At 61.7% G+C, this 43320-nt stretch carries 48 protein-coding genes, 1 tRNA gene, 1 other RNA gene and 1 pseudogene; 13 read left to right on the top strand and 38 right to left on the bottom strand.

Translation table 11 applies throughout. The features are described from left to right. The 3 genes from B3H86_RS09760 to folD all read right to left on the bottom strand — a co-directional run. Window positions 1-709 (bottom strand): TPM domain-containing protein (locus B3H86_RS09760; protein ID WP_292053358.1); only part of this gene is annotated, 709 nt, incomplete at its 3' end. A gap of 10 nt (window positions 710-719) precedes the next feature. Continuing rightward, entirely contained in the window at window positions 720-1400 is a 681-nt protein-coding gene (locus B3H86_RS09755; RefSeq protein WP_292053356.1) for a LemA family protein, read from the bottom strand. Between the two features lie 99 nt (window positions 1401-1499). Next, window positions 1500-2426, bottom strand: a complete 927-nt coding sequence (gene folD, locus B3H86_RS09750) for a bifunctional methylenetetrahydrofolate dehydrogenase/methenyltetrahydrofolate cyclohydrolase FolD (RefSeq protein WP_292053354.1) — start codon at window positions 2424-2426, stop codon at window positions 1500-1502. 110 nt (window positions 2427-2536) lie between these two features. On the opposite strand from folD, the gene B3H86_RS09745 reads away from it, so the two are divergent. Then, window positions 2537-4330: a PPC domain-containing protein gene (locus tag B3H86_RS09745; RefSeq protein ID WP_292053352.1), complete on the top strand. Its 1794-nt coding sequence runs from the start codon at window positions 2537-2539 to the stop codon at window positions 4328-4330. 24 nt (window positions 4331-4354) lie between these two features. After that, window positions 4355-5389, top strand: coding sequence for a type 2 isopentenyl-diphosphate Delta-isomerase (gene fni, locus B3H86_RS09740; protein ID WP_292053350.1), 1035 nt, complete (start codon window positions 4355-4357; stop codon window positions 5387-5389). A gap of 3 nt (window positions 5390-5392) precedes the next feature. Here the strand turns inward: fni and B3H86_RS09735 are convergent, their stop codons facing one another. The 6 genes and pseudogenes from B3H86_RS09735 to B3H86_RS09710 all read right to left on the bottom strand — a co-directional run. Next, window positions 5393-5770, bottom strand: a complete 378-nt coding sequence (locus tag B3H86_RS09735; protein ID WP_292053349.1) for a hypothetical protein — start codon at window positions 5768-5770, stop codon at window positions 5393-5395. A gap of 103 nt (window positions 5771-5873) precedes the next feature. Beyond that, entirely contained in the window at window positions 5874-6239 is a 366-nt protein-coding gene (locus B3H86_RS09730) for a response regulator (RefSeq protein ID WP_292053347.1), read from the bottom strand. A 204-nt stretch (window positions 6240-6443) separates the two neighbouring features. Continuing rightward, window positions 6444-6518 (bottom strand) — tRNA-Val (locus B3H86_RS09725). 81 nt (window positions 6519-6599) lie between these two features. After that, entirely contained in the window at window positions 6600-7889 is a 1290-nt protein-coding gene (locus tag B3H86_RS09720; RefSeq protein ID WP_292053345.1) for a dicarboxylate/amino acid:cation symporter, read from the bottom strand. Between the two features lie 102 nt (window positions 7890-7991). Then, on the bottom strand, window positions 7992-8480 hold the full coding sequence (locus B3H86_RS09715; RefSeq protein ID WP_292053343.1) for an HAD hydrolase-like protein: 489 nt from the start codon (window positions 8478-8480) through the stop codon (window positions 7992-7994). A 37-nt stretch (window positions 8481-8517) separates the two neighbouring features. Continuing rightward, window positions 8518-8784 (bottom strand): annotated as a pseudogene (locus tag B3H86_RS09710) (HAD hydrolase-like protein); the annotation flags it as partial. Window positions 8785-8848: 64 nt separating this feature from the next. Here B3H86_RS09710 and glmU point away from each other — a divergent pair. Both glmU and rpiA read left to right on the top strand, forming a co-directional pair. Next, window positions 8849-10198 carry a bifunctional UDP-N-acetylglucosamine diphosphorylase/glucosamine-1-phosphate N-acetyltransferase GlmU gene (gene glmU, locus B3H86_RS09705; protein ID WP_292053341.1) on the top strand — a complete coding sequence of 450 codons (1350 nt, stop codon included), beginning with the start codon at window positions 8849-8851 and terminating at the stop codon, window positions 10196-10198. Beyond that, window positions 10144-10872 (top strand): ribose-5-phosphate isomerase RpiA, encoded by a 729-nt coding sequence (gene rpiA / locus B3H86_RS09700; RefSeq protein WP_292053340.1) that lies wholly within the window; start codon window positions 10144-10146, stop codon window positions 10870-10872. Before glmU ends, rpiA begins: the two co-directional genes overlap by 55 nt. On the opposite strand, the gene B3H86_RS09695 is transcribed toward rpiA, so the two are convergent. After that, window positions 10869-11816, bottom strand: coding sequence for a hypothetical protein (locus B3H86_RS09695; RefSeq protein WP_292053339.1), 948 nt, complete (start codon window positions 11814-11816; stop codon window positions 10869-10871). The genes rpiA and B3H86_RS09695 overlap by 4 nt on opposite strands. Window positions 11817-12476: 660 nt before the next feature. Between B3H86_RS09695 and gor the strand changes: the two genes are divergently transcribed. Next, window positions 12477-13859 (top strand): glutathione-disulfide reductase, encoded by a 1383-nt coding sequence (gene gor / locus B3H86_RS09690; RefSeq protein ID WP_292053338.1) that lies wholly within the window; start codon window positions 12477-12479, stop codon window positions 13857-13859. On the opposite strand, the gene B3H86_RS09685 is transcribed toward gor, so the two are convergent. The 7 genes from B3H86_RS09685 to parE form a co-directional block, all read right to left on the bottom strand. Continuing rightward, the gene (locus B3H86_RS09685) at window positions 13847-14293 is read right to left on the bottom strand and encodes a molecular chaperone DnaJ (protein WP_292053337.1); all 447 of its coding nucleotides are present in this window, start codon (window positions 14291-14293) and stop codon (window positions 13847-13849) included. The two genes, gor and B3H86_RS09685, sit on opposite strands and share 13 nt — an antisense overlap. Before the next feature lie 7 nt (window positions 14294-14300). After that, window positions 14301-15134, bottom strand: coding sequence for a division plane positioning ATPase MipZ (locus B3H86_RS09680; RefSeq protein ID WP_292053333.1), 834 nt, complete (start codon window positions 15132-15134; stop codon window positions 14301-14303). A 97-nt stretch (window positions 15135-15231) separates the two neighbouring features. After that, on the bottom strand, window positions 15232-15915 hold the full coding sequence (locus B3H86_RS09675; protein WP_292053329.1) for an SPOR domain-containing protein: 684 nt from the start codon (window positions 15913-15915) through the stop codon (window positions 15232-15234). Window positions 15916-15969: 54 nt separating this feature from the next. Then, window positions 15970-16731, bottom strand: a complete 762-nt coding sequence (locus tag B3H86_RS09670) for a chorismate mutase (protein WP_292053326.1) — start codon at window positions 16729-16731, stop codon at window positions 15970-15972. 286 nt (window positions 16732-17017) lie between these two features. Further along, window positions 17018-17590 carry a prephenate dehydratase domain-containing protein gene (locus B3H86_RS09665; RefSeq protein WP_292053324.1) on the bottom strand — a complete coding sequence of 191 codons (573 nt, stop codon included), beginning with the start codon at window positions 17588-17590 and terminating at the stop codon, window positions 17018-17020. Further along, entirely contained in the window at window positions 17587-18957 is a 1371-nt protein-coding gene (locus B3H86_RS09660; protein WP_292053322.1) for a class II 3-deoxy-7-phosphoheptulonate synthase, read from the bottom strand. Before B3H86_RS09660 ends, B3H86_RS09665 begins: the two co-directional genes overlap by 4 nt. Before the next feature lie 122 nt (window positions 18958-19079). Beyond that, on the bottom strand, window positions 19080-21182 hold the full coding sequence (gene parE / locus B3H86_RS09655; RefSeq protein ID WP_292053321.1) for a DNA topoisomerase IV subunit B: 2103 nt from the start codon (window positions 21180-21182) through the stop codon (window positions 19080-19082). 173 nt (window positions 21183-21355) lie between these two features. On the opposite strand from parE, the gene B3H86_RS09650 reads away from it, so the two are divergent. Beyond that, window positions 21356-21505 (top strand): hypothetical protein, encoded by a 150-nt coding sequence (locus tag B3H86_RS09650; protein ID WP_292053320.1) that lies wholly within the window; start codon window positions 21356-21358, stop codon window positions 21503-21505. Further along, a complete protein-coding gene (locus B3H86_RS09645; protein ID WP_292053319.1) occupies window positions 21502-21693 on the top strand; it encodes a hypothetical protein in 192 nt (63 codons plus the stop codon). Before B3H86_RS09650 ends, B3H86_RS09645 begins: the two co-directional genes overlap by 4 nt. Here the strand turns inward: B3H86_RS09645 and B3H86_RS09640 are convergent. The 4 genes from B3H86_RS09640 to B3H86_RS09625 all read right to left on the bottom strand — a co-directional run bounded on the left by B3H86_RS09640 (window position 21680) and on the right by B3H86_RS09625 (window position 26073). Further along, the gene (locus tag B3H86_RS09640) at window positions 21680-22930 is read right to left on the bottom strand and encodes an O-antigen ligase family protein (RefSeq protein ID WP_292053316.1); all 1251 of its coding nucleotides are present in this window, start codon (window positions 22928-22930) and stop codon (window positions 21680-21682) included. The two genes, B3H86_RS09645 and B3H86_RS09640, sit on opposite strands and share 14 nt — an antisense overlap. A gap of 69 nt (window positions 22931-22999) precedes the next feature. Then, window positions 23000-25336: an ATP-dependent helicase gene (locus B3H86_RS09635; protein WP_292053314.1), complete on the bottom strand. Its 2337-nt coding sequence runs from the start codon at window positions 25334-25336 to the stop codon at window positions 23000-23002. Window positions 25337-25412: 76 nt separating this feature from the next. After that, complete coding sequence (locus B3H86_RS09630; protein WP_292053312.1) at window positions 25413-25658, bottom strand: ribbon-helix-helix domain-containing protein; 246 nt, start codon at window positions 25656-25658, stop codon at window positions 25413-25415. Between the two features lie 4 nt (window positions 25659-25662). Further along, window positions 25663-26073 carry a YbaY family lipoprotein gene (locus B3H86_RS09625; RefSeq protein ID WP_292053310.1) on the bottom strand — a complete coding sequence of 137 codons (411 nt, stop codon included), beginning with the start codon at window positions 26071-26073 and terminating at the stop codon, window positions 25663-25665. Window positions 26074-26284: 211 nt separating this feature from the next. Here B3H86_RS09625 and B3H86_RS09620 point away from each other — a divergent pair, with 211 nt between their 5' ends. Then, a complete protein-coding gene (locus B3H86_RS09620) occupies window positions 26285-27208 on the top strand; it encodes a DMT family transporter (RefSeq protein WP_292053308.1) in 924 nt (307 codons plus the stop codon). 13 nt (window positions 27209-27221) lie between these two features. On the opposite strand, the gene B3H86_RS09615 is transcribed toward B3H86_RS09620, so the two are convergent. Together B3H86_RS09615 and B3H86_RS09610 are read right to left on the bottom strand one after the other, a co-directional pair. Continuing rightward, window positions 27222-27410, bottom strand: coding sequence for a DUF4169 family protein (locus B3H86_RS09615; RefSeq protein ID WP_292053306.1), 189 nt, complete (start codon window positions 27408-27410; stop codon window positions 27222-27224). Further along, entirely contained in the window at window positions 27397-28686 is a 1290-nt protein-coding gene (locus B3H86_RS09610; RefSeq protein WP_292053303.1) for a patatin-like phospholipase family protein, read from the bottom strand. Before B3H86_RS09610 ends, B3H86_RS09615 begins: the two co-directional genes overlap by 14 nt. Before the next feature lie 132 nt (window positions 28687-28818). Between B3H86_RS09610 and B3H86_RS09605 the strand changes: the two genes are divergently transcribed. Then, window positions 28819-29220, top strand: a complete 402-nt coding sequence (locus B3H86_RS09605; protein WP_292053301.1) for a YccF domain-containing protein — start codon at window positions 28819-28821, stop codon at window positions 29218-29220. 5 nt (window positions 29221-29225) lie between these two features. On the opposite strand, the gene B3H86_RS09600 is transcribed toward B3H86_RS09605, so the two are convergent. Next, window positions 29226-29813 (bottom strand): glutathione S-transferase family protein, encoded by a 588-nt coding sequence (locus B3H86_RS09600; RefSeq protein WP_292053298.1) that lies wholly within the window; start codon window positions 29811-29813, stop codon window positions 29226-29228. A 131-nt stretch (window positions 29814-29944) separates the two neighbouring features. After that, window positions 29945-31336: a class II fumarate hydratase gene (gene fumC, locus B3H86_RS09595; RefSeq protein WP_292053296.1), complete on the bottom strand. Its 1392-nt coding sequence runs from the start codon at window positions 31334-31336 to the stop codon at window positions 29945-29947. 94 nt (window positions 31337-31430) lie between these two features. Between fumC and B3H86_RS09590 the strand changes: the two genes are divergently transcribed. After that, on the top strand, window positions 31431-31796 hold the full coding sequence (locus tag B3H86_RS09590) for a RusA family crossover junction endodeoxyribonuclease (protein ID WP_292053360.1): 366 nt from the start codon (window positions 31431-31433) through the stop codon (window positions 31794-31796). On the opposite strand, the gene B3H86_RS09585 is transcribed toward B3H86_RS09590, so the two are convergent. The 6 genes from B3H86_RS09585 to miaA all read right to left on the bottom strand — a co-directional run bounded on the left by B3H86_RS09585 (window position 31778) and on the right by miaA (window position 35593). Further along, on the bottom strand, window positions 31778-32134 hold the full coding sequence (locus B3H86_RS09585) for a GFA family protein (protein WP_292053294.1): 357 nt from the start codon (window positions 32132-32134) through the stop codon (window positions 31778-31780). The two genes, B3H86_RS09590 and B3H86_RS09585, sit on opposite strands and share 19 nt — an antisense overlap. Before the next feature lie 101 nt (window positions 32135-32235). Further along, window positions 32236-33006 carry a C13 family peptidase gene (locus tag B3H86_RS09580; RefSeq protein WP_292053293.1) on the bottom strand — a complete coding sequence of 257 codons (771 nt, stop codon included), beginning with the start codon at window positions 33004-33006 and terminating at the stop codon, window positions 32236-32238. A 114-nt stretch (window positions 33007-33120) separates the two neighbouring features. Then, complete coding sequence (locus B3H86_RS09575; protein WP_292053291.1) at window positions 33121-33651, bottom strand: hypothetical protein; 531 nt, start codon at window positions 33649-33651, stop codon at window positions 33121-33123. Between the two features lie 67 nt (window positions 33652-33718). Then, on the bottom strand, window positions 33719-34222 hold the full coding sequence (locus B3H86_RS09570) for an SspB family protein (RefSeq protein WP_292053288.1): 504 nt from the start codon (window positions 34220-34222) through the stop codon (window positions 33719-33721). Window positions 34223-34327: 105 nt separating this feature from the next. Next, window positions 34328-34698: a transfer-messenger RNA gene (gene ssrA, locus B3H86_RS09565) on the bottom strand. A 25-nt stretch (window positions 34699-34723) separates the two neighbouring features. Then, on the bottom strand, window positions 34724-35593 hold the full coding sequence (miaA, locus tag B3H86_RS09560) for a tRNA (adenosine(37)-N6)-dimethylallyltransferase MiaA (RefSeq protein WP_409450246.1): 870 nt from the start codon (window positions 35591-35593) through the stop codon (window positions 34724-34726). Between the two features lie 106 nt (window positions 35594-35699). Between miaA and B3H86_RS09555 the strand changes: the two genes are divergently transcribed. The 3 genes from B3H86_RS09555 to B3H86_RS09545 all read left to right on the top strand — a co-directional run bounded on the left by B3H86_RS09555 (window position 35700) and on the right by B3H86_RS09545 (window position 38348). Beyond that, entirely contained in the window at window positions 35700-36767 is a 1068-nt protein-coding gene (locus B3H86_RS09555) for an Mrp/NBP35 family ATP-binding protein (RefSeq protein WP_292053283.1), read from the top strand. Between the two features lie 140 nt (window positions 36768-36907). After that, window positions 36908-37177: a hypothetical protein gene (locus B3H86_RS09550; RefSeq protein WP_292053280.1), complete on the top strand. Its 270-nt coding sequence runs from the start codon at window positions 36908-36910 to the stop codon at window positions 37175-37177. A gap of 70 nt (window positions 37178-37247) precedes the next feature. Beyond that, complete coding sequence (locus tag B3H86_RS09545; RefSeq protein WP_292053278.1) at window positions 37248-38348, top strand: NADH:flavin oxidoreductase; 1101 nt, start codon at window positions 37248-37250, stop codon at window positions 38346-38348. A gap of 68 nt (window positions 38349-38416) precedes the next feature. Here the strand turns inward: B3H86_RS09545 and B3H86_RS09540 are convergent, their stop codons facing one another. From B3H86_RS09540 to B3H86_RS09510, 7 genes are all read right to left on the bottom strand, one after another. After that, window positions 38417-38944: a dihydrofolate reductase gene (locus B3H86_RS09540; RefSeq protein WP_292053276.1), complete on the bottom strand. Its 528-nt coding sequence runs from the start codon at window positions 38942-38944 to the stop codon at window positions 38417-38419. Window positions 38945-39000: 56 nt separating this feature from the next. Beyond that, on the bottom strand, window positions 39001-39672 hold the full coding sequence (locus tag B3H86_RS09535) for an aquaporin (RefSeq protein WP_292053274.1): 672 nt from the start codon (window positions 39670-39672) through the stop codon (window positions 39001-39003). A gap of 101 nt (window positions 39673-39773) precedes the next feature. Next, window positions 39774-40043: a phosphoribosyl-ATP pyrophosphohydrolase gene (locus B3H86_RS09530; protein WP_292053271.1), complete on the bottom strand. Its 270-nt coding sequence runs from the start codon at window positions 40041-40043 to the stop codon at window positions 39774-39776. A gap of 46 nt (window positions 40044-40089) precedes the next feature. Further along, window positions 40090-40947, bottom strand: coding sequence for a thymidylate synthase (locus B3H86_RS09525; RefSeq protein ID WP_292053269.1), 858 nt, complete (start codon window positions 40945-40947; stop codon window positions 40090-40092). Window positions 40948-41077: 130 nt separating this feature from the next. Next, the gene (locus B3H86_RS09520) at window positions 41078-42022 is read right to left on the bottom strand and encodes a CsgG/HfaB family protein (protein ID WP_292053268.1); all 945 of its coding nucleotides are present in this window, start codon (window positions 42020-42022) and stop codon (window positions 41078-41080) included. Window positions 42023-42319: 297 nt separating this feature from the next. After that, window positions 42320-42778, bottom strand: coding sequence for a hypothetical protein (locus tag B3H86_RS09515; protein WP_292053267.1), 459 nt, complete (start codon window positions 42776-42778; stop codon window positions 42320-42322). A gap of 218 nt (window positions 42779-42996) precedes the next feature. Next, on the bottom strand, window positions 42997-43320 hold a 324-nt coding region (locus tag B3H86_RS09510), incomplete at its 5' end, for an SH3 domain-containing protein (RefSeq protein WP_292053264.1).

Below are 43320 nucleotides of genomic sequence, written 5' to 3'. Positions count from 1 at the left end.
TCTGCGCCGCTGTCCAAAGGACGGCACCGGCACCGTCCGCCGCGCCGCTCACACGACGGCCGCGGCCACCCGAGGCAGCGCCCGCGACAGCCCCCAGCAGGATGAAAATGCCGAACAATACGGCACCGCCAATCAACAGGGCGCTGGCATTACCTGCGTCGCCACGGTCTTCCTCGACCAGTTTGGCCGCGCGGGCAGCCGCATCGTCGGGGTCCAGTGTCATCTGATAGACGAGGGCATCAACGCCCTTGTCTATGCCGCCATAGAAATTGCCCTCCCGAAACGAGGGCAGAATGTCGTTGCGTATGACAATGGAGGAGTAGGCGTCGGTCAGTACGCCTTCCAGACCATAGCCCACCTCAATACGGACCTTGCGGTCATTGGGTGCGACAATCAGCAATGCGCCGTTGTTCGCTTCCTTTTGGCCGATGCCCCAGGCGCGGCCCAGCTGATAGCCGTATTCGGATATGTCGTAATCGTTCAGGCTGGCCACTGTCACGACGACCAACTGGTCGGTGGTCCGGGTTTCCAGTGCAGCCAGTTTGTCGCTAAGCGCCCGCTCTTGATCGGGCGTCAGAATGTCGGCCTGATCGACGACCCGACCTGTAAGCGCGGGAAACGGGATGCCGGACTGGGCCGTGGCGGTCATCGGCAGAGCCGTGGCCAACCACAGACCCAGTACAAACAGAAGGGCGAGCGCCCTTTTCATACCATCGGCCTTAGTTGGTGGCGGCCGGAGCCGCAGCCGGTGCCGAGCCCGGTGCCACGGCCGGGGCATTGCCGCCCGGCTGTGCTGCCGGGTTCAGGCTGTCAAAGTTCACGTTCGGTGCGTTCTGGGCTTCGGCCGTAGCGGTGAACAGCTGCATTTCCTTGGAGCCGGAATGCAGGGTCTTGGCCCAGATGATGCTCGGGAAGGTACGCAGGGTGGTGTTGTAGTCGCGCACGGCCTCGTTGTAGTCGCGGCGGGCCACCTGAATGCGGTTTTCGGTGCCTTCCAGCTGCGATTGCAGGGTCAGGAAGTTCTGGTTCGACTGAAGCTGCGGATAGGCTTCGACCGTGACCAACAGGCGCGACAGTGCGCCCGACAGTTCGCCCTGGGCCTGTTGGAACTGTTGGAAGGAGGCCGGATCATCGGCATTCACATTGATGCTGGTGGCCTTGGCGCGTGCCTCGATCACCTGGGTCAGCGTGGTGCGTTCCTGAATGGCGGCACCCTGAACGGTCGAGACAAGGTTCGGTATCAGGTCGGCACGGCGCTGATACTGGCTCTGCACATCGGCCCATGCGGCCTCGGCGCGTTCCTGCTTGGTCGGAATGGTGTTGTAGCCACAGGCGCTCACAGCCGGAGCCATGACGATTACAGCGGCCACGGCGGCCATACGGGGGGACATGCCAGCCATCGGTTTCCTCCTGTCGGTCACAATGACCGTAGTTCGTTCATAGGATTGGGGTGCGAAGGGGCCTGTGCGCAAGTACAAACGGCCCCATAGCTGAAAAAATTACCGCGCCAGAAGATCGTCCGGTGTCGCGCCAACCGAGCGGCAGGCCGCGGTGTAGGTGTTCACCAGCAGGCAGGCTATGGTCATCGGGCCGACGCCGCCCGGAACAGGGGTGATCTTGCCCGCGACAGCGGCGGCTTCGTCAAACGCCACATCGCCGACGACGCGGGTTTTGCCCTCGGCGGCCTTGACGGGATCCTTGGACGGAACGCGGTTGATGCCCACGTCGATGACCGTCGCGCCCGGCTTGACCCAGTCGCCCTTGATCATTTCCGGACGACCGACAGCGGCCACCAGAATGTCGGCGGTACGGCACAGGGCCGGAAGGTCCTTGGTGCGCGAGTGGGCGATGGTGACGGTGCAGCTTTCGCCCAGCAGCAGTTGGGCCATCGGCTTGCCCACGATGTTGGAGCGGCCCACGATCACGGCATTCAGGCCCGACAGATCGCCCAGCTGATCCTTGAGCAGCATCAGGCAGCCCAGCGGGGTGCACGGAACCAGACCATCCTGACCCACGGCCAGACGACCGGCGTTGACGACGTGGAAGCCATCCACGTCCTTGTCCGGCGAAATCGCGTCCAGCACGGCATTGGCGTCGATGTGCTGCGGCAGGGGAAGCTGGACCAGAATGCCGTGGATGCCTTCGTCGGCATTCAGCTGATCGATCAGGGCCAGCAGTTGTTCCTGGGACGTGTCTTCCGGCAGGCGGTGCGTGTCCGAACGCATACCGGCCTTCAGGGTCGTTTCGCCCTTGTTGCGGACGTAGAGCTGGCTGGCGGGGTCTTCGCCCACGATCACGACGGCCAGACCGGCTTTTACGCCGTGCGACTGGATCAGACGCTCTACCGCCGCGCCGACGCGGGTCACGAGGGTTTGGGCGAAGGCCTTGCCGTCGATGATCTGGGCAGCGGCATTTTCGGTCGTCATGGGTTCGACTCCACCTGTGGGCAAGGAACGGATTTTGTTGCGGGCGATTTACAGGCGCCACGGTTCGTCGTCTATGATCACGACATCTTATTGAAGAGGCAGACCTCCCCATGCGTCATTCTTTGCTCGCCGCCGCAAGTGTCCTTGCCATTCTGACAGCGCCGTCGCTGGCTTTGGCACAGGAGCAGGGCGGTGAAATCCGTGTGGGGCAAAGGGTGAGCGGCGAGACGACAGAACAGGGCCGCGACTATCTGCTCACTCTGGGCGCAGGCGAGGGCTTCGAAGCCATCATGCGCAGTGACGATATTGATTCCGTCCTTGAGCTGTACGGCCCCGATTCCGATGGTGAAGCATTGGCGCGCGACGATGATGGTCTGAATGACGGCCTGAACTCGCGCCTGCGTTTCGTCGCCCCGGCGGCTGGACAGTACCGTCTGCGCGCTCTGGCGCTGGTCGAAGAGGGCCCGTTTGAACTGTCGGTACAGCGTTGGCGGCCGGCGGCTTTCCGCTCCACCAACCTGACGCTGGGCCGCAGCGTTTCCTCGGCGCTGAACAACCGCAGCCCCGAGGACGCCGACGGTCAACGTTTCCAGCAGTTCCGGATCGATCTGGCAGCGGGGCAGCGGATTTCGATTCGTGCCGAAAGCGACGACTTCGATACCGTCGCCTCTATCGGCAATGAAAACTTCGGCATGTTCGAAGAGCTTGCCCGTAATGACGACGGGCCCGACATGGGGCTCAACTCCCTGTTGAACTTCAGTGCGCCCAAAGCGGGTACATATGCCATTCGCGTGGCGTCGGTCAGCGAAGGTGCGGGCCGCTTCACCCTGGTCGCCCAGGAGGCCGAACCCCTGGCGGAGCCCATTGCCTTTGTCATCGGCGAGTCGGTCGAGGGCCGTTTGAACGACAAGACGCCGGTGGGGCTGGGTGATGTCCGGGCCGACCGCTACGCCCTGCAGGCCGAGGCGGGCAAGGCGTATGAGATCAGTGTCGTTTCCAATGATTTCGATTCATATCTGGCGGTGTATGACGCCGAAGGCCAGGAAGTCGCCTCTGACGATGACAGCGGTGGCGAACTGAACGCCAGCACGGTCTTCGTGCCCTCTGTTTCCGGCACCTATGTCGTCGAAGCGCGTGGCCTCTCCAACATTGAGGGTGCCTATACACTCTCGATCGAGGAGGTAGCAGCGCCGCCTGCACCGGTTGAACTCAATATCGGGCAGGAGGTCGAGGGCGAACTGACCGACGATGACGCCCGACTGAGCGGTTCGCAGCGCTACGACGCCTATCGTTTCACGGGCACCGAGGGGCAGCGCCTGCAGATCACCCTGATCTCGTCCGAGTTCGATGCCGTTCTGGAAGTGAGCAAGGCCGATGGCTCCTTCTCGGCGATTGCGACCGATGACGACGGCATGGGGCAGGGCACAGACTCACGTCTGATGTTCGATGTGCCTGCTGACGGTGATTACATCGTGCGGGCGCAGAGCTTCGGTGAAGGTCGCGGTTCCTATGAGCTGCGTCTGACCGACCGTGGCCCCGAACCCAAGCCGGGCAGCCTGCTGATCGGATCGACCGTGCGTGGCTCGCTCAGCGAGAACGACAACACCACCACCGACGGTCCGATGAGCAGCGGTGGCTATTATGACGACTATGTCTTCAATGCCCGCAAGGACGAGAAGCTGCGGTTCATTCTGGTCGCGCCCAAGTTTGACGCCGTGGTCATGGTGGGACAGGCCACAGGTTCGGGCCATAATTGGATGAAGCAGGACGATGACGGCCTGTCTGATACCCATTCGCGCCTGATCTGGACTGCGCCGCGCGACGGCGAATATGTGGTGCGCGTGACGAGTTTCGGTGCCAATTCGACCGGTGACTATTCCCTGATCGTCGAGCGTCAGCCCTGACGCCCTTGTTGAGTTTGTGAAACCATGTCCGCGTCAGTCCACCTTAACCGCAAGGACCAGCACCTGGATGTTGTGCTTGCGGGTGGTGGGCGCCATGCGGCGCGTACGGGGTTTGACGACTGGCGCTTCGTTCATGAGGCGCTGCCGGATATAGATCACGGGATGATTGATCTGGGCGTCGATTTCTTGGGTCGGCGCCTTAAATCCCCGTTTCTGATCAGTGCGATGACCGGCGGGCCCGCACGGGCTGCGGCCATCAACGAGCGGTTGGCCGAGGCGGCACAGCATCTTGGCATTGCCCTGGCCGTCGGTTCCCAGCGCGCGGCTCTGGAAGAGGGTGGCAGTGACGCCGGTCTTGACCGTTCCTTGCGTCGCCGCGCGCCCGATACGCCGATACTGGCCAATATCGGTGCCGCACAGCTCACACGTGGCTTCGGGCGTGACGATGCCTTGCGTATCATGGACATGATCGACGCCGATGCCCTGGTCGTGCATCTGAACCCGTTGCAGGAAGCCTGCCAGCCCGAGGGCGACCGTAACTGGTGGGGTGTTGCGGCGACACTGCATGCCTTGGTTCGTGAACTGGACCGGCCTGTCATCGTGAAGGAGACGGGGGCCGGCATTTCTGCCCTGACGGCCCAGAAGCTTGTGGCAATGGGCGTTGTCGGTATCGATGTCGCCGGGGCAGGGGGAACAAACTGGGCCCTGGTCGAAGGCGCACGCGCCCGGGACTCGCTTGATCGGGACCATGCCGAGGCCTTTGCCAACTGGGGCATACCGACAGCCCGCGCCATTGCGGAAACCCGCAATGCCTTGCCGGATGTTCTGCTGATTGGTTCAGGGGGTGTTCGGGATGGGGTGGATGCCGCCAAAGCCATCCGTCTGGGCGCGGATATGGTGGGCATGGCAGCCGGAGTTCTGTTGGCGGCGACCGAGTCGACCGAGGCCGTCATAGGTCGCCTGCAGACCGTAACCCGGCAACTGCGAACTGCTTGTTTCTGCGTGAACGCGCCGAGTCTGGCGCATTTGAAGCGCGTACCGCTGCTGCCGGCCGGCTAGGGTTCAGCCCTCGTAATCGTCAGGGACCTTGGTGACCTTGCCGGTTTTTGGGTCTTTGGTGATCGGCTGTTCCTTGGGCGACATTTCCGGGCCGGTGCCTTCGGAATAGATCCAGCCGTCGTCGTTCCAGCTGGTGCCGGTTTCCTCTTCCGGCTCTTCCGGATGGGCGCGCGCCATTGCCTCTGCGTGGTCGTAGCTGTTGGCCAACTCGCCGACGGACAGCTGGCCGCTGGTGGCAATGATTTCAGGTTCCGGGGGCGCGACAACATCAACCTTGAGGGCCTTGCCGTCTGCACGTTCCCCCTCACCGGAGGGCGAGCAGGCCGCAGCCGCAACAAGGGAAGTCATACCGACAAGGGTGATCAGGAACTGTTTGCGCATTACCAGGCTCACTGACTGTACCGCATGGCAAAAGCCACGACAGCTGGGGTCATTGGACAGGCCTTTTACGCCAGACTCATTAGTGAAAGGAAACGGAAAAGCCCTAGCGGCTCATGGCGTTCAGCAAGGCGTCGTGTACGGCAACTTCGGTGAACGGCTTCTGGATCGTCGGATAACCGCGCCATTGCTCGGGCAGTCCGCCCTCGCCATAGCCGGTAGAAAATACAAACGGTATGCCGCGCGATTTCAGCTGTTCGGCGACAGGGAAAACCAGCTCACCGGCCACGTTGACGTCAAGCAGGGCGGCATCTATCGCCACACTGCGGGCGGCCTCGACACCGCTGGCGACCGTGCCTTCGGGACCAACAATCTCGCATCCCATGTCTTCGAGAATGGTTTCCAACAGCATGGCGACGAGGGACTCGTCCTCGACCACCAGAATCCGGCGCTCTGCTAGGTCGTTCGTCATTAAGCTTGCCCCGTTAGCGAAATCGTCGTGACGCACACCACCTATCAGGCGGACGGGCACACGACATAAACCCCCAGACTAAATGCAGAGGTTATACAGCAACGCCTGATTTTCTAATCGGTGCCATATTACCGCGAATAATTTTACGATCTCCGGACAAGTGGCGGAGCGTCGATCAAAACGATTTGCAGTGAAGGAAAAAGATGGTGGACGCGACAGGGATTGAACCTGTGACCCCCTCGGTGTGAACGAGGTGCTCTCCCGCTGAGCTACGCGTCCATCTCTGGAACGGCTTCGTATGAAGCGCGTCGGGAGGCGGCGATGTAGCCCGCGAATCTCCCGACTGCAAGGGTAAACTTATCAAATACCTGCGGTAATTGAGTTTTCCGGCGTTTCGTCGCCCGGATCGCCGGGCAGCCACGCGACGCGGCCGTCATAAATGTCCTTGTTCAGGATGCCTTCTTCCTTGGCCACGATGACGGGGACCAGCATCTGGCCCGTCACATTGGTGGCGGTGCGCATCATGTCCACGATACGGTCGATGGCGACGATATAGCCGATGCCTTCCAGCGGCAGGCCTGCGGTGGACAGGGTCAGGGTCAGCATGACGATGGAAGTGCCCGGAACCCCTGCCGTACCCAGCGAACCCAGAACCGCCGTCAGGCCGATCAGGATGTACTGCGTCACCGTCAGGTCGATCTGGAAATACTGGGCGATGAAGATGGCGGCGATGGCCGGATAGATGGCCCCGCAGCCGTCCATCTTCACATTCGCACCCAGAGGCACAGCAAAGGCGGCATAGGCCTGTGGCACGCCCAGACGCTCGACCGTCTGGCGAAGCGTAATCGGCAGGGTACCCAGCGACGACGAGGTGGCAAATGCCGTCTGTTGTGCCGCAAATGCCCCACGGAAGAAGCTTACCGCCTTGAGGCCGTGAACCTTCAACAGGCCCGAATAGACCACCAGAATGTGGAACAGGCAGGCGACATAGATCGCCAGAATGAACTTGCCGAGCGGCAGCAGGCTTTCCCAGCCATAGCCACCGACGACCGAACCGATCAGGGCAAACACGCCGAACGGGGTCAGCTGGATGATCCAGCGGGTGATGCGGAAGACGATGGCCGCGCCTTCGTCCACGACGCGGCGGGCGGTCTGTGCGCGGTCACCCAGCGCCACAAGGGCCGCACCGACAAAGGCCGAGAAGAAGATGATCTGCAGCACCTTGCCTTCGCTGAGCGCGGCAAAGGGATTGCGCGGAACGATATCCAGCAGAACCTGCAACGGCGTCGGGATGTCACGCGCCTTGACCTCGCCCAGCGGCAGATCGGTCAGGCCCACGCCCGGGTTGATGATGTGAGCCGTCGCAAAGCCGACCAGCACAGCCAGCAGCGATGTGATGGCGAACCAGACGATGGTACGCACGCCCAGACGCACCGCGCCCACGCCTTCGCCCAGTTTGGCGATGGAGCTGGCAATGGTGAACAGCACCAGAGGGGCCACCACCATGCGGATCAGGTTCAGATAGACGTCACCGAACGGCTGCAGGATGACGGGAGCCAGCTTGCCGAGCAGAAGGCCCGCCACCACCCCGAGCGCGAGGCCCGCGAAGGTGCGTTTCCAGAGGGGGATTGCAAAGAAGCGACGTATCATGGGTTCACCTGAGATCAGGTGGCCTATGTCTGGCTTTGCGCCCCAAGCGGCAACGGGGGGCAGGCTTAGAAGTTCTAAACCCTGCCTCAGTTTTCCTGAATATCAGGCGACCAGTTTCGCCAATGCGGCCTCGAACTCGTCGTAGTGGTCGATGGTGATGTCGCCGCCCATTTCCGATAGCGGAACGTCGCTGTAGCCGAAGCTGACGAGGATGCAGGGGATGTTGGCATCCTTGGCGGCGCGGGTGTCGGTGGTGGAATCGCCGACCATGACGGCCTTGGCCGGATCACCACCGACCTTGAGAACGGCTTCGCGGATGTGGGCGCCGTCCGGCTTCTTGGCCGAGACGATGTCGGGGCCGACGATGGCCGCAAAGCGGCTGCTGATGCCCAGAGTGTCCATCAGATTGGTGGACAGGTCCGTGCGCTTGTTGGTGGCGACGACCAGCGTCGCCCCGCGCGCGTNNGGGGCCCCCCCCCCCCCGCGGTTTTTTTTTTTTTTTCCCTCTTCTCCCCCCCCCCCCCCGCCCCGGGGCGCGGGGGGGGGCGGGGCCCCGCCCCCCCCCGCGCGCGCCCAGACGGTCCAGCACATCGAGGCAGGACGGGAAGGGCGCGGTGTCGACGGCGATATTGGCGTTGTAGTCGGCAAGGAAGGCATCAAATAGCGCCTTGCTGTTCTCTTCCTTCCACTCGGCACCGGCCTCGGCAAAGCCGTTCTTCAGCAGCGCCAGCGCGCCGTGGCCGACCAGATGGCGGGCCGCCGACACGGGGCGCGGCGGCAGGCCTTCTTTCGCCAGAAGGCGGTTCAGCGTGCCGATCAGATCGGGGGCAGAGTCCACCAATGTTCCGTCCAGATCAAAGGCAATCGTCCAGCCTTCAAGATCGCGTTCGGCCATTGGTGTCTCCCGTTCAGGCGTTGGATGGTTTAGAGCCAATGCTGACTAGCCCCCGGGACGACTCATGACCAGCATTTCCACTCGCCGCGCCGCCATCATTCTTGCCGCAGGGCAGGGCACCCGTATGAAGTCGTCTCTTCCCAAGGTGCTGCACCCTGTTGGCCACCGTGCCATGGTGGATCACGCCATCGACGCGGCCGAGGCGCTGGGCTGCGAGAAGATCGTGGTCGTGGTCGGCAACCACTCGCCGGAAGTGCGCGCCCACATCGTCAAGCGTCTGGGTGAGGACGCCATTGCCGTTCAGGACCCGCCGTGCGGCACCGGCCACGCCGTCCACGCCGCCGAAGAGGCGCTGAAAGATTTTGATGGCGAAGTGGTCATCACCTATGGCGATGTGCCGCTGCTGAAGGCCAAGGACATCGAGCCGGTGTTCGGCGGCAAGGGCGTCAGCGTCATCGGTTTCGAGGCCCGCGATCCGGGCGCCTATGGCCGTTTGGTCATAGAGGGCGAGACCCTGCTGGCTATCACAGAGGCCAAGGAAGCTACGCCGGAAGTGCTGGCCATCCGCGCCTGCAACTCGGGCGTCATGGCGGCACCTGCCAAGCTGCTGTTCACCCTGCTGGCCGATGTGAAAAACGACAATGCCAAGGGCGAGTATTATCTGACCGATGTTGTGGAACTGGCCCGCAAGGCTGGCCACGACACCCGCGCTGTCTTCGCGCAGGAAGACGCCGTGATGGGCGTGAACTCGCAGGCCGAACTGGCCGATGCCGAGGCCCTGTTCCAGAAGGTGCAGCGCGAAACCTTCATGGCCAATGGCGTGACCATGAGCGCGCCGGAAACCGTCCACTTCGCCTATGACACCCAGATCGCGGCTGGCGTCACCATCGAACCGTTCGTCGTCTTCGGCCCCGGCGCGGTGGTGGAAAGCGGTGCGCGTATCCGCAGCTTCTCGCATATCGAAGGGGCCAAGGTCGGCCCCAAGGCCGAGGTCGGCCCTTATGCCCGCCTGCGCCCCGGTGCGGACCTTGGCGAAAAGGTCAAGATCGGCAACTTCGTCGAGGTGAAGAACGTCACGCTGGGCACCGGCGCCAAGGCCAACCATCTGGCCTATCTGGGCGACGGTTCGGTCGGTGCGGGCGCGAACATCGGCGCGGGCACGATCTTCTGTAACTATGACGGCTTCTTCAAACACCGCACCGAGGTGGGCGAGGGCGCTTTCGTTGGCTCGAACAGCTCGCTGGTCGCGCCTGTCACCATCGGGGATGGAGCCATGATCGGCTCGGGGTCGGTGGTGACGAAGAGTGTAGGGGCGGGGGAGCTGGCGCTGGCGCGGGCACCGCAAGTCAACAAGGCCGGATGGGCCACGCGCTTCATGGATATGATGCGCGCGAAAAAGGCTGCGAAGAAGTGAGTGACATCCAGAAGAAGAACGCCGGCTATGCCGCTGCCCAGTACGTAGAGGCGGGCATGAAGGTCGGCCTCGGCACAGGTTCGACCTCCGCGTGGTTCGTCAAGGCGCTGGCCGAGCGCAACCTGCCGGACCTGAAATGCGTGCCGACCTCGGAAAAGACCGCCGATCTGGCGCGTGAACTGGGCCTGACCCTGTCCACTCTGGAAGACACGCCGCGTCTCGACCTGACCGTCGATGGTGCTGACGAAATCGGCCCCGAACTGGCGCTGATCAAGGGCGGTGGCGCGGCCCTGCTGCGTGAGAAGCTGGTGTGGGAGGCGTCTGACCGCTGTATCGTCATCGCGGACGAAGCCAAGGTGGTTGACCAACTGGGCCAGTTCCCGCTGCCGATCGAAGTCGTGGCTTTCGGGCACAAGACCACGGGTGCGCGCATCAATGCCGTGCTGGCGGCACACGGTCTGGGCGAGGCCACGGTACGTCAGGCCGACCGCGGAATGGTCCGCACCGACGGCGGCAATGTCATCTATGACGCGGCCAAGGGCGTGATCACCGATCCGGTCAAGCTGGCCGCCGACCTGAAGGCCATCACCGGCGTGGTCGAACACGGCCTGTTCCTCGGCCTGACCGACCTCGCCGTCATCGGCACGGATGACGGCTCCAGAACGGTGTCCTAGTTTTCGGCTCTTTGGCTTAGCCGGTCTGCAGCGCGTGCGATCTCGCTTCTGATGTGGAGGCGTGATGCGGCATTGCTGGCCGGTGTCTGCGTTGCCGAGTACAGGCCACTCAGATAGGCGCGATCCCATTGGGTCAACGAGGGGGCGGCACTGCTGTCGTCCACGGCGTTCAGGATCGAGTTGTAGGACTCCGTATCCGCCGTCGGAGAAATCTGGGCCAAGGCGACCACCGCCAGATAATCGGCGAGTTGCAGCGAATTCATATGCGTAAGCTGCGTCGGATCTATGATGATGTAGGTCTGGCGCATGCTGTCGCTATAGGGTTCCGTAAGGCGTGGGGCCGTCTTTGGAACGAAGATGACTTCCTCACCACGACCGTCTTCCATTGGTGTATCACCCGGCATACGGAACGCCCGCTGGCCGGTTTGGGTGACGACAACCTCGCTCAGATACCACCAGCGAATGGGCGCATCGCTTTCCGTGAAATGGTGCCGCATGGCACGGTTGGTGACGCCGGTAGCGTTGGGGATCAGATCACGTTTCCTGTCAGACATGAAGCGCGCAGCAACTTCGCGCGGCTGGTCTGTGGCGACGATATGTACGTTAGCCTTACAGCCCGGCTGTCCTGTCCGAACGCCGAGATCCGCTGCGACATCTGAAATGCGGTCGATCAGGTATTGGCTCAGGTCTTGGCCTAAATTGACGACGCCCACGCACACTGGATCGTTCCAGCGCGCCAGCTTGCGGCCCGGTACGGGATCGGCAACGTTTTCAACGAAATTACGGATCAAGGCGTCTCTCGGACGACCTGTCACGGTCAGATCCTCTAGCCGATAGGACTCCTGGGATGGCGAGGGCGGCGTGACGACGGGCGCAACCTGTGGTGCGCCGCTGTTGAACGCCAGCATACCGGCAGCAATGACTTCGGTGAGCATCACGAACATCCCCATCTATATGGATAGAACCATCGCTCATAGTTCGTGTGTTGCGCAAGATTGATCGATCAAATCGCACGCAAACGTGATGGGCACCTCTCTAAAAAGAGATGCTTCTTTCTCTGGATAAAAGATCGGTTCTCAGCGAAGTCTTTGATCTCCAAATCGTTTCACGACGACCTGTTTATGATCCGTGCCGGTTCGACTGGCATTTTCTCGATGCAGAAGAACTACTCTCTGGCAGCAATCGGTTGAGCCTGACGCTCGATTGAAGTTGCGATTTCGTTTCTGCTTGCGCCTGCAATCTTTGGGATCGCTGTGCTGCGTAAAGACCTTTCCGATAAGCCAAGTCCCATTCCGTAAGGCCGGAGACTTCCGTCGGAAAGGAAATGACATTCAGGCCGTAGTCGTTAGGTGCCAATGTCAGGCGAAGATTGTCATGAATCCTTTGGCCGGTTTCAGTCGAGTTTGAAGAGACCGCAGAGTTCTGAAATTGGCCGGAGGGAGGATGTTGGGGTGCCGAATGCGAAAGCAGGGAGGCTGTGATCGCAACAGATACCGCTGCTACACGGTTGGCATACGGGCACAAATGCCGTTTTTGTGAGCAACCGTCTCGCGTTGGTGGCGCAGGCACACTAGATGATTGCCAACAATCCAGCGGAGCCATCCATGTCCTCTTCCCATGACTACGACCTGTTTGTGATCGGTGCCGGTTCGGGTGGTGTCCGTGCGGCACGCCTGACCGCGATGGGCGGCAAGAAGGTTGCCGTCGCCGAGGAATACCGGGTCGGCGGGACCTGCGTGATCCGTGGCTGTGTGCCCAAGAAGTTGATGGTGATGGCATCGGACATCACCCACCAACTCGAGGTCGCCGAAGGTTTCGGCTGGACCATCGAGAACGCCAGCTTCGACTGGCCCAAATTCCGCGACACCAAGGAAAACGAGATCGCGCGCCTGTCGGGCCTGTACAACGCCAACCTTACAAAGGCCGGCGTCGAGGTCATCAATGGCCGTGCCGTGCTGAAAGACAAGCACACCATCGAGATCGTCGGCACCGGCCAGACCTTTACCGCCGAGAAAATCCTGATTGCCGTAGGGGGGCGTCCGTTTGTGCCCGACTTCCCGGGCAGCGATCTCTCGATTACCTCCGAAGAAGCTTTCCACCTGCTGGAACTGCCAAAGCGTATTGTTGTTGTGGGCGGTGGTTATATTGCCGTCGAGTTTGCCGGCATTTTCGCTGGCATGGGCGTGGATACAACCCTGCTTTACCGCGGCGCGGGTATCCTGCGCGGGTTCGACGAGGATGTCAGCACCCACCTGACCCGCGAAATCGAGCGCCGCGGGATCAAGATTGTCCTGAGCGCAGAGCATACGGCGATCGAGAAAACCGAAACCGGCCTTGTGAGCCGCCTCAGCAACGGTATGTCCATCGAGGCTGACGTGGTGATGTTTGCCACCGGTCGCGTGCCCCATGTGATGGGGCTGGGGCTTGAATCCGCCGGTGTCGAACTGAACGACAAGGGTGCGATCAAGGTCGATGAATATTCCAAGACGACCGCAGACAATATCTGGGCCGTGGGTGATGTGACGGACAGGGTCAACCTGACACCTGTTGCGATCCGCGAGGCCGTGGCTTTCCACGAAACGGTGTTCAAGAACAACCCGCAGGCTGTGGACCACTCCAATATCGCTACCGCTGTTTTCAGCCAGCCGCCCGTAGGAACTGTCGGTCTGTCCGAAGCGGACGCCCGCAAGCTTTGCCCGGGCGGCGTCGATATCTACAGCACCACATTCCGCCCCATGAAGTACGCCTTCTATGGGGCCGAGCACCGCATGCTGATGAAGCTGGTGGTGGATGCCGATACCCAGAAGGTCGTGGGCTGTCATATCGTGGGTGATGACGCCCCGGAGATGATCCAGCTGGCAGGTATCGCTGTTAAGGCTGGCCTGACCAAGCAGCAGTGGGATGAAACCTGCGCGGTCCACCCTACGGCGGCGGAAGAACTGGTTCTGCTGAAAGAAAAGCGTTTGGCGAACGATCAGCTGCCCTGATCGAGCAGGCGGTCACGGGCCGCGTTCACCCGCGCGGCCAGACCTTCGGACCCACCCTGATCGGGGTGGGTTCTTGCCATCAGCCGCTTCCATGCGGCCTGGACCTCTTCACGCGAGGCATCGGTTTTGACCCCAAGGATGGCGCGGGCCTCGGCCTTGCTCATGCGGGTGTCAGAAGGGGGCGATGGCGCGGGTTTGGTTCCGGTACTGCGGATGCGTGACTGGAGCACCAGATACAGACCGGCCATAGCCAGTGCCGCTGCCCAGACATAGCTGCCGCGAGCGGCGGAAAGGACGGCACCCGCGAAACAGGTACCGCCCAATAGTGTAGCCGATATCCGCCAATGACCGGATCGGGCTTTTTCCGTCTGCTTGCCCAGCCGGACAAGAACCCATAGCGCAATGGCTGCCAGACACAGCAATAGCAGCAACATGCCGCTATCAGGCCGCCTGGGTCATGTCGGTGATGGCGTCTTCAAGTCCCATGTCGGCCATCAGTCCGCGCAACTCCTGACGAGCCGAGATGTGCGATATGGTGATCGAGACGGGTTTGATGTCGTCCGACAGATCGGCCACGGTCAGGCCGAACGGAAACAGTTCACGATAGATCACGCGTTCACGCAGGCCCGGGCCGACGCGGAAGCCAACGCGCTTGGCCAGTTTGCCCATACGCTCTTCCAGACGGTCACGGTTGCGGGCGTGTACGCCCTGCAGTCGGTTGGTCACGACCAGCCAGTCAATCGTGGCATGGCGGCCCTGTTCAATGGCGCGTTGCTTGCGGGCTTCCCACACGCTTTCCGAATAGATCGACGGCTTTTGCAGTTCCAGCGTGACCGGATCGACCTGACCCAGCAGGTCGAAGTCGACGAAGCTGTCATTCATCGGGGTGACGATCTGGTCGGCACGGGCGTGGGCGGCGCGCGACAGGGTGGTGTCACCGCCGGGGGTGTCGATCAGGATGATGTCGGCGTGGGGTTTGGAGTCCTCGAACGCGGCCTCGAACCTGGCCAGCTGTTCGGCAGCCTCGGCCTTGGCCAGTGCCTTGCCGTCGCCCATGTCGGGGACATAGGGTTGGGGCAGGTCGTGGCCATTGGCGGCCAGCCAGACTTTGCGATTGGCAAAGAAGCGCTCCATCGAACGCTGACGAAGATCGAGGTCGATGATGGCGACCCTCTTGCCTGCGTGGAGCAGGCCCGTGGCAATATGGATGGCGAGGGTGGACTTGCCCGCTCCGCCTTTTTCATTGCCGATGACGATGACCAAAGGCTGCGTCATTGTGAGAACCCACTTTCAGGTCGGGCGCGACTCAAGAGCGAGGGCCCTGCATTATGGCGGGAAGATCACGCCACGCGCCCAAATCGTCAATGAAAGCTTAATGGAAGATTGTGGATGGTGCGGCTGTGGTTGCCGCACGGGCGCACCAAGGATCAGAAGACGCGACCGTCTGACACAGGCTTTGGATGCGGGATTCACGCGCCGAAACACGCAGTCTGACCAACTGCCTGCCGCCCACTTCTGCCGGTTCGAACTGGGGAGCCAGTCCTGAAAGGGCTTCGGCATTGGTGCCGGTTGAAAGCCGGTTCCAGGCGCTACGTGCGGATTGCTCGCTGCTGTAGGCCCCCAACTGGATGGTGCGGAAGCCGGTGCCGTCATTGTCCTGCTGCGCAGCCGGGGCAGGGGCCGTGACGGTGACGACAGGTGTCGTGCTCGGCGCGGTATCCGATACGGGGACCGCGCGGGTCGTACCCTCTGGGACTTCGATCGTCGGGACCTTCAGCGGTCCATCACGCAGGTCCCAGAGTTGATGGGGCGACATCAACTCGACCTTCAGGGGCGCGCGGCTGCCCGCGGCCTGGGCTACACGCTCCAGCGGTAGTTTGACCTGCGTAGGGTGTGAAACGCTGTCTGCGGTTTTGGGGGAAAGCGGTATCGTCGCCACATGGTCGGCCATGTCCTGATAGGACGTGGCCTTGCCATCCGCTGCTTCAGAGCAACCCGCGAGCACAGCCATCGAGGCCGTGAGACAGGCGAGGGGACGAGAAGCTACAACTTTCATGTCCCCACTGTCGCCGCCCAGTCTTGAAGCGTGGTTAACGCCGGATAACTTTGATCAGATGACTGCGCCGATGCAGCCGTCCAGCTCGGAGACGGGCTGGTTGGTATCGATCAGGGCCAGCGTCCAGCCGTGGTGGGTGTTCAAACCCCAGCGACGGGCCGAGGGGCCATCACCGGATTCTCCACCGGCGGTTACCGTCACGCGGCGGCCGCTGGGCAGGGCGGGCGGATCGATCTTGCCGACGGCCAGAGCCGTGGGATTGTCGCGTCCGCCAAGGCCTTCGAATACGCTGAGCATCGACCATTCCTTGCGCAGGCCGATCCACCAGGGTTCGTCGCCGTTGATGGCCAGAACCGAAACGCCATTGCCTTCGGCAGCGTGCTTCAGTGCCGTTTCGGCGCTGTAGACGACGCGGATGTCGGCAGCCGCGCCGAAGCGGGTGCGGGCGGCATCCATCGCGCGGGCACCGTCAATCGGGGCGTAGACCTGCACCTGAAGGCGACCCTGGCGGGCCAGGCCCCAACCAACGATTTCACGCCAAAGCGCCGAGACGGCTTCTTTGTTTTCCGGCTGGGCCTTGCTGACCAGACGCGACAGCACGGCCTGTTCGCGGTCGGGGCGCAGCTTGGTGTGCGGGCCGGTCGGGGCATCCTTGGCCTTGCCGACCTGTGCGGCGATGGCCAGGCGGCGCTCGAACAGCTCCAGGATCTGATCGTCGATGCTGTCGATTTCAGCGCGGAGGGCCGACAGGGCCTGTTGCTCGGCAGTCAACTCGGTCACCTCGACAGGCAGGGATTTTTGCAGGGTAGCGGTCATGGCAATAGCTTTGGAATTCGGTGTTTCGATGGGGAGAAAGCGCGCAAGGGCGCAGTGCCGCTCGGGTCAGGAGGCGGTCGCCGGAGAAGCTGTCAGGAAACAGGGAGTCCCAACGCCTCAGCCGGCGTATCGAAAGCCGTAATAGCTAAAGCCATAATAGAAACCGGCCACTTCGAACGAAGCGGTTTCAAGGACGAATTGTGCGTTCAGAGACGACATTTTCGGGTCCGGTTTCTGGATCAGGATTGATCCGACGGGTTCTTAAACACGCAAACTTTGTGCGCGGTCAACCCTTTGGGGGTGCTAAAAGGACAAAACGCGTGCGATTGTCGCTGTAATCCTGAAGATCGTTGCGCAGAATCTGCAAGCCATAAACCTCTGCCGCACGGGCGGGAGCCACGGCTGCGCGATGGATGTCACCGGCTTCGGAAACGTCACGGGCTGCTCCGGCCGTGTCGAACACGACCACAGGTTCGATGCGTAAAGCCTTCAGGTTTTCAGTGCATTGCTGAAGAGCGATAGGGTGGCTTTCAGCGGTTTTGATGTCCGAAATGCGTGCATGGGGCAGGGCCAGAAGTGCGTGACGTATCGGGCGCCACGCCTCTGTCAAAGCCACAAGGCCCGCTTCTCTGACCAGGGTGGCTGCGGGCTCTACCGTGCCAACGGTCGTGTTCTCGAGCGGGATAAGCGCCAGATCGCAATCGCCGCTCAGAACAGCGCCAATCGCCCCTTCAAAGGTTTCAAACGCGACGGGAATATCCCACGGGCGCAGGTCCAGACACGCTTCGTGACTGAAGGCACCCGGCGCACCCTGATAGGAGATGCGCGCCGGGCGAACGTCTTCACTCGTTTCGGTCATGCCGCCTCTGCACGCGACAGGCGACCGTCCTTCAGGCGTTCGGCAACGAGGAAGGCCAGTTCAAGCGCCTGGTCGGCATTCAGACGCGGGTCGCAGTGGGTGTGGTAACGGCTGGACAGATCGTCTTCGGTCACCGGCTGGGCACCGCCAAGGCATTCGGTCACGTTCTGGCCGGTCATTTCGAGGTGAACGCCGCCGGGGTGGACACCCTCGGCCTCGGCCACGTCGATAAAGCTACGGACCTCGCCCATGACGCGGTCGAACGGACGGGTCTTATAGCCGTTGGCGGCCTTGAGCGTATTGCCGTGCATCGGGTCGATGGACCAGATCACGCGCTTGCCCTCGGCCTTGACCGCACGCATCAGCGCAGGCAGGCGCTCGCCAACCTTGTCGTGGCCAAAGCGGCCGATCAGGGTCAGACGGCCCGGAATATTGTTCGGGTTCAGCGCGTCGATCAGCGGCAGGAGATCGTCAGCCGTCATGGTCGGGCCGCACTTCACGCCGATCGGGTTGGAGATCCCCTTCATGAACTCGACGTGGGCACCGTCTAGCTGGCGGGTGCGCTCGCCGATCCACAGCATGTGGGCCGAGGTGTCGAACCATTCGCCCGAACCGCTGTCCACGCGGGTCAGCGCCTGTTCGAGGTTCAGAAGCAGGGCTTCGTGGCTGGTGAACACTTCGACGCGCGACAGATCGGGATGGGTTTGCGGCGTAACGCCAACCGCTTCCATGAAGGCCAGCGCTTCGGTGATCTTTTCGGCCAGTTCGCGATAGGCCGCGCCTGCGCCATTGTCGGCAAAGCCAAGCGTCCACTTGTGGATGTTGTACAGATCGGCATAGCCGCCGCCGGCAAAGGCCCGCAGCAGGTTCAGCGTGGCCGAAGACTGATGGTAGGCCTTCAGCAGACGCTGCGGATCCGGAACGCGTTCTTCGGGCGTGAAGCCCATGCCGTTGATGATGTCACCACGGTAGGACGGCAGTTCCACGCCGTCGATTTCCTCGATGGGCGAGGAGCGCGGCTTGGCGAACTGTCCGGCGATGCGACCAACCTTCACCACGGGCTTGCGACCGGCAAACGTCAGGACGACCGCCATCTGAAGAATCAGGCGGAAGGTGTCGCGGATATTGTCCGCCGAAAATTCCTTAAAGCTTTCAGCGCAATCCCCACCTTGAAGCAGGAAGGCATTACCGGCCTCGACCTGTGCAAGGTGCTGGGTAAGGCGACGGGCTTCGCCTGCGAAAACAAGCGGCGGCATGGCGCGCAGTTCGTCTTCGACGCGGGCTAATTCAGCCGCGTCAGGATAGTCCGCCGGCATGTGCAGGGCGGGCATTTGTCTCCAGGAATCTGGGGTCCAACGCTTCTTCATTGCATCAGAATAAGCGCTTCGTATTCCTATAACAATGATAATGCCCGTAATTGTGCGTTGCGGAATAAAAAGAGCCGCCCGGTGGCGGGCGGCTCAGGGTTGTGGGTGGAATATAGCCAAGTTTAAACGTCGAGCACGTCCTGCGCGAATTTGGCGTTTTCCTGAATGAACTGATAGCGGGCTTCGGCCTTACGGCCCATCAGGCGTTCGACCAGATCCTCGATGTCTTCCTCGCTGTCGGGCAGGGAGACACGGGCCAGTGTGCGCTTCTTCGGATCCATCGTCGTCTCCTTGAGCTGGGACGCCATCATCTCGCCCAGACCCTTGAAGCGGCCGATCTCGAACTTCTTGCCCTTGAATACCGTCGCCAGCAGTTCGTCGCGGTGGGCATCGTCGCGGGCATACTCGGACAGAGGACCTGCCGAAATCCGGTAAAGCGGCGGCAGAGCCATATAAAGGCGGCCCTGACGGATCAGGTCCGGCATGGAGCGGTAGAAGAAGGTGATCAGCAGGGCGGCGATGTGCGCACCGTCCACGTCGGCGTCGGTCATGATGACAACGCGCTCATAACGCAGGTCATCGACGCTGAAGCGCGTACCGGCCTGAACGCCCAGGGCCAGCATCAGGTCGGTCAGTTCGACGTTGGCGCGCAGCTTGTCCGCCGTGGCGGAGGCGACGTTCAGGATTTTACCGCGAAGCGGCAGAATGGCCTGGGTCGTGCGGTCGCGGGCCTGTTTGGCCGAGCCACCTGCCGAGTCACCTTCCACGATGAACAGTTCGGTGCCTTCGGCGGCCTGACGCGAGCAGTCGGACAGTTTGCCGGGCAGACGCAGCTTTCGGGTGGCGGCGGCGCGCTGGACTTCCTTGTCCTTACGACGGCGCAGGCGGTCCTCGGCGCGGTCGATGACAAAGTTCAGCAGGGCGTTGGCCTGTTTCGGGCTCTCGGTCAGCCACAGGTCGAACGGGTCGCGCAGCAGTTGCTCGGCCAGCTTGGCCCCTTCGGGCGAGGACAGGCGGTCTTTTGTCTGGCCCTGGAATTCCGGATTGCGGATGAAGATCGAGATCAGGGCACCGGCATTGGCGATCACGTCTTCGGCGGTGATCTGGGCGGCGCGCTTTTCGTTGATCAGCTCGCCATAGGCCTTCAGGCCCTTGACCAGTGCCGCGCGGAAGCCTGCCTCGTGGGTGCCGCCGTCGGGCGTCGAAACCGTATTACAGTAGGAGGCGACGAAGCTGTCGCTGTCACCGAAACCGATGGGCGACCATGTGACAGCCCATTCCAGCGCACCGGCCTCGCCCTTGCGCTCGACACGTCCGGCAAAGACGGGGGTGACGGTTTCCAACTCGCCCACGCGCTCGGCCAGAGCATCGGCCAGACCACCGGGGAAGTGCAGGGTGGCCGAGGCTGGCGTCTGGTCGGTGATACGTTCCGGCGCGCAGGTCCATTTGATTTCCACGCCTCGGAACAGATAGGCCTTGGCGCGGGCCATGCGGAACAGGCGGGCGGGTTTGAACGTCGCGCCTGCGCCGAAGATTTCTTCATCCGGCTTGAAGCGGATGCGGGTGCCCTTTTTCTTAGAGGGGCCGACCTGTTCGATCGGGCCCAGAACGATGCCGCGGCTGAAGTTTTGCCGCCATTCAAAGCCGTCGCGCCAGACCGTGACCTCAAGGCTTTCGGACAGGGCGTTCACGACCGAAACACCCACGCCATGCAGACCGCCCGACGTCTCATAGGCCTTGCCCGAGAATTTGCCGCCCGAGTGCAGCACGGTCATGACGACTTCCAGCGCCGACTTGCCCGGATGTTTCGGGTGCGGATCGACCGGAATACCGCGACCGTCGTCCTGAACCGACAGATAGCCGTCGGCGTCCAGATCGACCTTGATCAGCTTGGCGTGCTTGGCGACGGCTTCGTCCATCGCGTTGTCGAGCACTTCGGCGAACAGGTGGTGCAGGGCGCGTTCGTCGGTGCCGCCGATGTACATGCCGGGGCGTTTGCGGACGGGCTCAAGACCTTCCAGAACCTCGATCGACTCTGCCGAATAGCCGGTTGCCTGCGCGGCGCTGACGGCACCGGCAGACGCCGGAGCGGCAACGGGAGCCTTTGCGGCCGGAGCAACGGGCGCAGGGGCGGGCGGTGCCGCCTTTACCTCGACCGGAGCTTCTTTTTTCGGCTCGGGCTTGGGCTCGGGCTGGTCGTCATTCAACTGGGAAAAAAGGTCCATCAGGTCAGTCTGCGGCGATTCGGATCGAGGTCACCTAGGACGATAAGCCAAGGGGCGCAAGCGGGGGTGGATTATTGGTCCACAACAGTGGGAAAGGCCACGCTAACGCCAGAAGCCGGGTACCCGTGAACCTTGCAGGGCGGCGGGGCGTTCGGCGCGGTATGTGGGACAGTATGCGCCAGATTTTCCAAGCGGGGTGGGATTACGTCCGCCGCAAATGCCTTGATCCTTGGGGGCTTGCCGTTTTGGGCCCCTTGGGGGTAACCGTCCTGCTGAACGCCATCGTCAGGCCGATGATGGCCGAGCGTTTGGGCGCGAGATGATCCGCAGGGGCGCAGCGGTGCGTGGCTCGGACCGCTGGTGGGTGTTCGATGCGGCGACCAAGGCCGAGCATCCCTATCAGACAGCCTTCCTGGAGGCGTCGGACGGCGTGATGGGAATGTGGGGATTTGTGGGCGTAGCCGTCGTTATCTGCGGCTTGTGGCTCTATTCGCGGTTTAAGACCTATTGAGCGGAGCTTTGTCGAACGCCCGTGCCAATGCCGCGATACATAGAACCCACGGCAGGTTCTGCGCGGTCATCACCACGCTTTCTGACAGGCTGAGCAGGATGAAGATGCCCAGATAGGCGAGGGACCACCAACCCTCGCGGGCACCGTATCCACCCACACGGAACAGGTGGACGAGGACGCTCAAGCCAGTGACGCCCCCTGTCAGGATCGCGCCTGTCCAGCCCAGCTCCAGCAGGATGTCGAGCCAGCCGTGGTGGGCCGACGGCACGTCCCAACCCGTGCTGTGGCGTATCCAATTGGCGGGTACCGAATCCTTGCCCCAGAAGGCGTTGTAGCCATAGCCGAGGGCGGGGTGCTGTTCCGAGGCTCTGGCGACGGCGGCCCAGATTTCGGTTCGACCAGTCAAGGTCGGGTCCTTGCCCAGAAGGGCCAGAATGGTGGCGGAATCCATCGTCCATAACCACAACCCAAGGCCCGCCACCACCACGCCGCACCAGACGGTGATGATGGTCAGCACAGGCCCGCCACGGCGCATGACAGTAAGCGCCAGAACCGTTCCCAATCCCAACATCAGACAGACCAGCGAGGTCTTGGACGCCGTCGCCAAGGCCAAGCCCGAGCAGAGGACCAGAATGCCGGCCGCCAGCTTGGGCCGTTTCGCTCCCGCCGCCAGCCATGATGCCGCCCCGACGGCGCAGGCGACCATGACCAGCCCCATCTGGTTCTTTTCGTACCAGATGCCCCGCCACAGCCCGTCATTGACGCCATGGTGCACGCCGATGTGCGGAAGAAGGATGACGAACAGAACCGACAGAACGCCCATCCATAGCCCCGCCATCGCCAGAAGGCGGGGCAGGGCGACGCCGCGGTACCGTGCACCCAGATAGGTGGCAAAGGCCGTGTTGACGGACAGGGCGATCACGCGCCGCTGGGTGGTTTCGGGATCGATGGACCAGTATTTCGAGGCAAAGGCCAAAAGCGCCATCAGCACGACCAACCCGACCGCGGGCCATACCCTGAGCAGTTCGCGCCATCGCAACATGCACAGCCCCGCCGTGACAGCATAACTGGGCAGCCAGAACAGGCGAAGGGCGGTGTTCTCGACCTGATCGGGGGCCAGTACGGGACCGATCAACGCGCCCGTCAGCATCATCAGCACATAAAAGGCCGCGCACTGTTCCCAGACGGGAACGGCGTCGGCCTCGTTATGCGATGAAGGCTTTGCGGCTTGGATCACGCCCAAGCCTTATCGAACGGCGGTAAACAAGAAAAGCCAAGCTTGCGCCGGGACTTCCGAGTTTGTGGATCAGGCCTTCTCGACGAAGGTGTCGATGACCTTCTTCTCGCCCGCCTTGTCGAAGCCGACGATCAGCTTGTTGCCCTCGGTGGACTTCACCGAACCATAGCCGAATTTCTGGTGGAAGACGCGGTCGCCCCGTTTGAAGCCCGCGCCGGATTTGGGATCGGCAGAGGCGATCAGCTTGCCTTCGCCCTCGATGACCGCGCGGCGGGCATAGGCGGGCTGGCTCGACGCGCTGGCGGCATTGGCCTGACCGCGCTTCCAGCCGGGCGAGCCGTAGCTGCCGGAGAAGGTTGGAGCGTCGTCCCAGCGGCTGCGGGCATCCTTCATGCCTTGGGACGCGCCGTAATAGCCCGTGTCGGACGCCACCTCGACGTGCTCGATCGGCAGTTCATCCACGAAGCGGCTCGGCAGTTGGGTCGTCCAGCGGCCATAGACCATACGGTTGGCGGCAAAGCTGATGCGCGCATCGCGTTTGGCGCGGGTCACGCCGACATAGGCCAGACGGCGCTCTTCCTCGAGGCCCTTCAGGCCCTTTTCGTCGATGCTGCGCTGGCTGGGGAAGACGCCTTCTTCCCAACCGGGGAGGAAGACCAGCGGGAACTCCAGCCCCTTGGCCCCGTGCAGGGTCATGATCTGGACGGCACCGTCACTGCTTTCCTCGTCCGCATTGCGTTCAAGGTCCATGACCAGCGACACGTGTTCCAGATAGGACTGCAGATTGTCGAACTGCTGCATCGACTGCACCAGTTCCTTCAGGTTCTCCAGACGGGTCGCGCCGCTGGTGCGGTCGGCCTTCTGCATATCGGTGTAGCCGCTCTCTTCCAGAACGGTCTCCATCACCTGCCAGTGCGGCGTACCCATCTTCAGCAGGTCGCGCCAGCGGTCGAGGTCACGCACAAAGTTGGTCAGCGGCGTGCGCGTGCGGCCCGGCAGCTCGTCCGTCTGCATCAGATGGCGCACGGCCTGCATGGCGGAAACGCCATTCTCGCGGCCGATGTGCAGGATTTTCTGGACCGAGGTGTCACCGACGCCGCGCTTGGGCACATTGACGATCCGCTCAAACGCCAGATCGTCATTTTCGGACTGCAGCAGGCGCAAGTACGCGTGGGCATCGCGGATTTCGGCACGCTCGAAGAAGCGCGGGCCGCCGATCACCTTGTAGGGGATGGCCAGCATGACAAAGCGTTCTTCAAACGCCCGCATCTGGAACGAGGCGCGCACCAGCACTGCGATGTCGCGATAGGGGATGCCGCGACGCCGTGCGTCCTCGACTTCCTCGGCGATCATGCGGGCTTCGGCGTCACCGTCCCAGAAGCCGCGTACGCGGACCTTGTCGCCGCTCTCGTCCTCGGTCCAAAGCTGTTTTCCGAGGCGTTCCTTGTTGGCTGCAATCAGCGCGCCGGCGGCACCGAGGATATGCACCGTCGAGCGGTAGTTCTGCTCCAGACGGATGACCTTGGCACCGGGGAAATCCTTTTCGAAGCGCAGGATGTTGTCCACCTCCGCGCCGCGCCAGCCATAGATCGACTGGTCGTCATCGCCCACGCAGCAGACATTGCCCGTCGATGAGGTCAGCAGGCGCAGCCACAGGTACTGGGCGACGTTGGTGTCCTGATACTCGTCGACGAGGATGTATTTGAAGCGGCGGCGGTATTCCTCGGCCAGATCGGCATTCTGGCTGAGGATGGTCAGGTTGTGCAGAAGCAGGTCGCCAAAGTCACAGGCGTTCAGCGTCCGCAAGCGGTTCTGGTAGGCGGTATAGAGCGCCTTGCCGCGCCCCTCAGCGAAATCCTCGCTGGGCGGCAGCTTTTCGGGCGTCCAGCCACGGTTCTTCCAGTGGTCGATGGCGGCGACCAGCGATTTGGGCGTGTGCTTCTTGGTATCGACATTGGCCGCTTCCAGGAGCTGCTTCAGCAGCCGCTCCTGGTCATCGGTGTCGAGGATGGTGAAGGAGGATTGCAGGCCAACCAGTTCGGCATGGCGGCGCAGGATCTGCGCGGCGACCGAGTGGAAGGTGCCGAGCCAGCGCAGACCTTCGGCCTGATCCCCGATCAGATGGCCGATCCGCTCGCGCATCTCGCGCGCGGCCTTGTTGGTGAACGTGACGACCAGCAGTTCCCACGGACGCGCACGGCCCGTCGCCAGAATGTGCGCGAGGCGCGTGGTAAGCACCCGTGTCTTGCCCGTACCGGCACCAGCGAGAACCAGAACCGGCCCCTCGGTCGTTTCCACGGCCTCGCGCTGTTCGGGGTTCAGGCCCGACAGATAGTCTTTCACAGCGCCTTGAGGCGGCTGAGGGCGGGCGAGGTCGGAGATACGGACGGGCGGTTGATCGGTCACAGTTCACTCGGTCGGCGGAATCGTGAGTGAAACATAAGCGGAACAGGGGCCAAAGTCAGGCCCGCATCGTGTGATTTTAGTCTTCCTGCCCGCCTGCATCGGCAAAGCTGCGATCACCCGAGGCCCATTGGAGTGCAAGGATACGGCAGGCCGAAGCCAGAGGACGCCTTCCACGCCATGCATCGATGCGGATCAGCAGCTCGGCGCGTGTCAGTTTAAGCTCGGTGCCTATCCCGTCCAGAACAGCCCAGAACTCGGGTTCCAGTGCGACAGAGGTCGCATGGCCCGAAAGAAGGACAGAACGTTTTGACAGGTTACTCACGAGTTTACTGGACTCCGGTCATGACTATGGTCGCGGCGTTAGGCTGGCCTTGGGTCAGAACGCCGTGGTGTGTGTCGGTGATGAAGCGCAATTTACCGGCGCTGTCACGGATTTCAGCACTGGCGGCATAGGTGTGGTTGGGTTGTACAGCCGAGGTCGGGACCTGCAGCATGACCCTGAAGGGCGGTGCGCGTCCGTCGAGGGGCACATTCGTCTGGGCCAGCGTCACTGAAGGCGCATCTGCCAGACTGACGTCCTCGACCTTCACTATCAGGGTGTGACCGGCAGGCAGGGCGATACGTTCGCGATAGGCCGCATTGACTTCGACCTGGGTGAATCCGGTTTCCGAAGCCGGCACCGTTCCGCATGCGGCAAGGCCGAGAACAGCTGCGAGGGCAATCAACTGCGGTTTCATAAGCGATCCCTTGGGGCAGTACGCACTGGCTCTTGAACGCGTATGACCTTTTATGGTGCCGTGCGGTGTCGGATGCCTGACACATGGTCGCAGCCAGGGCCGACTGCATCCAATCACTGCCATTAAGGTTGGCGATTTGTAATCCGGGCGGACGGCGAAAAAGTGTATGGACATCCACCTTTTTGTGAAGCTTGCCTCCCCGGAACCTTCGATGACCTCCAACCCGCCGTCAGCGGTTTCCTCCGCGTCCACATCCGGCCTGGCCGCCTATGCCAGCGTGGCGGTATGCGCCATCGTCTGGGGCACGACCTGGTACGCCATCACCTTTCAGCTGGGGGCCGCCGATCCAGCTGTATCGGTGGTGATGCGGTTTGCCATTGCCGCGGTCGGACTGGCGATTGTCGCGCGCCTTTTCAAACAGTCGCTCAAACTGAATGCCAAACAGCATCTGGCCGCCCTGGGGCAGGGCGTCTTTGCGTTTTCAGTCTCCTACTACTTTGTCTATGCCGCCGAGGCGCGCGTGGCATCTGCGGTCGTGGCCATCATTTTCGCCGCCCTGTCATTTGTAAGCCTCGGTGTTTTCCGCCTGCTGTCAGGCCAAAAATCCAGCCTTGCCGCGTGGGGCGGGGCGATTTTGGGTGTCGCGGGCGTGGCGGTGCTTTCTTGGGGCGAACTGGCCAACAAAGGGTTGGGCGAGAGCGCGGCCCTGGGCATCGCCTTCAGCTTTATCGCTGTTTTCGCTTCGGCGATCGGCAACTGGTTCGCGTGGCGTGGCCAACAGGCCGGTTCCGCCGTGCTGCCGGCAACGTCGTGGGCAATGGCCTATGGCACGGGTATTCTGGCGCTGTTCGCTCTGGTGTCGGGGCGTAGCTGGAACGTGGACTGGAGCACGTCCTATGTGCTGTCGCTGATCTATCTGTCGCTGATCGGATCGGTACTGACTTTTGGTCTGTATTTCAGTCTGGCGCGCAGTCGCGGCTATGCTCTGGCGGCCTATATTTCCGCCCTGACCCCGCCCATAGCCATGCTGGTGTCGGTGATATTCGAGGGCGCGCGTTTCGGCCTGCTGGCACTGGCCGGGCTGGTTCTGGTCCTGGCCGGTCAGGTCTTTATCGCCCGCGCCCCAAAACCCTAAAACAACGGATATGTCAGTCTTCGGGCGTCAGCTTGTGACCATCAAGCCGGCGTCCGGACTGTTCGCGTTCGGTTTCGGTCTGGATCTTCTCTGACTTGGACCGCCCGTAAAGCAGGCGGTTGGTTTCCGCACGGGCCTTGTCCTTCTGGCGTTCGGCCTGTTTGCGAAAGCGATTGAGATTGACGACGTTACCCATTGTCATCGGCCTTTGGTGTTGGGGTTTCAGCCGGACCTTGGCCGGTAGCATCATTGTCGTTGGCAGGGACTTCCTCGATCTTCAAAGGTTCGGGGATGTCTTGGGTCGAGACTTCGTTGGAGGGGACAAGGTCCTTCGCAGGATCGTCCTGGTCCACGCGTAGCCAGGCCGAACCGTCGCGAGCTCGCTGACGGGCCAACTCGAACAGCGCGGTCATGGATTCCTGATCAAAGGCCAGAGCCGACGCCTTGACGTTATCGGGGATGGCCGTGAACGACAGTTCCAGACCGTTGCGCCGTGCAAAGCCCGCCGTCACAGCCAGATGGGTGCGCAGCGAAGCCTTGCTCATGCTGTCGTAGGTCCGGCCCAGAATGCCACTGAGACGACCGGGGGTCGTTCCGGTGTTGCGCCCCGTCTGGCCATTGACGATCACATACATGGCACCGCGACCGATAGAGTTCGTTCCACCGGGGGCGGTCCACAGCATCAGGCCTTCGGGTACGGCCAGATACGGCATATTCACACCGCCATCGACGTGCATCTCCAGCATGACTTCGCCCCGATCCGTCAATCCGGGCAGCAGTACGGGCGGGAAGACACCGGGAATAGAGGCCGAGGCCACCAGAACGTTGCGGAACAGGGTCCGCGCCTCGTCATCTCCACGGGCGGCGATGACGCCCATGTCCCAGATCACCGACTCCTGCGTGTCCAGATTGGTCGTCACCACCAACAGACGGCGCCCGGAAGCGTGCTCTCTAGCGATGGCGGCCAGCAATTCGGGGGTCACATAGGAATCGACCAGATCGTGAAGCTTGCGCGATGAAAACAGGCTGGGATTGAAAGCCGCCGCAAAACTGCGCGCGCTGATCAGGCTGTCGGACTGGCCGCTGGTATAAGCCCGGCGCAACTCTTCATCCCATTCGGGACCCAGGAAAGCGAATGGCGCGGCCAAGGCTCCGGTCGATACGCCGGTCACAACGTCGAACACGGGCCGTGTGCCTGCCTCGGACCAGCCATAGATCAGCCCGCCGCCATAGGCACCGTTGGCACCGCCGCCGGACAGGGCGAGCAGGTTGGTGGCTTTGCGGTCGTTCATCAGATCACCGAAGTCACCGAGGAAGTCCGTCACCCGTGCATCGACGCTGGCCTGCGCCTGGGCCGGGGTAATCGGTGACTTGGGATCGTTTAGCCGCAACGGGCCGTCAGGACGGTCCAGCGTTCCACATGCTGCCAGCGAAAATGCGAGTGAAACAACGGCAAGAGGACGAAACAGCGCGCGCATCGAACTTCCAGAGGTGATCGTAGTTTATATGAAGACTGTAATCACAAGCGTTGCCGATCGCTATGCGTTCCCCATTTAATGGATGCGACAAGCTGATCGGCTCCCGCGCACCGTATTTTGAAGGAAGCGCCTTTGTCTCTTATCCGACTCATCCTGAACCTACTCTGGTTCTTTACCGGTGGTGTCATCACGGGTCTGACGTGGCTGTTTGGCGGGCTGCTGCTGCTGCTGACAGTCGTCGGTGCACCGTGGGCCTTCAGCGCCTGGCGGATTGCATCCTATTCCTTCTGGCCCTTCGGTCGCGAGATCGTGTGGCGCGAACCGGACGCATCGGTATTGGGCAAAGGCTGTCTGGGCGTGGGCGGCAACATCATCTGGCTGGTGCTGGCCGGGTGGTATATCGCCATCGGCCACGTGCTGGCGTCCATCCCCCAGTTCATCAGCATCATCGGCATTCCGTTCGGCATCAAGAACCTGGAACTGGCAAAGCTGTCACTGGCGCCTATCGGCCGCACCATCAGGAACAGGGACTGATGGTGTCAGCCGGGCGGGCTGTCTTTTTCCAGGGCGCGCCTCAGGGCAGGGCGGGCATTGATACGCTCTAGATAGCTGTCATAGGGCTCGCCCGCAGGCATGGCCGCGCGGAACCACTGCAACAGGCTGCCGAACAGGATGTCCAGTGCCGAGAACTGGCCAAGGATGAAACCGCCGTCCTTGATGGCACCGCCCCAGCGTCTGTCAAGTTCGGCATAGGCCGCTTTCTGGACAGGGGGCCAACCTTCGGGCGGGCCAGACGCCAGCACAGTCTCCACCACACCGGAGTACAGCCCCAGCCACGCGATATACTCTGCCCGCCGCGGATGGGTCGGTGTCGGGGCCAGATTGGCGATACGGTACCGGTCGGTCAGGAACGGGAAAATCAGCGCGGATTCAATGAGCAGCTGATCGCCGACCTCAAGGGCCGGTACCTGTTTCAACGGGTGCGGATTGGCCGGATCGGAGGCACCCTGGCCATTCATCCGGCGGATATCGACATAGTGGACCGCATAGTCTGCGCCCAGTTCCTCCAACAGCCACAGCAGGCGGGTCGATCGCGTTTGCGGGGCATGATGGACGATCATCGACATGGTGCAGCCTTGGTGGGTGAGAAGCGATTACAGCAGACTAACGCCGTTCATTCAGGCGTGCGACCCAAGAAAAAAACCCCGCCGGAATGAACGGCGGGGCTTCTTCATTATCGGAATGAACCGTCGAAGGCTTACTTCGGCGAGATCATGTTTTCCGGACGGACGTACTGGTCGAACTCTTCGTTCGTCAGATAGCCACCGCCAACGGCTTCCTCACGAAGGGTGGTGCCGTTCTTGTGTGCGGTCTTGGCGATCTTGGCACAGGCGTCGTAGCCCAGCTTGCCGTTCAGAGCGGTGACCAGCATCAGCGAGTTTTCGAGGCCACGCTTGATGTTGTCTTCACGCGGCTCGATGCCGACAACGCAGTTGTCGGTGAAGCTGATGGCAGCGTCGGCGACCAGACGGACCGACTGCAGGAAGTTGTAGGCCATGACCGGATTGAACACGTTCAGTTCAAAGTGGCCTTGCGAACCGGCGAAGGTCAGGGTGGCGTGGTTGCCGAACACCTGAGCGCAGACCTGGGTCAGGGCTTCGCACTGGGTCGGGTTCACCTTGCCCGGCATGATCGACGAGCCCGGCTCGTTCTCCGGCAGGGCCAGCTCGCCCAGACCCGAACGCGGGCCCGAACCGAGGAAGCGGATGTCGTTGGCGATCTTGAACAGCGAAGCGGCAACCGTGTTGATCGCGCCGTGCGAGAACACCATCGCGTCGTGGGCGGCCAGAGCTTCGAACTTGTTCGGAGCGGTGGTGAACGGCAGGCCGGTGATCGAGGCGATGTTCTCGGCGACCTTCTCGGCGAAGCCAACCGGAGCGTTCAGGCCGGTGCCGACGGCGGTACCGCCTTGGGCCAGTTCCATCAGCTTCGGCAGGGTTTGCTCGATACGCTCGATGCCGTTGGCGACCTGTTGTGCATAGCCACCGAACTCCTGGCCCAGCGTCAGCGGGGTGGCGTCCTGGGTGTGGGTGCGGCCGATCTTGATGATGTGGTTCCAGGCCTTGGCCTTGGCGTCCAGCGCGGCGTGCAGGTGCTTGAGGGCCGGGATCAGGTCGTTGACCACCTGCTCGGCGCAGGCCACGTGCATGGCCGTCGGGTAGGTGTCGTTCGACGACTGGCTCATGTTGACGTGGTCGTTCGGGTGAACCGGCTTCTTGGAGCCCATTTCACCGCCCAGAATCTCGATGGCGCGGTTCGAGATGACCTCGTTGGCGTTCATGTTCGACTGGGTGCCCGAACCCGTCTGCCACACGACCAGCGGGAAGTGGTCGTTCAGCTTGCCTTCGATGACTTCGTTGGCGGCCTTGATGATGGCGTCGGCCAGTGCCGGATCCAGCTTGCCCAGATCGCGGTTGGTTTCAGCGGCGGCGCGCTTGACGATACCCAGTGCGCGGACGACCGGAAGCGGCTGCTTTTCCCAGCCGATCTTGAAGTTACCCAGCGAACGTTGGGCCTGGGCACCCCAATAGCGGTCGGCGGCGACCTCGATAGGGCCAAAAGTATCGGTTTCGGTACGGACGTTGCTCATCACGAACTCTCAGACGTGGCGGGAAGTTGGTTGGGGGTGTAGCACTTGCCGCCGTCAGGGCAAGGGAACTGACGCAAGGAAAAGGTAAGTGCGCGTGACGCAGGGCTGGATCGGAACCGGAAAGGTGCGCGCGCGAGAGCAGGGCGACACCGTCGAAATCGTCATCGACGGCCTGACAACACAGGCCAAATACTACAAGCCGCTCATGTACGAGTTCATGCGCAAGGAGTGGCAGTCACGACCGTCATGGGGTGACCACGTGGTGGAGATTCGCATGGAACATGTCGGTGACCCGCCGTGGATGGACCTCGACAATCTGGCCAAGGCCCTGCTTGATTCCATCAAGGGCTATCTGTTCCACGATGACAGTCAGGTCGCGCGCCTGCTGGTCGAGCGTTTCGAGGGCGAGCGCGAGCGGATCATCATCCGCTGCCATCCGCGTCACTCCATCGGAGGGTAACGCCCGAAGGAGGGCAGGCTGTGCAGGTTTTCCATCCAGCCGATACGATCGTCGGTTTGGATCTGGGCCTGTAGCGGGATGGCTGCGGGGTTATCCAGTGTGGCCGATTGCACGTCGATCATGCCGGGGAATATCTGCTCGTTGACGAAAAACAGGCTGGTACCGCAATCGCTGCAGAACAGGCGCTCTGTCCCCGGCGACGAGGCATAGCTTTTGGGCTGGCCCTCGATGCGGATGTCCTCGCGCTTGACCAGTGCCCAGGCGACTGCGGGGGCACCGGACGCCCTTCGGCAGTCGGTGCAGTGACACAAGGTATGGTGGATGGTGTTTTCCGACATTTGATAGTGCACCGCACCACAGTGGCAACGACCCGATATCATCTGGCAATCCTCCCTATTGTTCTTGTTATGTTCTAATACTTGAACGTAACCCTGTCATCCTAATTCGCGGAACTGAAAGACTGCGCGCGATTGAAGCGCAGAACAGGCAGGCGGTACTGCATCTCGGAACCCACAAAGACCTGCGGCTCCGAGGGCGTATCGATCTCGGCGTCGGTTTCGCGGCGACTGACGCAAGTACGGGTCATCTGTGCCAGCGTCAGGAAGTCATCGGCTTGCGGTAGGGTTTCGAGGATACAGGCATCATACCAAGGATAGGTTTCGCCTGCGCCACAGCCAAATGAGGATCGGTCACGACGCGCCGCGGTCATGATCAAGCGGTTGGGCGCTTTCAGCGCATCGACGAACGATCCCGAATAACAGGCCGACAATACAACGATAGTGGGCCGCACATCGCACCAGCGCCGCAGCCAACCCGATAAGTCCGCAGGCGCTATTCCGCGGGTGTCGCCAAAGACCAACTCTCCGGGCGAGCCGTGGCTGGTGAGATAGAGCAGGCATCCACGGCTGCCGGATGACAGCGTCTCTCCCATCTGGCGCAGGGCCTCGGCGGGCGGGGCGGCGTCCGGTTTCGACGGGTTCAGAGTGATGGAGCGGTGAAGGTCGCGTGGCAGCCCTGCGCCCACCAGCGCAGTCGAGAGATCGCGACGCGCATTGTCGAAGGCGTCGATAGGCTTGCCGGCACCGTCACGCCAATCGGCGGCGATCACAACGGACGACCAGCCGTCAAAGCGCGACTGGGCCTGACCCGTGACCGACATTCCGAATGTGAGGCCGACAGCGGCGGCCAATCCGGCAAGAGCTTTGAACATCTGGAACGACACCCTTCTTCCCCCTCGAAGGATAGCTGCCGACAAGACAACGGCCGGTCCTGATGGACCGGCCGAACAACATTACCTGAAATGGTAAAGTCGAAAAGTGGGAGGTTAGCCCGCCGCGTTCGAAATCATGGTCTGGATGTCGGCTGGCTTGCGAATGTCGCTGCCGGGGGTCTTGAAGACTTCAAGCTTGCCCGCCTGCCAAAGTCCCACTTCCAGAGCGCGGGTCTTGGTGTCGGCCAGAAGATAGGCGGCTTCGCGACCGCCTTCGTGCTGTTTGTTGCCGCTGAGGTACAGGACATCACCGTCCTGTTGCAGCGGGCTTTCGACCTGAAGATTGGCTTTGAAGGCTGCGAACTTGTCGCCCAGAAGGGTTTTCAGAGGATCGGCCAGAGGGCTGTTCTCAAGGATGCCGCTTTGCGACGGATACTGGCCGATGGTCGGCTGCAGCGCGGCCCAGGGTCCGGTGATCGGAGTGGCCGTGGCGGTAGCAGCAGGCTCGGCAGGTTGGGTGACGGCTGCCGGTTCAGCCGGAACGGCCGGCTTTTCGGCAGATTGATCACCGCATGCGGCCAGAAGCGCAGTTGCGCCCACGGCGGCAGAAATCCGGGTCACTCGGCCCAAGGTGAACTTGATCATTATGAGGCTCCACACAGCGCAAATACTGCGCCGTGTGAGAACGCCATGTGCGGCTTGGCAGTTGCCTTTATTTTTTGCGGAATTGGTCGAGGGAGACGACCTTGGCCTCACCGTCCGCAGAGGGTTTGGGATCGACGGGAGCCGCATCCGGGTCACGTACAGGCGTGGGCAGGGGCTCGATGTCGGCTTCAACCACCTCGGGCTCGTCAAACTGGAGCATGAACTGCACGCTCGGGTCATAGAAGCGCACGATGGCCTTATAAGGAACGGTAAGAACCTTGGGCGCGCCGCCGAACTTCAGCATGACGCTGAACTGGTTCTCGGTGACCTCCAGGTCCCAATACTGGTGCTGCAGGACGATGGTCATCTCGTCCGGATATTTCGCGGCCACATCGTTCGGCAGCGACACACCCGCGGCGCGGGTCTTGAACGTCAGGTAGAAATGGTGCGCGCCGGGGATGCCCTCGGGCGTGGCCGCACGTTCCAACGCAGCACGAATGACGCCCCTCAAGGCGTCCTGAGCCAAAAGCTCATAGTTCATGTCGTCTACAGGGGGGTGTTGGTCCGTCATCGTGGGGCCTCAAAACTCGCGTCGGCAAGTGTTAGCGATGTGTGAAGCGCAACGAAAGGTGTCTGCACGCCTCAGCGTGATTTTATCGGACACGTTTACTGGAAAAGTGGTGGGTTTCTGTTGCCAGGCACCCACCGGGCCCCGCCTAAGGATCTGAACCCCTAGGAGTTTAGTCGGAAGTTACCGAACTGCATTACGCAGCGAGGCGGACTTCACCAGCGAAGTTATCGTTCGCATTTAGTTTAAATAGCCCGATACGATGAGCCACGTCGGGCGAAAGCAACCTCTTTACACGTCCGTCGATGCTAGTCGGCCCCATACTCGCCCCGCCGATAACGCAAGGTGGAAAGAGAATGGTGGAGCCGCCGGGATTCGCACCCGGGTCCGGTCCGCTTATTACAAGCGCGTTTATCGCCATAGTCCGAGCAAGCTCGAACGCATTGAATATAGGGGGAGTTCGGGCGGCCTACAAGGGTAGATCGCTTGTGCCCGAACAGAGCCTTAAGGGTGGTGGCGCGGCCAGTCGGCCTGCTGGTTGCGGAACCATGTCAGCTGGCGTTTGGCATAGTTGCGCGTGGCCTGTTTCATGGCCGTGATGGCCGTTTCGCGGTCCATTTTGCCCGCCAGCCATGCGGCGATCTCGCGTACGCCCACGGCCTTCATCGCCGGAAAGCCGCTATCCAGATTGCGGGCCATCAGGGCGCGGACTTCCTCGACCGCGCCGGTGTCGATCATGATGTCCACGCGGCGGTCGCAGTTGTCGTAAAGCGCCTGGCGGTCAGGCTCGACGATGATGCCGCGCCACTGGTCAGGGGACAGCAGGGGGCGGGTATCGGCCTTCCATTCGGTCAGGGAACGGCCGCTGGCTCGGTGGACCGATAGGGCGCGGACCAGTCTTTGACGGTCGGACGGGAAGATGGCGGCCTCTGCGGTCGGGTCCACTTCGCGCAGGATGGCGCGGAAAGCCGTCTCACCGATGGTTTCATATTCGGCCTGAACGGCGTCGCGCGTTTCCAGTGGAACTTCAGGGATTTCGGCCAATCCCTTCACAAGCGCGTTAAAATACAAACCTGTGCCGCCAACCACGATGGCGTGACGGCCCTGTGCCTTGGCGTCTGCGATTTCGGCCAGTGCGGCCTCACTCCATTTTCCGACGGACCAGGCTTCGGCGGCATCGACCACGCCGTAAAGGCGGTGCGGGGCCTGTGCTTCATCCTCACGCGGGGGGCGGGCGCTCAGGACATCAAGGTCGGCATACAGCTGCTGGCTGTCGGCGTTGATAATGATGCCACCCGTCGCCAAGGCCATGTCCAGCGCCAGACGCGACTTGCCCGAGGCGGTCGGGCCCGCGATCAGGGTGATATCCGGCAATGAATCGGTCTTGGACAATGGTTCAGGCTCGCGGTTCCGTTCGCACGGCGATAGAAGGCACAAACCGACGCGGCAAGTCCCGTTGATGTTTCGCTGGAGTTTCCCCTTGATCGATCGCGCCTCCGTCATCGCTGTTCTGGACACCATCACCGACCCGAAGACGGGGCAGGGGCTGTTTGCTTCCGGCATGGTGAAGGGTCTGGTTGTGGATCAGGGCCGCGCGGGCTTTGTGCTTGAAGTCGCGGCCTCTGAGGCTGCTGCCTATGCGGCTGTGCGAGATGAAGCCGAGAGCAGGCTCAAGGCCATTGAAGGCATGGAGCGCGTTTCGGTGGTGCTGACTGCGGAAGCGGTCACCAAGCCCGCCCGTCGCACCGCCAGCCTGTCGAACGCCGCCGCCGAACAGACCAAGCCCAAGGCACCGGTGCCGACCGAGCGCCCCGCCCATGTGAGGCGCGTTCTGGCCGTGGCCAGCGGCAAGGGCGGCGTGGGCAAGTCCACAGTGTCGGTAAATCTGGCTGTGGCGCTGGCCAAACAGGGCCTGTCGGTGGGCATTCTGGATGCGGACGTCTACGGCCCGTCCATGCCGACCATGCTGGGTATCTCCGGCAAGCCTGAATATGTGGACGGGGCTATTGTCCCGCTGGAGGCGCACGGCCTCAAAGCCATGTCTGTAGGCGTGCTGACCCAAGCCAACGATGCAATGGTGTGGCGCGGTCCTATGGCATCGCAGGCGATCAACCAGATGCTGACCCAGACCCGATGGGGCACCGCCGAAAAGCCGCTGGACGTACTGGTGGTCGATCTGCCGCCGGGTACGGGCGACGTGCAGCTGACCCTGATCCAGAAAACCCCGCTGGACGGCGCGGTGATCGTTTCCACGCCCCAGGAAGTGGCGCTGGCCGATGCCCGCCGCGCCCACACCCTGTTTGAAAAGGTCGGCGTACCCACGCTGGGCCTGATCGAAAACATGAGCGGCGAGATATTCGGACGCGGCGGCGCGCGTCAGGAGGCAGAGCGCCTGAACATCCCGTTCCTGGGCGAACTTGCGCTGAATGCCGATGTCCGCGCGGGTGGTGACGAGGGCGTGCCTGTGACTATTTCCAAGCCTAATGACATGATTTCAAAGGCTTTTGAGGTAATCGCAATAAGCGTAGCAAATAGCTTGAATGGTTAAGGCTTACGGTTAACATAACCGATCGTTGTAATGGCAAAGCCTGTGATTCACCGGTGCGGGAACCTGGATGCCGGTTCGGAAGTTTGATCGCTTCCTCATGAGTTGCAGGAACAAAGGGGTATTCCGTGAACGACAAAAGTATGCTCCGGAAATCGCCTCAGACTTCGACTGACGCTAAGCCGGAGAAACCGGAAAAGCAGGAGAAGCCTAGGGCCAAGGTTTCCGGTACCAAGACCTTGCGGGACGAGTTCGCAATGGCTGCCTTGGAACACGCGACCAGTGTTTATACCAAGATGACCGTCACCGAACTGGACCGGATGATGGGACGGAAAAACTATTCCAAGGACGAGGCTGTGGCACGTCTGGCCTATAATATGGCCGATGCCCTACTTTCGGCGCGGGAAGTTTAAAATCGCAACTGACTAGACAAGCGAATGGGTGCTACCCATTTCTCCTGAACAAGAAACTGGGAGAAATTGGGTGAGTCTCGACCTTCTGTTCCAACCTTTCCGTATCAAGAACCTGACCTTGCCGAACCGGCTGGTCATGGCGCCAATGACGCGCTCATTCTCACCTGGCGGCATCCCGACCGACGAGGTCGCGGCCTATTACCGTCGCCGCGCTGCTGCAGACGTTGGACTGATCGTGACCGAAGGGACGGTCATTGATCGTCCTGCGGCTCGCAATGACGCCGGGGTTCCGATCTTCTACGGGGATGCTTTGCCCGCGTGGAAAAAGGTCGTGGACGAAGTGCATGCTGCGGGTGGTCTGATTGCGCCCCAGATCTGGCACGTTGGCTCGGCACGGGGGCAGGGTGCCGATTGGGAGCCGTTCGGCAAGGTGGACAGCCCGTCGGGCATGACCTCTCCCGACAAGGTCAAGTTCGAGCCGATGTCGGATGAAGACATCGCCGACACGTTGGCCGGATTTGAAAAGTCGGCCCGCCATGCGCGTGAGCTGGGTTTTGATGCCGTGGAGATTCATGGCGCCCACGGCTATCTGATCGACCAATTCCTCTGGGAAGGTCTCAACCGTCGCGAGGACGCTTGGGGCGGCAAGACCCTGGCCGAACGAAACCGTTTTGCGGTGGAAGTGGTGAAGGCTGTGCGTCGCGGTATTGGTGAGGATATCCCCCTCATCATACGCCTGTCGCAATGGAAACAGCAGGACTACACCGCTCGACTGGCCCATACGCCCGATGAAATGCAGTCCTGGCTGCAACCGTTGGCCGATGCTGGCGTCGATGTGTTCCACTGCTCGCAGCGCCGCTTCTGGGAGCCGGAGTTCGAAGGTTCGGATCTGAACTTTGCGGGCTGGGCCAAGAAACTGACCGGCAAAGCTACGATCACCGTGGGTTCTGTGGGCCTTAATGGAGAGTTCCTGGCCAGCCTGACCAAGGGCGCAGGGGCGCAAAAGTCGGATCTCAATGAACTGCTGCGCCGTCTGGAGCGTGAAGAATTCGATCTGGTGGCGGTTGGCCGCGCGCTTCTGGCCGATCCGCAATGGGCGTCAAAGGTGAAGGAGGGACGGTTCGAGGAGACTGTCGATTTCGATCGCCAGCATATGATGAACCTCTACTGATGCAGAAAGGGCCGCTCTGTATAGGGCGGCCCTTCGATTTCAGGCTTCGATCAGAAAAGCGGTCTGGCCTATATCCGCTCCAGTGTGCGGAAGACGAAATCGTGGTCGTCCTTTTCTCCTGCCTGATGTGACTCGCGAAGGACCTCGTTCCACTCAGCCTCATTGAATGGCGGAAAGAGCACGTCGCCGTCCGGCGCAGCATCGACTTCGGTGATGTACAGGCGTTTGGCCTTGGGCAGGGCGGCCTCGAAAATGGCTGCTCCGCCGATGATGCAGATCTCGTCCGCGCCATCCTCTACGGCCTGTTCGCGCGCGATCGAGATGGCGTCGGATAGGGACGTCACGACAAGGCATCCCTTTGCCTTGCTGCTCTCGTGATAGGATTCATCCTTGGTCAGCACCACATTCAATCGACCCGGAAGCGGTCGCAGTGGCAGGCTTTCCCAGGTTTTGCGGCCCATGATGCAGGGTTTGCCGATTGTTACGGCCTTGAAGCGCTGAAGGTCGGATCTCAGTCGCCAGGGCAGATCGCCATCTTTGCCAATCACGCCGTTGCGGCCGCGCGCAACCACAAGTGCGATAGAGGGAAGGGGCAAATCGAACTCTCCTAACGGAATCAGGGGCGGGATGACCCGCCCCTTCAGCCGTCAGGTTAGGCTTCTGGCTCTAACACTTTCAAGCGGAACAGAATGCCACCGACCGCAGCACCGACCAGCGGTGCAACGATAAAGACCCACAACTGGCTCAGGGCCTGACCTCCCGCCAGAACGGCGGGACCAAAGCTGCGGGCGGGGTTCACCGATACGCCCGTGACCTGAATACCGACAATGTGGATTACCGCCAGCGTGATACCGATGGCGAGGCCTGCAAATGCGCCGTGCCCCTTGGCTCCCGTCACGCCCAGAATGACGATCAGGAATATGGCGGTCGCGACGATTTCGAAGACCAGACCGGCCTGAAGGCTGTATCCACCGGGAGAGCCGGCCCCGAAGCCGTTCTGGCCCAGCTGCGCAAAGCCGGTCTTGGCGATCATGCCCAGAATGAAAGCGCCCAGCAGGGCACCGATAAACTGGGCGATCCAATAGACCACCATGTTCCTGGTCGACATGCGTCCGGCGATGAACGCACCGAAGCTGACAGCCGGATTGACGTGGCAGCCCGATACCGGACCGATCCCATAGGCCATTGCGACAATGGCAAAACCAAAGGCCAGGGCGATACCCAGTTGCCCGACGATATCAAAGCCGCCCAGAACCGCGGCACCACAACCGAACAATACCAAGACAGCGGTGCCGACGAGCTCGGCCGCAAACTTCTTGATCATCGAAAGCCTCCCATAGGCCCGTCCCGGCAGACTCTTCTGAGGGATCGGTCCTATGAGTTGAAACAATCACAGGTGGTTTGGCTATCCGCTGTTTCGTGAGTTTACGTTTGCGGTTCCAGCCAGCTGAGCCACTTGCGCTTCATGGCGTCTTCGATGTCGATATCGTTCATACGGCAGTAGATCAGCAGCATGCCGAGAACATCGGCGGCCTCGTCGGCGCGTGCCCGGGGATTGGCTGTGCCGCGCGCGCGTCGGGTCAGGCGCAGATGTTCCTGGGTGAGTTCGCCCAGTTCTTCCTGCAATTTCAGGATCGCCCAGTCGCGGTCGCGGTCGATGGCATGCTCACGCGCGTATTTGTCAGAGATGCGCATGACCGCATCCTGAAGCTCTTGGATATTCATTCTTTTAATCGTGTTTTTAGACCGAAACGGCGGCCTTGATATGAGGGTGTGCCTCATAGCCGACGAGGGTGAAATCGTCAGGACCGAATGCGAACAGGTCGGTGTGAGGCGCGATCTGCATCGTCGGGAAGGGCAGTGGCATGCGCGTCAGTTGTTCGCGGGCCTGATCCAGATGGTTCAAGTACAGGTGGGCATCGCCGAAACTATGGACAAACTCGCCCGGTTCCAGACCGACAACCTGCGCGACCATCATCGTCAACAAGGCATAGGAGGCGATGTTGAAGGGCACACCGAGGAAGACATCGGCCGAGCGTTGGTACAGCTGGCAGCTCAGTTTTCCGTCGGCGACGAAGAACTGGAACAGGCAGTGGCACGGCGGCAAGGCCATGTCATCGACATCAGCCGGATTCCATGCCGAAACGATGTGGCGGCGGCTGTTCGGATTGGTTTTGAGGTTGTGCACCAGCTTTTCGATCTGGTCGATGACGCGGCCATCAGGGGCGGCCCACGAACGCCATTGCTTGCCGTAGACAGGACCCAACTCGCCCTCGGCGTTGGCCCATTCGTCCCAGATGCTGACCTTGTTTTCCTTGAGCCAGCGGATGTTCGTCTCGCCGCGCAGAAACCACAGCAGCTCGACGATGATCGAGCGGGTGTGCAGCTTCTTGGTGGTCAGGAGCGGAAAGCCCTTGGACAGGTCAAAACGCATCTGGCGACCGAATACGCCCAGAGTGCCTGTGCCGGTGCGGTCCTCGCGTTTCGATCCATTTTCAAGGATGTCACGAAGCAGATTCAGGTACTGCCACTCGGGGTGGTCAGCGGGTGCCGCAGCGATGCGGTCGTGGAGATCGGCGAGGGCTGCGTGCGCTTTCATTTGATGAGGATGCCAGCGAATCGCCGGGTTTGTCAGTGCCATCGACGTGCCACTTGTGGACGATCCCGATCACAAAAAGTTGGGCCCCTCAGTGGATGCTGACGGGCCCATTTTAAGGTCTTGAAATCTATCAGGTCCCCGGCGCGAGGCGTTCGTTCTGGACCCAGCCGATGTTGTCGTTGTCGTCCATTACCTCCCACCAGACGCCTTCGCGTTTGCCGGTCGGATAGACGCGCAGGCCCTGCGGCAGGGCACGGACAACCGAGCCACCGTCCGGAGCAGAGCGCAGGGTCGAAGGCTGTTGGACGGTATAGGTCTGGATCGGAGCATCGCGGGCGGCATCACCGCTCAGGCCGCCAAGCTGGGTGACCATGTCGGTGTAGGCCTGAATGAAGGCGGCTGCGACGATGCGGCCAATCTCGGTGTTTTCATAGGCACCGCCGCCCAGAGCGCCCGCGCCGAAGCCCGCAGCCCCAGCGCCCCATGAAATATTGTTGCGAGAGGCATAACCCTCGGTCACGGCAACCGTTTCAGAGGTGCGTACGCTGGTCAGCGACAGCACGGTGTTGGCTTCCTGACGGCGTGTGCGCAAACCGCCGACAATGGCACCTGCACGGCCACCGAGGGCTGCGCCGGCAAGACCGGCCAGGGCCGATCCGCCTGCATTGTCGTTCTGGCTGGCGATTTCGCCGACCAGCACATAGTCGGCCGCGCGAACCTGACCGCCGCCAACGTTGGAGCCGCGCTGCAGATTTCCGTCAGACGCCAGATCGCGTTCGCGCTGGGCCACATTCATGCCTGTGCCACGGTCAACGAGGGTGAAGCAGCCCGAACGCTGGATCACAACACGCAGGAGCGACTGCGGCGGAGACAGTTGAAGCTCGCGCCAATAGGACGACTGCCCGTCAGCAATGGTGATGGTGCCGAGATTGGTCGCGCAACGCGGGATCTGCGCGACTTGCTGGTCCTGGGCGCGCTGTGCACCCGAACGGCGGTTCTGCGCCTCTGCGATTGAAGGAAGTCCCAGTGTCAGCGCCAGTGTGGCGACAACCAGTGTGGAAGGCTTGGGGGGCACGGCGTTTCCCTCTTGTAGCTATGCTTTGGAACGACTTTATTTCACGTTCCGCAACGAGTCACAAACAAGATTTTGCCATAGTTCGTTGAGCTCAGAAGCAAACCTTTGCCATTCAAGCACATGGTCTTCGGTCTTTGGCTTTGTGAGACTGAGTTTGTGGTGGCCAATAAAAAAAGGGCCCGCCGAATGTTCGGCGGACCCTGATGAGATGTGTTCGAGGATGAGTCGATGTTCAGAATCCTGTCTTGCTGAACCCAGCCGGTGGTGCCGGCCTCGTCTTCGACCTCGACCCAGATGTCATCCTCTTCGCCCGTCGGATAGACACTGGAGCCCGCAGTCAGTTGCGAGACGACACGTCCGACGGGCGCATTGCGCAGAATGGCATTGCGCAGGACTTCGGCCTCTAGGGGTTGGGATGCGCGCGGCGACGGGGGGGGCGGCCTCGATGGCGGCGTCCAGACGGCCGTCATGCGCCATTTCCAGCCCCTGTTCGAAGCGGTCCATGTTCACAATACCCCCTGTGCCGCTCTCCAACGCGATGTTTGCGACATAGCGGGTGGCACGGTTGCGCCCCACAACACCCAGCACGCCTGTGCGGCCATCGCCCATTTTGACCTCATTGGTCAGATTGGCTGCCAGAGCGAACTCCACGGTGCGCGCCGTGGATGGCGGTGGAGAACCCGGAATGCGCTGGATCAGGGTAAAGCACCCCGATTCGCGGATCAGATAACGCAGGATATCGGCTGGAGGCGTCATGCCCATATGGCGGAATATGTCCTACTGGGCTTCGACGATGACCACATTGCCGATATTCTGCGTACAGCGCGGGACGAGAGGATTGCCGCCCGCGCGACCTTATGCCTGTGCCGTTGACGCAACCGCCACGCAGGAAACAAGGGCGGAAAGCAAAATGGATTTACGCATACACACTTGTAGAAACTAAAAAACTAACAAAACTAAAGACTTAAGGCGGATTACTTCAGGCGGTCTTTCAGCACCCAACCTGTGGTGCCATCAGACGTGCGAACCTGAATCCAGTCTTCGTTCTCCTCGCCGGTGCCAGTGATTATGGTGCCGGCAGGCAATGGAGACAGAGCGGTCCCTAGCGGCGTGTCGCGCAACACGGCAGTGCGCGCGACTTCCAGAGATTGGCCACCCGCACGCGCCGACACAGGTTCAGCCTTCGTCACGGGTTCAGCGCGCGGAGCAGGGCGAGGAGCCGCGGCGGCAGCGGTCGGCTCCGCGCGAGCGGCGACATATTCAGCTTCACGGATTTCGGCCGCTGCCTCGGCGCGGGC

It is taken from the genome of Brevundimonas sp. UBA5866 (genome assembly GCF_002432125.1).
Lineage (GTDB): Bacteria > Pseudomonadota > Alphaproteobacteria > Caulobacterales > Caulobacteraceae > Brevundimonas.
This window is presented reverse-complemented; position numbering and strand designations above follow the sequence as displayed.

Coding starts and splice junctions, on each gene's coding strand:
- B3H86_RS09755 (WP_292053356.1), bottom strand. CDS start 1,400: ATGGCTGGCATGTCCCCCCGTATGGCCGCCGTGGCCGCTGTAATCGTC.
- folD (WP_292053354.1), bottom strand. CDS start 2,426: ATGACGACCGAAAATGCCGCTGCCCAGATCATCGACGGCAAGGCCTTC.
- B3H86_RS09745 (WP_292053352.1), top strand. CDS start 2,537: ATGCGTCATTCTTTGCTCGCCGCCGCAAGTGTCCTTGCCATTCTGACA.
- fni (WP_292053350.1), top strand. CDS start 4,355: ATGTCCGCGTCAGTCCACCTTAACCGCAAGGACCAGCACCTGGATGTT.
- B3H86_RS09735 (WP_292053349.1), bottom strand. CDS start 5,770: ATGCGCAAACAGTTCCTGATCACCCTTGTCGGTATGACTTCCCTTGTT.
- B3H86_RS09730 (WP_292053347.1), bottom strand. CDS start 6,239: ATGACGAACGACCTAGCAGAGCGCCGGATTCTGGTGGTCGAGGACGAG.
- B3H86_RS09720 (WP_292053345.1), bottom strand. CDS start 7,889: ATGATACGTCGCTTCTTTGCAATCCCCCTCTGGAAACGCACCTTCGCG.
- glmU (WP_292053341.1), top strand. CDS start 8,849: ATGACCAGCATTTCCACTCGCCGCGCCGCCATCATTCTTGCCGCAGGG.
- rpiA (WP_292053340.1), top strand. CDS start 10,144: ATGGGCCACGCGCTTCATGGATATGATGCGCGCGAAAAAGGCTGCGAA.
- B3H86_RS09695 (WP_292053339.1), bottom strand. CDS start 11,816: ATGTTCGTGATGCTCACCGAAGTCATTGCTGCCGGTATGCTGGCGTTC.
- gor (WP_292053338.1), top strand. CDS start 12,477: ATGTCCTCTTCCCATGACTACGACCTGTTTGTGATCGGTGCCGGTTCG.
- B3H86_RS09685 (WP_292053337.1), bottom strand. CDS start 14,293: ATGTTGCTGCTATTGCTGTGTCTGGCAGCCATTGCGCTATGGGTTCTT.
- B3H86_RS09680 (WP_292053333.1), bottom strand. CDS start 15,134: ATGACGCAGCCTTTGGTCATCGTCATCGGCAATGAAAAAGGCGGAGCG.
- B3H86_RS09675 (WP_292053329.1), bottom strand. CDS start 15,915: ATGAAAGTTGTAGCTTCTCGTCCCCTCGCCTGTCTCACGGCCTCGATG.
- B3H86_RS09670 (WP_292053326.1), bottom strand. CDS start 16,731: ATGACCGCTACCCTGCAAAAATCCCTGCCTGTCGAGGTGACCGAGTTG.
- B3H86_RS09665 (WP_292053324.1), bottom strand. CDS start 17,590: ATGACCGAAACGAGTGAAGACGTTCGCCCGGCGCGCATCTCCTATCAG.
- B3H86_RS09660 (WP_292053322.1), bottom strand. CDS start 18,957: ATGAAGAAGCGTTGGACCCCAGATTCCTGGAGACAAATGCCCGCCCTG.
- parE (WP_292053321.1), bottom strand. CDS start 21,182: ATGGACCTTTTTTCCCAGTTGAATGACGACCAGCCCGAGCCCAAGCCC.
- B3H86_RS09650 (WP_292053320.1), top strand. CDS start 21,356: ATGCGCCAGATTTTCCAAGCGGGGTGGGATTACGTCCGCCGCAAATGC.
- B3H86_RS09645 (WP_292053319.1), top strand. CDS start 21,502: ATGATCCGCAGGGGCGCAGCGGTGCGTGGCTCGGACCGCTGGTGGGTG.
- B3H86_RS09625 (WP_292053310.1), bottom strand. CDS start 26,073: ATGAAACCGCAGTTGATTGCCCTCGCAGCTGTTCTCGGCCTTGCCGCA.
- B3H86_RS09620 (WP_292053308.1), top strand. CDS start 26,285: ATGACCTCCAACCCGCCGTCAGCGGTTTCCTCCGCGTCCACATCCGGC.
- B3H86_RS09615 (WP_292053306.1), bottom strand. CDS start 27,410: ATGACAATGGGTAACGTCGTCAATCTCAATCGCTTTCGCAAACAGGCC.
- B3H86_RS09610 (WP_292053303.1), bottom strand. CDS start 28,686: ATGCGCGCGCTGTTTCGTCCTCTTGCCGTTGTTTCACTCGCATTTTCG.
- B3H86_RS09600 (WP_292053298.1), bottom strand. CDS start 29,813: ATGTCGATGATCGTCCATCATGCCCCGCAAACGCGATCGACCCGCCTG.
- fumC (WP_292053296.1), bottom strand. CDS start 31,336: ATGAGCAACGTCCGTACCGAAACCGATACTTTTGGCCCTATCGAGGTC.
- B3H86_RS09585 (WP_292053294.1), bottom strand. CDS start 32,134: ATGTCGGAAAACACCATCCACCATACCTTGTGTCACTGCACCGACTGC.
- B3H86_RS09580 (WP_292053293.1), bottom strand. CDS start 33,006: ATGTTCAAAGCTCTTGCCGGATTGGCCGCCGCTGTCGGCCTCACATTC.
- B3H86_RS09575 (WP_292053291.1), bottom strand. CDS start 33,651: ATGATCAAGTTCACCTTGGGCCGAGTGACCCGGATTTCTGCCGCCGTG.
- B3H86_RS09570 (WP_292053288.1), bottom strand. CDS start 34,222: ATGACGGACCAACACCCCCCTGTAGACGACATGAACTATGAGCTTTTG.
- B3H86_RS09550 (WP_292053280.1), top strand. CDS start 36,908: ATGCTCCGGAAATCGCCTCAGACTTCGACTGACGCTAAGCCGGAGAAA.
- B3H86_RS09535 (WP_292053274.1), bottom strand. CDS start 39,672: ATGATCAAGAAGTTTGCGGCCGAGCTCGTCGGCACCGCTGTCTTGGTA.
- B3H86_RS09530 (WP_292053271.1), bottom strand. CDS start 40,043: ATGCGCATCTCTGACAAATACGCGCGTGAGCATGCCATCGACCGCGAC.
- B3H86_RS09525 (WP_292053269.1), bottom strand. CDS start 40,947: ATGAAAGCGCACGCAGCCCTCGCCGATCTCCACGACCGCATCGCTGCG.
- B3H86_RS09515 (WP_292053267.1), bottom strand. CDS start 42,778: ATGACGCCTCCAGCCGATATCCTGCGTTATCTGATCCGCGAATCGGGG.